Consider the following 55,704-nt stretch of genomic DNA (forward strand, 5'->3'; position numbering starts at 1 on the left):
ACGCGGCGTCCACCATCGACCGTCTCATCGACATCGGCGTGGAGCCGTACCTCATCGCCAGCGGCGTGCGCGGCGTCATCTCGCAGCGCCTCGTGCGCAAGGTGTGCCCCCATTGCCGCGAGGAGTACCGTCCCGACCCCGAGGAATTCGAGGCCGTCGGCCTGCCCTACGACCCCGGCGTGAGGTTCTACCGCGGATCGGGCTGTCCCATGTGCTTCGGCACGGGGTATCGCGGGCGCACGGGCGTGTTCGAAATCCTGGTGATCGACCGCGCGCTGCGCAGCCGCATCACGGGCGGCGCCACGCGCGAGGAGCTGAAGGACGCCATCGAGCGCACGGGCTCGTTCAAGACGATGGAGGACAGCTGCCGCGAGCTGGTGCTGACTGGCGCGACCACCGTCGAGGAAGCCCGCAAAACCATCACCGCGCTGGAGTAAGGAAGAGGAAGGCGGATGCCAAAAGTGCGGCGATAGCAGCAAACTGAAAGAGAAGGACCACGCATGAACGTTGAGCACATCATAGACATGGCGCGCCAGGCAGGCGCTTCCGACGTGCACCTGGTGTGCGGTCTGCCCGTGAAGTTCCGCCTGGCCGGGCGCCTTGAGAACGCGGGCGTGGACGGCGACGCACCGTTGTCGCACGACGATTGCGAGCAGCTGGCCCGCCGTTTGGCCGGAGACGATTTCGACCGCATCCAGCGCATCGGCGAGCTGGATCGCGCCGAGACCATCGGGGGCGTGCGCGTGCGCATCAACCTGTTCCGCCAGCAGGGCCACGCGAGCGCGGCTTTGCGCCTGCTGTCCGACCGCATCCCCGCGTTGGAGACGTTGGGTTTGCCGCCTGCGGTCATGGACTTCCCGCGCATCCAGCGCGGCATCGTGGTGGTGACGGGCGAAACCGGCAGCGGCAAGTCAACCACGCTGGCGGCGCTCATCGACAGCATCAACCACACGCGCGCCGAGAACATCATCACCATGGAAGACCCCATCGAGTACGTGTACACGCCCGACCAGTCCGTCATCTCGCAGCGCGAGATCGGCCAAGACACCGAAAGCTACAGCAACGCCTTGCGCGCCGTGCTGCGCGAAGACCCCGACGTCGTCCTTATCGGCGAGATGCGCGACCTCGACACCATCCAAACGGCGCTGACCGCCGCCGAGACGGGCCACTTCGTGCTGGCCACGCTGCACACGAAGAGCGCCGCCGACTCCATCGACCGCATGGTGGACGTGTTCCCCGAGGGCTTGCAGCGCCAGGTGCGCATGCAGCTGTCAACCACGCTGGTGGCCGTGCTGTCGCAGCAGCTGCTGCCGCGCCGCGACGGCACGGGACGTGCGCTGGCGTGCGAGCTGATGATGGTGACGCCCGCCATCCGCAACCTCATCCGCGAGGGCAAGACGCCGCAGATAGCCGGCTCGCTGGCCACGTCGGCCTCGGCGGGCAGCGTGACCATGGACAACGCGCTGATCGCCCTGGCCCGCAACCGCGACATCACGTCCCAAACCGCTATCGACGCCGCGCACGACGTCGACTACGTGAGAAAGAGCGTTCGCTGATGCCAACCTTCACTTACACCGGGATAACGGCCGCCGGCCAGCAGATCGACGGCGTGGTCGAGGCGTTCGACGAGATCGAGGCCATGGAACGCGCGCGCGAGCAGTGCCGCGTCGTCCAAAGCGTGGTCCCCGTGCGCGAGGGCAAAAACCTACTGTCCATGGACATCACGAAGCCGAAGGCCAAGCAGAAGAACCTTGCCGTCATGTGCGCCCAGTTCGCCACCATCCTGAACGCGGGCGTGCCCGCCGCGCGCGCCACGTCGCTGGTGGCCGACCAGGTGACCGACAAGTATCTGAAACGCGTGCTGGCCGACGTGGCCGCCGACGTGGCGTCGGGCCACAGCCTGGCCGAGAGTTTCCAAAGCAAGGGCGAGAACCTGCCGCGCGTGTTCATCGAGACGGTGCGCGCCGGCGAGGAGAGCGGGCATCTGCCCGAGAGCTTCCAACGCCTGCACGGGTACTTCGACAAGCGCGCGAAGGTGTCGGCCAAGGTGCAAAGCGCCATGACCTACCCCATCTTCGTGGCGGTGATCGCCGTGGTGGTGCTGGCCATCATGATGGTGATGGTGATCCCCTCGATGACGGGCATGATCGCATCGCTGGGGGCGGATACGCCGGCCATGACCCAGTTTTTGATCGACGCTTCGAACTTCGTCACCGACAACTTCCTGCTGATCGCGGTGGTGCTGGCGCTGATCGTCGTGGGCGTGAAGCTGTTCGGCACCACGGAGCGCGGCAAGACGACGTTCGCCGTCTTGAAGCTGAGGCTGCCGGTGCTGGGCGCGGTGGGCGTGTGCTCGGGCGCGGCTCAGTTCGCGAACACGATGGCCATGCTGGTGACGGCCGGCCTTCCTGCCACGCGGGCGGTGGCCATCACGTCGCGCGTGATGAGCAACTATGTGTTGTCGCGCGAGGTGGGGCGCTTGGAGGCTGGTTTGGAGGAAGGGCGCACGCTGGGCGAGGGCCTGGAGGCCAGCACGTACCTGCCGCGCACGCTGGTCGAGATGGTCGCCGTGGGCGAGCACACCGGCGAGCTGGAGGAGACGCTGGAAACCATGGGCGCGTTCTACGACGACGAGACGCAGCGCGTGACCAACAAGGCGATTTCCATCATGGAGCCCGCCCTGCTTGTTTTGATGGCGTTGTTCGCGGGTTTCATCGTCATCGCGTTGTATTTGCCGATGTTTTCATTGTATGCTGCAATGTAACCGTTCTGACACCGTTTCGTGTCACAGCCGTTACTTTATGCAGAAAAATGTATGGGGATATTTCCGGTGCCCGAATGGCTCGGATAAGGAGAAAGGAACCGATATGAAAGAGATGATCAAGAAGATGCGCGAAGAGCGCGGCGGCTTCACGCTGGCCGAGCTGCTGGTCGTCGTGGCCATCGTGGCCGTGCTGGTGGCCATCGCCGTGCCGCTGTTCTCCAGCTCGCTCACCAGCGCCGAGGACGCGGTGAAGAAGGCGAACGAGCGCTCGGTGAAAGCTGAAGTGACGACGGGTTACCTCGCCGACGGCTTAGATAAGACCAAGTACGATCAGAAGTTTTATAGCGCTAACGACAAGGGCGACCTGACCGGTCCGTTGGCATCGGCTCCTACCGATGCCAAGTATGTGTACAAGGTGGCGATCGACGATGCCACCGATAAGACCAAGCCGACGATTACGATTACGGATGAGACCGGTAAAGGAAACGAAGAGAATCCCGCTAGCTAACGCATGACCATTCCCCTTGGCATCTTCAATCCGGCGCAGGCGGCGTTTCTTTTGGGGATCGCCGCCGTGCTGGGTGCTTGCCTGGGGAGTTTCGTGAACTGCCTGGCATGGCGGCTGGCCAACGGCGAGAGCGTGTTGGCCGGCCGCAGCCATTGCACGTCGTGCGGCCACGTGCTGGGAGCATTGGACCTCGTTCCCGTGGCATCGTGGCTCGCGCTTCGCGGCCGCTGCCGCCACTGCGGGCAGCGGGTGAGCCCGCGCTACGTCATCGTGGAAGCGCTCGTGGCCGCGTTGTTCGCTGCCGTCGTCGCGCGCTACGGATTGTCGGTGCAAACGGCCGCCTACCTGGTGCTCGTGTGCATCCTCATGGCTGTGGCGTTGGTGGACCTGGACACGTTCATCATTCCGAACGGGTTTGTGGTGGCGGGCTGCGTGCTGTGGCTGGTGTCTATCTGGTTCATGCCCGCGCCGCGCGTGGACGCGTTCTCGGTGGGCAGCCTGTTCTCGGGTTGGGTGCATCCGGGCGGCGCGGTGGCGCTGGACGGCATCGTAGGCGCGGCGGTCGTCGCGGGCGGCGTGCTGGTATTGTCCGTGGCGTTCGACAAGGTGACGAAACGCCGGTCGCTCGGCGGCGGCGACGTCAAACTGCTGTTCATGGTGGGGTTGTTCCTCGGGTTGGCGGGTTCTATGCTGAATCTGCTGATGGCGTGCCTTATGGGGTTGGCGTTCGCGTTTGCTCAGGGGCTTTCCGTTCCTTCTTCGCCGGGCGAGGGCGAAGGCGAGGGGGAAAGCGTCCGAACAAGGGCGATTCCGTTCGGGCCGGCCATTGCCGCGGCCACGGCGTTCACGCTGTTGGCGGGGCCGACCATCCTCACGTGGTACGCGGGGTTGTTCTGACAGGATATGCAGCGGGCTGAAAGGAAAACGCGCCGCATGGGCAAAACGTACACGGGTGTCGATATCGGGGACAGCAGCATCAAGCTGGCGGTTTCCGACGGCCAGTCGGTGAGCAAGGTTGCCATCGAGATGCTGCCCGAGGGCCTGGTGGCCGACGGACGCATCGTCAGCCACGACGCGATGGCCGACTTCATCAAAAGCGTGGTAAGAAGCATCGGCGGTGTTTCGAAGGACGTAGCGTTCGTGGTTCCGGGCTCCGACAGCCTGTTCCGGCGTCTGTCGCTTCCCGCCATGACCGAGAAAGAGCTGCGGCTGAACCTGCCGTACGAGTTCCGCGATTACATATCGCAAGGCAAAGACCGCTACGTGTACGATTATGCGATGTTGGGCATGCGCAACGACGCCGACGGCCAGCCCGAAGGCATGGATCTGCTGGCGGTTGCGGCGCCTAAGCAGGCCATCGCCGACTATACCGAGATGTTCCGTCGCGCAGGCTTGAAGCTGAAGGTGGCGCTGCCCGAACAGGCGGCGTACCAGAACCTCGTGGGAGGCAATCCTCGCGCGCTGGCTAACTGCTGCGTGATAGACTTCTCCCATCATATGACCAAGCTGCATTTCTTCCTCGACGGCGCCTACGACGTGGCCCGCGTCATAGAGATCGGCGGCATCGACATCGATCGTGCCATCGCGAACGAATACGGCGTCGACGAGCACGTTGCCGACCAGTACAAGCGCACCGACTACCAGGGCGCGCAGCGCTCCGAGGCCGCCCGCGCGGTGTACCAGTCCATCGCGGTTGAAATCGGGCGCGCGCTGAACTTCTACGGCTTCAACAACCCCGACGCTGTCATCGAGGTGGCGTACTGCTGCGGTGGCGGGCTGCTTCTGGATCCGCTGGTAGAGGCGGTGGCTGCCCATGCCGACTTGCGCGTGTCGTCCATCGTCGACGTGCTGCCGCCGATGAGCGCGCCGTTGGGCGAGGCCCTTCGCTGTCCGGTTGCCATCGGCGCCACCATGAAGGCGGGGCGGTAGCCATGGATTTGAAGCAGGAGGTGTCGCTGAGCGCGCTGAAGCGCGGCAAGGCGCCGGCGTACCCCGTCAAGACGTCCATCAACTTGGTAGACACCCAGCAGCAACGTGGCAACCTGCTGGCGCAGCTGGGTCTGTTCACCATCGCCCTGGTGCTGATCGGCGTATTCGCGAAGTTCGCCGTGGTGGATCCCTTGGCGGCGAGCGCGGCAAGCAGCAACGAGGTTTCCGCAGCGCAGGCGCGCCTGGATGTGCTGGCGGCCGAGAACGCCGACTACGCAGAGCTGAACGCGCAATACGATCGTTATGTGGTGCCGGGGTTGTCCGAAGAAGAGCAAAACCTGGTCGATCGCGATGTGGTTCTGAACTTGCTGCAGCAGAAGGTGATGGGCGTGGGTCACCTGTCGTCGCTGCGCATGGAGAAGAACACGGCCACGGTTACCTGTTTGGGAGCCGATTTGAACGAGGTGTCCGCCCTGGTGGAAAGTTTGGAAAGCGATCAGCGCGTAGCGCATGTGACGGTATCCACGGCTCAGGGCGAGAACGATAGCTCCACGTCGGCTACGATCCAGATCGTGTTCGCGGGGCCGCTGGACGTCGAAGGCGACGGCGGCTCGAAGGAGAAGGGAGCCGGCGATGGCGCGGCGTAGCGTGTTGAACCGCTCGTTCTCCACCAGCGAGAAGGTGCTCATGCTGGTGCTGGCGGTGCTGCTGGTGGTGGCGTGCTACTACTTCCTGGTGGTGAAGAACGTGGCCGACACGATAGCTGCCAATGAAGACCGGCTGGCGGACATCGAGATCAGCATCAACGCGCAGGAGATGCTGGCGGCCGATCGCGCGCGCATGAAGGCCGAGCTGGAGGCGTTGGGCGAAGACGGCACGCTGCCCGTGGTGGCCGTGTACGACAACATCCGCAACGAGTTGAACGAACTGAACGCGCTGATGGGAGGCGCGACCACGTACAACCTCTCGTTCGCGCAGCCCACCGTGGAGGACAAGCTGGTGCGCCGCGAGGTGACCGTGTCGTTCACGGTGCCCGATTACGCGGCTGCGCTGGACGTGGTGCGCAAGCTGGAGAACGGTACGTACCGTTGCGAGATCACCGACTTCTCCGTGATCGGCGACATGTTGGCCGACGGTACCGTGGACAGCGTCGATGCTGTGCTGACTGTCACCTACTTGGAAACCACGAACGGCGCCGCAACCACCGCCGGCCTCGTTGAAAAAGCCAAGTAGAAAAAGCTTAGAGTCGCAGGATCTTCTGTCATCCTGGCGATCTATTCCGCTTGGTAGCTGCCGATGACGAAGCGGTTCTTGCCGCCGGCTTTCGCACGGTAGAGAGCTTTGTCGGCTTGGCGATAGGCGCTCTGGTACGAGGCGATTTTACCGTGCAGTTCTACGCCGCCGATGCTGAGCGTCACTTCGTGTTCGGTGCCGTACTGGTCGGTGAACGTCACGCCGCGTTTTACGATGCCGGCGCAAGCGCTGGCCAAACGCTCATCGTCGATGCGTCCGTTCACGCAGATGGCGAACTCGTCGCCGCCCAGGCGTCCGATCAGGTCTTGCGGCCTGAACGCGGCCGTCAGCGCCGCGGCCGTCTGTTGCAGCGCTCGATCGCCGGCAAGGTGGCCGTACGTATCGTTCACGCCCTTGAAGTCGTCGGTGTCCACCACCAGCACGGCTCCGGCGGTGCCGTTTGACAGCAGCTCCCCCGCCGTTTCTTGGAACGTTTGCCAGTTCAACAATCCGGTGAGGCCGTCGTGGTGGGCGCGTTCGGGCAAGTCCATCTTCTCGCGCATTTCATCGTCGATGTTGGCGATTTTCCCGATTACCGAGATGGGTTTGCCCGCATCGTCCTCCACGAAATGGGAAGTGATGCGTATCCACTTCCTATCCTTGTCGGGATTCGCTTCCTCGTGGCACAGCACCTCGGTCACGGCGTTCGACGGCGAGGTGAACGCATCCAGCAGCTCGGGGTTCGCACTGTGCTTGATGAGTTGGCGTGCGTTCTCGTACGAGACGTAGGAGGATCCGTCGTCCATGCTCGTGGCATCGTCAACGTAGGAGCTGGAAAGAAGCGATTTCGACTTCGAAATGCGCAGGGTGTCCGATTTTATGGAATACTCGAAGAACTGCTCGTTTGCCAGGCGGTACAGCTCTTGAAAGCGCAAATTCTCTTCGCGTACGGCGCGCGCCGCATGCATGCGGGAGCGCAGGTACAGCGCAAGCAGAACGATGATGAGCACCAGCAGCGATATGCACGCCAGCGCGAATTCTCCCAGGTGATCCTTGATGAACAGGTTGATCTGCTCGTCCTGGTCGATCAGCGAGTTGTCATAGATGATGGAGTCCAGCTGGGCACTGTTGAGGCTGCGCAGCGCTTTGTTTAAGATGACCAGCAAATCGGGGTCAACCGGCTGCGCGAGGCCGAAGCAGATGTCGATGGATTGCGTCGAGGTGGGCAAATAGAGGATGTTGCTCAGTTCGTCGATGTTGAGGTAGTACGGCGTGGTGTACGACGTGCCGTAGGTGTAGTCGACTTCGCCGGAGTTCACCGCTTCGAGGCATTCTTCGATAGTGTCGTACAGCTGCACCGGCGCGCCTTCAGGGGCGGTTTCAGCCTGGTCCCATAAAAGTGCGATGCTTTTGCCGTCCAGGCGATCGGGGTCTACGAACTTGTTGTATACCAGCAGTATGGAGGTGGTCATGTACGGAGCCGTCATGGCTACGATCTTGTCGATTTCCGTGTTGTCGTCGTCGTTCACGCCGGCAACGATGTCGATGTTCTCCTCGCGCAGCGCAGTGGCCAAATCGTCATAGCGCGGTATGCTCACCATTTCGAACGATAGCCCCGTGTGCTTCGAGAGATATTCCAGAATACCCTTCGTAACCCCTTTAAACTCGCCGGTTTCCGGGTCGAACGACTGCAGCGGCGGCCTGTCGGTGAGGACGCCTACGCGCAGCGTTTTGTAGTTGCGCGCGTAACGGAGTTCGGCGCTGGTCAGATCGTAGTTGTCCTCCGAGGGGAGGAAGTGCTTCTTGTACAGGGTTTCCTGGAGCTGGGGGTTGCTTTGGTTGATGCGGTCGATGGTGGCATCAAGCTCGTCGATGATCGAGCGCTCGCCCTTAGGCGCGGCGAAGAAGAAGGGCCGTCCAGCGAACGACGACACGATATGGAACCCGTCGAAGATGTTGACGTCGATCTCGAGGAACACGTCGGCTTCGCCGGTCAAGGTTTTGTCGAGCAGCTCTTGCGTGGTGGAGCATTCGACGGTGACCAGGTTGATGCCGTTCTGATCGCAGTAGTACTCGAGCTCCGCGCGGCGCTTCTTCGCGGTGGCGAGGATGGCCACGCGCAGCTCGCTTCGGGTGAACAGATTGGTTTTCGAGACGGTGGCATGTATGTTCGGAGCGAACAGGGCGGTGTGGGCCGAGCCGTAGCTGTTTTCGGGGTATTCGTACATCTCGGCAAGGGCGGCGCTGTACGACATGCTTCCTTCGATGTCCACCTCGCCGTTGTCCAGCATCTCTAAAAGCCGCAAAGCGCGTTCGTTTGCATTGTCGCCCTCGGCTTCCACGAACTCGAACGACCAGCCGGTGAACTGGGCGACGCGCATGAGGTAGTCGTAGGTGTAGCCTTCATAGGTGCCGTCATCGTTTTTTGCGAGCAGGCCTTCGCTGTCGGTGTAACCCACCTTGACGATGCGTGGCTGGTCGGAGGCATGAGCTTCTTCAGCGGTGACCGGTATAAGAAGCGCGCAGGCTAAAACCGCCGAGAGCAGCACTCTCGTGCATAAGCGCAAGGCAGTCGTATGTGATCTCTTCTTCGTCGTGCTTCCTTGTTCCGGGTGGAATATCGGGGTTACAGTATAGCCTCTTTTTTCAAATAATTCGCACGGGGGTGCTGTCTGTGCGCGATCATTTGCGTGTTCCGCACGGATGTTTTACGTGAAGCATCTGTGCATGGCCGCTCGACAGCAGCCGGGCGCGCAAAAAAGCGCCCCCGAAAGGGAGCGCTTCTGCATTCGAGTGGTGGTCGGAGGGGGACTTGAACCCTCGACACGCGGATTTTCAGTCCGCTGCTCTACCAACTGAGCTACCCGACCACGATCAACCGTCCATGGGGACGTGGGACGATATTCTACCATATCCCATAGCCTCAGCAAGAGGAAATTCCCAAAAATCCCCCTCTGCTTACCGGGCCGCCTGCTTGGAAGCCCGGCGCGCATCCATCGGCCGCCTGTCCGCACACCTGTCGGCGTACCTGCCGCGCCGTTCTTCTAGCGATAAACGATCTTGCCAACCGTCACGCCCTCGGCGATCATTGCGACGCCGCGCCACAGCACGAACACGGCTACGAGCAGAGAGAATAAGATCGGCGAGACGAACAGCATAATGGCGCACACGATGTTGACGATGCCCGAGAACAGGCCGATCCCCCATGCTGAGAAGCCGATGCTTTTCGATTTCATCGCTGCGAATATCTCGAACAGGCCGAACACGAGGAAGCACAGGGCCACCAGCCACGAGATGGCCGCGCCGCCCACCAGCGGATGCAGCACGAACATCAGGCCGATCAGCACGTCGAGGATCGCGTAGGCCAATGACCATCCCGACACGCTCATCATAGACCTGAAACGCACGTAGAACACGATGCCCAGCACGCCTGAGAGCAGGAAGCCCACGCCCGCGATCATGGCGATGGTGGCCAGCGTCAAGTTCGGCGCGAAGCAGCAGAGCAGGCCGCATGCGAGTAGCAGGATTCCCGCCAGTATCAGGCTCCAGTCCCATTTCTTCTTCAATGTCGCCATGAGCGCTCCTCCTCGTCTTGCCTTTCGGCATGCGTTTCTCTGACGCATTGTATCACCGGCTTGCGAGCGTCCGAGCGTTTGTGCGCGAAGGGCGGTTTGACGGCGCGAATCGCCGATTCGCCATACAAGAGCCTTCGCCATACGAAAAAGCCCCGGTCTCCTCAAGCGGTTTGCGATGAACTGCGTGAGGAGACCGGGGCGAGGCGTGGGCCGAGGGTCGTTATGCGGTTTGTTTTCCCGGAGCAGCGTCGACGTCGTCGTCTTCCACGCGTCCGCGGATCTTCTTGACGCTGCGGCCAAGCATGCCGCCGAGCTTCGGAAGGTTCTTCGGTCCGAAGATGATAAGCACCACCACCAGGATAAGTATGAGCTCAGGCATGCCCATTCCGAATATCTTCATCGTGCGCTCCTTCCGGGCTTCCTCGCGTTCAGTGCCGAGCATTATAGCAACTTTAAATTTGTAGTTACTATAATTTTGTAGTAAAACCGACAATTTCGACGAAAAGCGCGGACGGCTCTTATAATGCAGAGCAAACGGCACGGCGAATAGCGGAGGGCGGACGATGGAACAGCGGCAGGCGGACGGCGGGCAGTCGATGGGATTGCGCGAGCGCAAGCGCCGCGCCACGCGGGACGCCATCGAGCGGGCGGCCATCGCCTTGGTGAGCGAGCGCGGCTACGACAACGTCACCGTGGCTCAAATATGCGAGCTTTCTTCCGTATCGCAAGGCACGTTCTTCAACTACTTCCGCACGAAAGACGCGGCTATCGTGGGCATCGGCGAGTACGACCTCGATGCCGACTCTGTGCGCACCGCATTCGATCGCCTCATGCCCTGCTCGATGCTGCACGCCACGCTCACCTTGTTCCTCGAGGTGGCGGGATCGTTCGATTGGGAAAGCGACATCGCGGCGCAGCGGATCGCGCTCGTCAGCGAAACGCCCTCGCTCATGCAGCTGTTCTTGGACAACGCGTTCGGCTTCGTCAGCGATTTTCGCAATATCGTGGAGGCGTATTTTGAAACGAATCCTTCGCTGCGCACATGCTCCGATGTTCTGAGCTCGGCGGAAGAGTCGTACATCGTCGTGTCCGAGGCGCTTGAAGCCGCGAAGTTCGCGCTGTACCGCGTCGCCGACGATCCGGCGTCCGGCCTGCCCAGTGCAGACGAAGTAGAAGCGGTGATCAGGCGCATCGTGGGATAGCGCCCACGGCGGCGGTTCGCTACACTGAATGCGAACCAGTTACGGCGACAGAAGGAGTGCGAATGTCCTGCGAACAGAACAGCCCGGTAGTCGGCATCATCATGGGATCCGAAAGCGACATGCCCGCAATGGAGCCGTGCATGAAGCAGCTCGACGAGTTCGGCGTGCCCTACGAGGTGAAGGTGGCTAGTGCGCACCGCAAGCCGGCCGAGGTGCACGAGTGGGCAAGTTCGGCGCACGAGCGAGGCATCCGCGTGATCGTGGCGGCGGCGGGCAAGGCGGCCCACCTGGGCGGCGTCGTGGCGGCGTACACGCCGAACCCCGTGATCACGGTGCCCATGAAGACCAGCGACCTGGGCGGGTTGGACTCGCTGCTGTCCATGGTGCAGATGCCCTCCGGCGTGCCCGTGGCCTGCGTCGCCATCAACGGCGCGAAGAACGCGGCCATCCTGGCCGTGCAAATCCTCGGCACCGGCTGCGACGCCGACCGTCAGAAGATCATCGACTTCAAGCGAGGCATGGCCGACGCGTAGGCGGCGTCCTGCTCGAGCGGTTGCAGCGTGCGGCCGGATGCGACCTGCATCCGGCCGCGCTGTTTCGTTAGAACGCTTGCGTTGCCACGTGTCGGTGACGCTTGATTCTCGATAGCGCTTTCTTGGCAACGAGCGTTGCGCCCTTCATGCAAGCCGATAGGGGTAGTCCGCTGTTAAACCAGGATTGGCATAGCCCGGGTAGGCCCGTCCCGCGAAAGCTCGCCGGCGGCTCGGAAGCCCTCCTCGGCCATCGGACAGGCGCTCGTCCCGCCTGATCGCCAGCCGCCCGACAGGGGAAGCTGCGCGCGGCAGTGCATGTCGATCCTGGTTTAGCAGCCGATAGGGCAGCGAATGGCAAAAAGGCATCGAATTCGGAATCGCCCGCGCGGATCGCAAGGGCAAAAGAAAGCCCCCCCTGTGCATAACGCCTGTTCGTGAGCGTGCTCTTCCGAGCGGCTTTGCGTCGGACACGGTCAAGGCGCGAGATTTCTTCCGAATTCGATGCCTTCTTGCCATTTAGAGATGCTGCGAGTTGCGCGGAAGCGCCACGATGTTTCACGTGAAACATTTGTACGTCTTCGCGCGGATGCAGAGGAAGGGCGCCAGCTGCATCCCGCACCGAATGCGCCCAATTTGCCGGGCGGTTTGGCGGTGCGTCCTTCGCGCCCCTCGCGGATGCGACCGCGCGAGGGGCGCGCTTGTGCGCTATCATGGATGCTCGAACGAAAGAACCCGAATGTTTCACGTGAAACATCTGTACGCGATGGGGCGGGCGAGGACCATGACGAAGAAACTGCTGATGGGGAACGAGGCGTTCGCGCATGCGGCGTTGGAGGCCGGGGTGCGCGTGGTGGCGGGCTACCCGGGCACGCCGTCGTCCGAGCTGATTGAGACGGTGGCGAAGCTGCATGACGACGGCGCCGCGCGCGGCATCCACGTGGAGTGGTCGACGAACGAGAAGTCGGCCTTGGAGCTGCTAGCGGGTGCGTCGTACACGGGCGCGCGCTGCCTGTTCACCTGCAAGCAGGTGGGCCTCAACGTCGCCAGCGACGCGCTGATGAGCTTGAACTATGTGGGCGTGAAGGGCGGCATGGTGCTGTTCGTGGCCGACGATCCCGGTCCCATCTCGTCGCAGACCGAGCAGGACACGCGCCGCTTTGCCAGCTTCGCGAAGCTGCCCGTGCTCGATCCCGCCACTCCCGACCAGGGCTTCGCCATGATGCAGGCCGCATTCGACCTGTCCGAGCGCTATCATACGCCCGTTATCGTGCGTCCCACCACGCGCATCAACCACGCCTCGACGTTCTTCGACGTCGCGGACGCCACCGACGCGCGTCCGGTGCCCGACGAGGGCTTCGAGCGCGACCCGAAGTGGGTCATCTTCCCGCGCCGCGCCTACCAGGCGCACGGCGAGATCAACGAGCGTTTGGCGGCCATCGCGCACGATTTCGCGGTCGAGCCCGCGCTGGCGGCGTTCAACCCGATGGTCGAGGGCGGCGCGCAGTCGACCGAGGATGCACGAACGAATGTTTCACGTGAAACATTCGACGACGGGAGCATGCCGAAGACGGCGACGAGTGCGGGCGCCAAGGCGGTGGGGATCGGCGCGGGCGCGTCGGAGTCTGCAGCTGCCGCAGTCGCGCCGCGCCTCGGCATCGTGGCGGGCGGCGTGTCGGCCGCCTATGCGCGCGAGGCGCTGCGCATGGTGGAAGCGCGCGCGGCGGCAGCGGGCGTGGAAATGCCCGCGTACCGGTTCTGGCAGGTGGGAACGCCCTACCCGTTCCCGGAGGAGCTGGCCGCGACGTTCGCGGAAGGCCTCGACGAAGTGCTCGTTCTGGAAGAGCTGGACCACGTGCTGGAGGATGCGCTGCTCGTGCATGCTGGTCGCACGCATGCGACCTACGAAGTGCGCGGCCGTCTGACCGGCGACGCGCGCGACCGTGGCGAGAACGACGTGGACGATTGCGCCGCCCGCATCGCGCGTTTCCTCGGCATCCCGCAGGTGATCGCCCCTGCAGCGGGCGCCCCTTCGGAATCCTATTCGGCATCGCCCGTCCCTGCGCAACAACCCGTTTCTGCGACGGCTGCATCGGCTTCTTCGCCTTCTGAGGTGTCGTCGTCCTCGTCCGCGGCGACTTCCGCTTCTGCCGACAAGTCTGGAACGAACGTTTCACGTGAAACGTTCGCCTACGACGCGCCTGCCGATGCGCCGCTGCCCGTGCGCCCGCCCGTGCTGTGCGCGGGCTGCCCCCATCGCGGCAGCTTCTACGCGGTGAAGCGCGCGCTGGGGAAGACGCCCGCCGTGCTGTGCGGCGACATCGGCTGCTACACGCTGGGCAACGCGATGCCGCTGGACGCCGTGGACACCTGCCTGTGCATGGGCGCGGGCATCACGATGGCGCAGGGCTTCGCCGTGGCCGAGCCGCACAAGAAGACGCTGGCGTTCGTGGGCGACTCCACGTTCTTCGCCAGCGGGCTGCCTGGCCTGGTGAACGCCGTGTACAACGGCCATGACATCACCGTGTGCGTGCTGGACAACGCCACCACGGCCATGACCGGCTCGCAGCCGCATCCCGGCACCGGCGTCACGCTCATGGGGCCGAAGCGCCAGCCCGTCTCCATCCCGCGCGTGTTGGAGGCCGTCGGCTTCGATTGCATCGTGCATGCGAACCCGCTCGACCTCGATGCGTCGGTGGCGGCCGTGAGCGAGGCGCTCGACCACGAAGGCCCCAGCGCCGTCCTGTTCGAGTCGCCGTGCATCCAGCTGGTGAAGCCGGACGCGCCCGCCGTCGTGGATGCCGAAACGTGCACGGGCTGCAAGAAGTGCATCACCGAGATCGGCTGTCCCGGCATCGGCTTCGACGCCGACGCGCGCGGCCCGCGCAGCAAGCAGCGTGGCCAGGCGTTCGTCGATCCCAGCCTCTGCAACGGCTGCGGCCTGTGCGTTCAAGTGTGCCCCTTCGACGCGCTGTCGATGACGGAACCCCAAACAGATGTTTCACGTGAAACATCGGCGTCGGAAGGAGGCTGCCATGCGTAACGTGTTGCTTTCGGGCGTAGGCGGACAGGGCACCGTGCTGGCGGCGAAGGTGCTGGCCCAGGCCGCGCAGGACAAGGGTTGGCAAGTGCGCACGGCCGAGACTATCGGCATGGCGCAGCGCGGCGGCAACGTGGTGTCGCACGTGCGCATGGGCGACGCGGGCGAGGAGGTGTTCGCGCCGCTGCTGGCCGAGGGCACGGCCGACCTCGTCATCGCGTTCGAGCCGGCCGAGGCCGCCCGCGTGCTGCCGTTCCTCGCGCCCGACGGGCTGCTGGTCACGGCCACTACAGCCATCCAGCCGGTCACGGCGGCGCTGTCCGACAAGCCCTATCGCGCCGACAACGTGCTGGCGAGCATCGAGCGATCGCTGGCGGGCACCGGCGCGCGCTTCGTCGCGGTGGACGATGTCGCGCTTACCGACGCGGTGGGCAGCCGCAAGGTGTTGAACTCGGTGCTGCTGGCCAGCGCTCTCAAGGAGGGCCGCATCGCGCTCGACCTCGACGACCTGCGACGCGCCCTCGAGGAGTGCGTGAAGCCGCGCTTCGTCGCCCTCAACCTGGCCGCCGTCGACGCGGTGGCTGCGCGATAATCTTCGCGCCCCGCGCCCCGCGCCCCGCGCCCCGCGCCCCGCGCCCCGCGCGCGGTTAGTTGGGGAAGGCTCCTTGCGCGTTCGGGGTCGCCATCGTCTTTAAGCACCGCCCCCTGATGTATACTGCGGTTATTCAAATTTTGTTTGAATAGTCGGCGGAAGGCGAGGGCGTTATGGGGCGGGCGATGGATCAGGTGTTGCTGCAGGAAGCGGTCGAGTTGGCGCGCAAGCTTTGGCACGCGTACATCATCGAGCCTTCGGACGAAAGCGTTCAATTCATCGTGGACACCATGGATCCGCAGAATCTCTCGCTCATCGGCACAGGAAAGCACGAGCTCTATGTCAACCTCGAGGCGTTCTTCGCGGGACTCGAGCGCGATCAGGAAGAAGCTCAGGACATCACCTTCGAGATCCTCGACGAGTACTACGAGCCGCGCGCCATCGGCGAGGACACCTGCATCGTGTTCGGCACGTTGTGGGCGCGTGAGCGACCCGACCGTCCGAAACCGTTGCTCGTGGAAATGGACACGCGTTTCACGCTGGTATTCCGTCGCGAGGGCGACCGGTGGCTGCTGGTGCATCTGCATCATTCCACGCCCAATGTCGATCAACGGCGCGAAGAGTACTATCCGAAAACGGCTACCGAGCAGGCGAACGCCGCTTTGGAGTATTCCAAGGCTATGGAGCGCCGCGCCGAGCTTGATTCTATGACCGAGCTGTTGAACCATGCCGCGTTCGAGAAATATGTGGCAGCGGCGCTTGTCGAAGGCGGCGAGGGCAGCGCTTTCTTCATGATCGACCTCGACAACTTCAAAACGGTGAACGACACGTTGGGCCATCCTGAAGGCGACCGGGTCATCCAAGAGTTCGCCGACGTGCTGTTGCGCGTCTTCCCGCGCGATGCGCTGGTCGGGCGCATGGGAGGCGACGAGTTCGCCGTGTTCTCTACCTGCCCGCTTTCGGTAGAGGAAGCCCAATGCAAAGCGTGCGAGCTTATCGAGGCATGGGGATCGCATTCTGCTTCGCGTGCCGTAGAGCTGGGATGTTCGGTGGGCATCGTGCGCGTTGTGCGAGGCGAGACGTTCTTCGACCTCTATCGCGCCGCCGATTGCGCTCTGTACGCCAGCAAGGACAACGGAAAAGGCTGCTACAGCTGGTGATCGCCGTCGGCGCTGGGTCGCATGATAGCCGGTGCCGAACCGCCCTGCGCGCTGGTTCGTCTTGTCGTTCTGGCCAGAAATCGTAAGGCCGATATCGGAGCATCATCGCCCCAAAAACACGCTTCACGCGTTGAGGCGTGTTTTTGGGGCGATGATGCTTCCCGGGGAACTTGCGGGTTTGCAATCGCACGCCCTTCGCCTAGAATGGACGCATGGAATTCGCGAACGACAACGACATCCTCTCCTTCCCAGCCGTGGTTTCGGCGGGTCGATGGCTTTAGCTTCAAGACTCGCGCCCGCGGGCTTGAAGCATCCTCATATCCGGTAGAAGACCATCGTCCCAGAAGGGGATCATCATGCAGCTTACCAACGACCAGTTCGCCCTCATCAAGCAGCAGTTCGCCACGCTGAAGGAGCGCTCGGCGTTTTACGCCGCCAAGTTCGAGGGCATCGACCTCTCCGATGTGCAAACCCAGGAGGACTTCGAGAAGCTTCCGTTCTCCGAGAAGGACGACCTGCGCAACGCCTATCCGCTGGGCTTGCAGGCCGTGCCCGACGAGGAGATCGTGCGCATCCACAGCTCCAGCGGCACCACGGGCACGCCGGTCATCATCCCCTACACGCAGCAGGACGTCACCGACTGGGCCATCCAGTTCGCACGCTGCTACGAGACGGCGGGCATCACGAACCGCGACCGCATCCATATCACCCCCGGCTACGGCCTGTGGACGGCGGGCATCGGCTTCCAGCTGGGCGCCGAGCGCCTGGGCGCCATGACTATCCCCATGGGGCCGGGCAATACCGAGAAGCAGCTGCGCATGATGCAGGACCTCAAATCCACCGTGCTGTGCGCCACCAGCTCCTACGCGCTGCTGCTGGCCGAGGAGATCGCCGAGCGCGGCATCCGCGACCGCATCTGCCTGCGCAAGGGCGTCATCGGCAGCGAGCGGTGGGGCGACAAGATGCGCCAGCGCATCGCCGGCGAGCTGGGCGTGGAGATCTACGACATCTACGGCCTGACCGAGGTGTACGGCCCTGGCATCGGCATATCGTGCGACGAGCATCACGGCATGCACATTTGGGACGATTACGTGTACGTGGAAGTGGTCGATCCCGACACCGGTGCGCCCGTGCCCGACGGCGAGGTGGGCGAGCTCGTGCTGACCACGCTGCGCAAGCAGGGCGCCCCGCTCATCCGCTACCGCACGCACGACCTCACGCGCATCATCCCGGGCGACTGCAAGTGCGGCTTCGGCCATCGCCACCCGCGCATCGACACGCTGACCGGCCGCACCGACGACATGTTCAAGGTGAAGGGCTGCAACATCTTCCCCGCCCAGGTGGAGGAAGTCATCGCCGCCACCGACGGCACGTCCAGCGAGTACCAGGTGATGATCGAGAACATCAGCGGCAAGGATGTGCTCACCGTGCTGTTCGAAACCCCGCTGCAAGACGAGGCGAAGGCGCGCGCCGAGGAGGAGCTGGCCCTCATCTTCAAGGCGAAGTGCGGCTGCACTCCCGATGCCAAGGGTGTTCCCATGGGCGAGTTGCCCCGCTCCGAGAAGAAAACGAAGCGCATCTTCGACAGCCGATACTAGTCGCAAAGCGGAGCTTTCTCGTACGTGGAGGGAGGCACCCTGACGGGCTGCCTCCCTCTTTTTGCGCGCGAACCGCCTTCTTTTGTGCAAGCTAGATGATGCGGAAGCTTCGGATGCCTTCCGGATGTTTCACGTGAAACATCCGTTCGGCGGCGGAGGGGGATTTGCGAATTTTTTGCATGATGGGGGCGCTCCACTATGGTAGAGTATGCGCATGCATTCCGCGAAGGGACATACCGCCGTCGAACAGCGCTGGCAGCTTCAGCTCGCCGTCGCGGCTGTGTGCCGCTCCCTCGCTCCGCGTCCCGCGGACTCGCTTGTAACGGTATTCGCTGCGCAGCCGGCTTCGCCCCACGCGTCCGATGTCGCCGCGACGACCGGCGCAATCGACGCGGTCAGCGCTGTCGCCCATCGTGCGGCCGATGCCTCTGACGCGCCCCTGGCCGGTCGAACCGCCTACCGTGCCGTTTCCTATTATTCCTATCGATACCTCTAGCACATGGGTTTGCCCGTGGTGCTTCGTCGGCGTCGTGCCGACGGGCGTTGCGTTCCGGCAAAGTCATGTGCGCCACCGCGCGGGCCTTTCCCGACGCGATGTTCCACGTGAAACAATTCATCGCATTGCAGTGCGACAAAGGAACAAATGTTTCACGTGAAACATCCGGTCGCGGAACACGAAGCAAAACGGGGCTCGCTTTCTTGGGGAAGAGCGCCCGCCGACGGGCGGCGCGCATGAATCGATAGGAAGACTCATGATCGAAAAGATATGCATGGCGCTTATTTTCGTCGGCGTGGCGGTGGGCGTCGGCATCTACTGCCGACGACACACCGGAAGCGTCGACGGGTTCATCCTGGGCGGCCGCAACGTGGGGCCGTGGTTGAGCGCGTTCGCGTTCGGCACCAGCTACTTCTCCGCCGTCATCTTCGTGGGCTACGCCGGTCAGTTCGGTTGGAAATACGGCGTGGCCGCCACGTGGATCGGCATCGGCAACGCCATCCTGGGAAGCTTGCTGGCCTGGTGGGTGCTGGGCCCGCGCACGCGCGAGATGACGCACCGCCTGGGCGCGTCCACGATGCCCGAGTTCTTCGGCGCGCGGTTCCAGTCGAAGGGTTTGCGCATCGCGGCCGCGGCCATCATCTTCGTGTTCCTCATCCCGTACACGGCCAGCGTGTACAACGGCTTGTCGCGCCTGTTCGGCATGGCGTTCGGCCTGCCCTACGAGGTGTGCGTCATCGGTATGGCGGTTATCACCTGCGTGTACGTGGTGCTGGGCGGCTACATGGCCACGGTGATGAACGACTTCATCCAGGGCATCGTCATGCTGCTGGGCATCGTTGCCGTCATCGTGGCGGTGTTGGTGAATAACGGCGGCTTCACCGAGGCCATCGCCACGCTGTCGCTCATCCCTGCCGAGGATTCCCAGATGGCAGGGCCCTTCGTCAGCTTCTTCGGTCCGAACCTGCCCGACCTCATCGGCGTCATCGTGCTGACCAGCCTGGGCACGTGGGGCCTGCCGCAGATGGTGCAGAAGTTCTATGCCATCAAAAGCGGCCCGGCCATCAAGCAGGGAGCCATCATCTCCACCGTGTTCGCGATGGTGGTGGCCGGCGGCAGCTACTTCCTGGGCGGGTTCGGCCGCCTGTACGGCGATCAGGTGGAGATGACCGCCGCAGGCACGCCGGTGTACGACTCTATCATGCCCACCATGCTGTCCACGCTGCCCGACCTGCTCATCGGCATCGTGATCGTGCTGGTGCTGAGCGCGTCCATGTCCACGCTGTCATCGCTGGTGCTGACGTCGTCGTCCACGCTGACGCTCGATCTGCTGAAAGACAACGTGGTGAAGAACATGAGCGAGAAAAAACAGCTGGTGTACATGCGCGTGCTGATCGTGGTGTTCATCGTGATCTCGGCGGTGATCGCGCTGGTGCAGTACAACTCGTCCATCACGTTCATCGCACAGCTGATGAGCATCTCGTGGGGCGCGCTGGCCGGTTCGTTCTTGGGACCCTTCTTCTGGGGGCTCTACTCGCGTCGCGTGTCGCGTCCGGCTGTGTGGGCCAGCTTCATCGTGGGCGTGGGTCTGACTACGGGCAACATGATCGCCGGGTTCGTGGGCACGGCGTTCATCGCGTCGCCCATCAACTGCGGCGCCATTGCGATGGTGCTGTCGCTGATCATCGTGCCGGTGGTCAGCTTGTTCACAAAGCGCGTTGAGTTCGAGGTCGACCCGCCGCACGTCGAGGGAGCCATCGACCGCGAATACGAGCAGGAGCTGGAAGCGGAGTAGTTCTGAGCCGAAGCTTCGAAACCTCTGTCGTCTCAAAGTCTGCGGGACGGCAGAGGGCGCTTCGCTCCAAGAACACGCTTCAGCGAACGAGACGTGTTCTTGGAGCGAAGCTCGCATCTCGGAAGCTGTTTGCCGCCTATGTCTCGCATGAAGCACCGGCTTGCTACGCGAGCGTATCGCGCGAAGCGCTGGTCACGACCGCCTGTTTGGCGCATTGCGCCCGAAGAGACTCCTTATCAAGGGTCGCGCTGTTCCGTCTGACGGTCTTCCGTGCAGCCCGTCGCGCCCCGGATGGCGAAAACCCATCGAATTCGGAAGCTATCGCGCGCGTCGCGCTTGTTCGACGCGAGGTTCCGCGCAAGGTATCCTCTGCGACCAGGCATTATGCGGGAGGGGTTTCCTCACCGCGGCTACGCCGCGGGCGAAATTTCCGAATTCGATGGGTTTTCGCCATCCGGGGGAGCCTTCGACTGCGCGGATAACTCGGTGCGCAACGCTGCCGAGGGCGATGCGTCGAACTGGCCGGTTCGCCCGGGTGTTTCACGTGAAACACCCGTTCGTCTTGGGTGGTGGCACCGCGCGCCGTCTACGGCTCGCATCAGCGCGCCGCGCGATGGCTTGTGTGCTGTTGGGGGGGGGTTAGGGAGGATTCTCGTTCGACTCGCGACTCGGAACTTCCAGCCCCTGAGTACTCTGCGCTCGTTCCGTCCCTGCGTTCTCGCGCCCCGCGGGAGCGAAGGGGGCGGCGGCTCGCGTTCCGCGGTATACTGTCAGCCAGTATCGGCTCTCGTGAAAGCGCGCGCATGATCTTCCAGCTTGTTCTCATATACTTTCCCGCGCTGGTGTTCGGGTTTCTGTTCATCAAAAACTACCGCAAGGAGCCGCGGCAGTTTCGCAACGCGCTGTACTTCCTGCTGCTGTGCCTGTTCGCGCTGTACGGGCTGTCCATCCAGTTCGAGCTGCCGTGGCTGGTGCTCATCGGCTTGGCGGCCATTCCGTTCGGCACGGTAGCGCTGGTGGTGTTCCTGCTGGCGAACACGTTCGTGGTGGTGAAGCGCGAAGGCCTGTCGCTGTCGCATCTGCTGCCGGGCCTACTGGCGCTTTGCGTCGTGATGGCGTGCGTGGGCGGCCCGGTGCTGCTGTTCGTCCAGGCGCCGCCCATCGTGCTGGCGTTGGCGCTGCTGGTGCTGATGGAGGGCTCGTACGTGGCGTTCACGTTCGCGGCCCTGCTGCTGTATTCGTGGTTGTACCGCCGTCTGCCTAAGCGCCGCGATTACGATTACATCGTCGTGCACGGCGCCGGCCTGTCGGGCACGAAGCCCACGCCCCTGCTGGCCGCGCGCCTGGACAAGGCCGTCGAGCTATGGGAGGCCGACCACCGCCGCGCCGTCATCATCGCGTCGGGCGGCCAAGGAGCCGACGAGGCGGTATCGGAGGCCGAGGCCATGCGCACGTACCTCGTCGAGGAGCGCGGCGTGCCCGCCGATGCCGTCATCGAGGAGGACCGCTCCACCACCACGATGGAGAACCTGCGCAACTCCAAAGCCATCATGGACGCGCGGTCGGGCGCGGGCGCGTACCGCGCCGCGGTGGTGACCAGCGATTACCACGTGTTCCGTACGGCCGAGTACGCGCACAAGATCGGGCTGGCCGCCGACGGCGTGGGCAGCAGGACCGCGCGCTACTTCTGGCCCACCGCGTTCATCCGCGAATACGTGGCCGTCAGCAACGCCCACCGCTGGCCGTTCGTGGTCATCTTCGTGTTCTGGCTCCCTTTCGCCGCCATCGCGCTGTTCCAGCTGTAACGCGCTTCGCGCCCGCGCCCGACGTCGCACGGCCTAACGCGTCGCGCTCGCACCTGCGTCTGACACGCGTGGCTCCTCGCATTCGCGCTTGCACTTGCGCCCGACGTCGCGCGGCTCGCGTTCGCGCTCGCACCCGCGCCCGACACGCGCGGCTCCTTGCGTTCGTGCTCGCGTGCTTCGTCGATCGAAAACATCGGCGTTTTCGCCCCCTCGGGCGCGCTTGTCCTTGTATACTTAGGAAACTGGTGCCGAGCGGCGGCGATTCGGCCTGCGTCCTCAAGCATCGCGTTGGGAGAAGCGCGGCGAGGGTGAAGGCGGAACCACGTGCATGCCGTTCGGCGAATAGCACGACGAAGGGGATCATATGGAAGGATTCGACCTCATCAGCACGGGGGTATGGTCAATCATACCGCCGATTCTTGCGCTGGGTTTGGCGCTGATCACGAAGGAGGTGTATTCCTCTCTGGCCATCGGCGTGTTCGTGGGCATGGTGATCTACCAGTTCTCGCTCAACGGCGTGGGCGTCGAGCCGCTGGTGGATTCGTTCACCATGGTGCCGCAGATGATGGCCGAGCAGATAGCCGGCAACGGGGCGCTGCTGCTGTTCCTTGCGTTATTGGGCGCGCTCGTGGTGGTCATCGCGGCCGCCGGCGGATCGCGCGCGTACGCCGAGTGGGTGTCTACGCACATCAAGAACGCGAAGATGGCGCAGATTCTCACTGCGGTGCTGGGCATCATCATCTTCGTGGACGACTACTTCAACTGCCTCACGGTGGGCGCGGTCATGCGCCCCGTCACCGATCGATTCAACATCAGCCACGAGAAGCTGGCATGGATCATCGACTCCACCGCGGCGCCTATCTGCATCATCGCGCCGGTGTCGTCGTGGGCCGTGGCCGTAGGCGGCTACCTGGGCGAAGGCGGTTTCACAACGTTCGTCCAGTCCATCCCGTACAACTTCTATGCGCTGCTCACCATCGTGTTCGTCTTCTTCATGTGCGCTACCAAGAAGGACTTCGGCCCCATGCGCGTTGCCGAGGCCGAGGTGCAGAAGCCGGCCGACCAGCAGCATCGTATTCCGTCGAAGGACAGCGCTCTCGAGTCGATGTCGACGGTGGGCATTTCCGATCCGAACGCGGCCGACGCGCTGCCGGCGAAGCTGGATACCATTGTAGCCGAGGAGGACGAGCTGGACGAGGCTGCGAAGGTGGCCGTCGAAGAGTTCAAAGGCATGGCCATCTCGGACAAGGGACGCGTGTTCGACCTGATCATTCCCATCATCGTGCTCATCATCTTCTCGATTCTGGGCATGCTGTACGCGGGCGGCTTCTTCCAGGGCGTCGACTTCGCCACGGCTGTGGGCGAGAACCCGGTGTTCGGCCTGTGCATCGGCGTGTGCGTGGCGCTGGTGGTGACGGCGGCCATGTTCCTGCCGCGCAAGCTGATGACGCTGTCGGGATACATGGACGGCGTGGCCGAGGGCGTGCGCTCCATGGTGGGCGCCATCATGATCCTCGTGCTGGCATGGAGCCTAGGCGGCACGTGCCGCTACCTGCTTGGCACGGGCGAGTTCGTCAGCGGCTTCCTGAACAGCATCGGCGTGGGGCTGGCTCTGCTGCCGGTGGTCATCTTCGTGGTGGCGGCGTTCATCGGCTTCGCCATGGGCACGTCGTGGGGAACCATCGCGCTGATCCTGCCCATCGTGATCGGCGTGTTCCCGGCGCAAGATCCGCTGTTCCTCGTGGCCATCGGCGCCACGCTGGGCGGTGCGGTGTACGGCGACCATGTGTCGCCTATTTCGGATACCACTATCCTGTCGTCGGCGGGCGCGCAATGCAACCACCTGCGCCACGTGGCCACGCAGCTGCCGTACGCTTCGGTGGTGGCGGCCGTGTGTCTGGTGGGCTACATCATCGCCGGCTTCACGGGCAACCCGTGGATCGCGCTCGTCGTGGGCGCCGTGCTGATGATCGCGGCTGTGCTGGTGCTGAACCGCTCGAAGTACGGGGCGGTGAAGGCGTAAGCGCGAACGCGGGCAAGCGAGCAAGCGAAGCGCAGCGAGCGCCCGGGACGGCCACTCCGCCCCGGGCGCTTTTTTTGAGCCCGAAGCCACCCCGCTGCGCCCGGCGTCGCTTGCGCCCAGCGTCGCTCCCCGCCCGCCGCGCCCGTGTCGCCCCGCGCGCAATGGCGAGCGCCCCGCGTTGCCGCGCTCCGCATCTTCCCCGCCCGCCGCGCCCGCGTCGTCCCGCGCGCAATGGCTAACGCCCCGCGTCGCCCCGCCCGCCGTGCCCGCCGGGCCCGCCAGATGTACGGATGTTTCACGTGAAACATCCGTACCGTTCAACGCATATTCCCACTTCAAACGCCCATAGCTCGTTTCGTGCGATCGAAAGTTACATCCTTTCGTGCGATGGTGCGCTTCTTCCTCCGTCGTATAGTGCGCAGCGTTCGAGGCGGCTCGGCCGCCTGTCTACGAGAGGAGAGAGCAATGGGGAGCACGTTCACCAGAAGGCAGTTCGTCATGGGGGCTATGGTGCTGGGCGGGTCGCTCGCGCTGACCGGATGCAGCCCGAAGCCCGAGTCCAAGAAACAGGACGGCGCGTCGGGCGCAACCGAGCCCGTGCAAGCCGACATCATCGTCATCGGTTCGGGTCTGGCCGGCTCGGCCTGTTCGATCTCCGCGGCGCAGAACGGCGCGAGCGTGCTGCTGGTCGACAAGGCGCCGTTTCTCACGTCCACCTTCCTCACCTCGAAGGGCAACGTGTCCATTGCCCAGGTTCCAGAGAATAAGGACGAGTGGCGCTTCGAATCCGAGACGCCCGACACCATGGACCAGTTCGTCAGCCGCTACCGCAACCTCACCGAGATCGGCAAGGTGGACGCGCCGTACCCCGACTATAGCCGCATGCAGCGCATGATGGAGGAAAGCTGCGCCACCATCGCGTGGGTAGAGCAGCTGGGCATCACGTTCGAGAAGTCGTTTACCAAGGAGATGGTGGGCACCGACACGGTAAAGCCCGACGTCAGCGCCGACCCTGCGACGGAAGCGGGCGTCCAGGTGGCGAACGCGTTCGCGGCCGAATTCGAGCGCTTGGGCGTGCGGACGATGCTGTCCGCCGAGGCGAAAGAGCTGATCATGGACGGCGATGCCGTGGTGGGCGTGAAGGTCGAGGGGCCTGACGGCGTCCAAGAGCTGCGTGCGAAGGCCGTGGTGCTGGCCACCGGCGGTTTCGGCGGCAGCGCGGAGTACTGCGACCAGCTGGTGCCCGCCATCAACGAGATGGGCTTCCAGTACCTGGGCAACGCTATGAACACGGGCGACGGCATGACCATGGCCTCCGCCATTGGCGCCGCGCTGTACGAGGATCCGTGGGTCATCCCGAACGTCATCATGCCCACGCGCACGCTGACGAAGGCCGACGCGGGCTTCAAGAAGCTGTGCGACACCGGCATGGAAGGTGCTGCCACGTCGTCGAAGATGCTGGTGGACTCCACGGGCGCGCGCTTCGTGAACGAGGCGGCTCCGGTGACGGCGCTGGCCACGTCCATGACCGACAACCAGGCGGGGCCGTACTACGTGCTGTTCGACAGCTCGAACGCCGAGGTGGTCGCAGTCATCGAGAAGGGCCTGTCCACGGGCGACGTGCTGAAGGGCGTTTCGATCGAGGAGCTGGCCGACGCGGCCGGCGCGCCCCAGCTTGCGGCGACGTTCGAGGCGTACCAGCAGGCGGCAGCTGCGGGTGCGGACGAGGCGTTCGGCAAGAAGGCCGACATGCTGGCGGCGTACGGCGACGGCCCGTTCTACCTGGTGAAGTTCGTGCCGTCCTATGTGGCCACGATGGGCGGCGTGAAAACCGACGCATCGTGCCAAGCGCTCGGCGAAAACGGCAGCGTCATCCCCGGCCTGTTCGCGGTTGGCGAGGCCACGCACCGCTTCATGTACAACCGCAGCTTTGTGCGCCACTGCTCCAACTCCAGCGCCCTCACCATGGGTCGTCTGACGGGAGCGGCGCTGGCCACGGCGTAACGACCCGATCTTCCCTCGCGCGCAGGCCGGACCCCCTCCCCGGCCTGCGCTTGCGTTTGCCCGCCGTCAAGCATGCGTCGAAAATCCCCGCTCTATCGTCCCATAGGACGATAGAGATCCGCACGCGCTTGTCGCGGCACCGAGCGCGACGAATGTTTCACGTGAAACATTCGTTCGATTACGGATTCGTTGCGGGCTTTGCCCTCGCGACGGCGTCACCCCCTCCCCGATGGGGTTGCCAACGAAAAGGGCTAACTCTTCTTGGCGGCGCTCGTCTCCTCTATGAGGTCGAGCAATTCCTGGCGCGAGTGCACGTCCATCTTCGCGTAAGCGTGGCGCAGGTGGGTTTTCACCGTGTGCTCCGACAGCGTGAAACGCTCGGCGATGGCCCGGGCGCTGCGTCCCGCCGCAAACTCCTCGATCACTTCGAACTCGCGGTTCGTCAGCTCGTAGGTGCCCTTCATCTGCACGAGCGCATCGCCTGCCGACAGGTGCGCCAGCGGGACGGCCGCCGCTTCCTCGGGGGCGCTCGCATCGCCGACCGCATCCCGCTTCGACGCATAGCGAAGGTAGCTGCAGAACATGAGCGCCAGCGTGGCCACCAGCAGCCACACCGAGCCGACGAGCGCGAGCTGCGGATCGACGCCGGTTTGCTCCAACAGCGTCTGCGCCGCGAAGCGCCCCAGCGCCACCGACAGCCTCGCGACGCCCAAGGCCAAGCCCAGCAGGAAGAACGCCGGCAGCTTCCGCTCGTTCGCCTCGCTGATGAACATGAGCCACAGCAGCACGTAGAACGAGATGAGGAACGCGGTCATCAGCGATCCGGCCACGTGCCCGTCGGCGACGTTGAGGCTGCGGTACAGCAAGATGGTGACCAGGCACAACGCGGTGATGGGCGTGATGTAGTCGATGTTCGCCTTGCGCGGCTTCGCCACCAGCAGCACGGCCAGCATGGCCACGGCCGCGATGATCCCGAACAGGCCGGTGAGGTCGGTCTGCGCGTACTGCAGGTTGTTGTGGATGTCGAGCTCTATCACGAACCCGCAGATCAGCGAGAACGCGAACGTCCCTGCGACCGCGCGCTTCGTGCGCGAAAGCGCCTCGGCCATGGAGGTTGCGGGTGCGACGGATTCCTTCATCTGCTGGGCGACGAACGCGTTGTTGCGCAGGCACCACAGCAGCGCGGCGGTGGACAGGACGAACGACGCCAGCAGCATGATGCTGCGCCCGCCTGGGAACAGCGAACTGGTCAGCGGCGGAAGCAGCGTATCAATGAGGTACGCGACGGCGATCAGGGGAAGCGAGAGCCGCGGCCGGTAGCTGGTGAACACTTCCATCCAGCAGAGGATGGACAGCGACCAGCCCATGCCCGCCGTCACCTGCATGGCGATAAGCGCGATATCGTTTGTGTTGCCCGACGCAACGAGCACGGCGTAGATCGAGCTGACGACGACGGCCGCGACGAACAGCGGCTTCGCCCGGTCGATGCGCCCGAGGTAGGAGAGGACGGCGACGACGAGGAACGTGAGCCCGTCGGCCGCGAGGCCTACCAGGGCGTAGGGGCTGGGGCTGTAGGGCCCCGTGTTGAGGTCGAGCAGCCGCGCGCCCTGCAGCAGGCCGAACCCGAGCGTGGCCACCGCCGCGAGGGCGAGGATTCGCGTTTTGTCAGATGCGTGCGCGTTCATCGTTTCCCCTTTGCTTGCGAAACAGTCGCGCCCCACTATAACGCACCCGCGCCCGCCGCGCTCTGCGAAGCCGAGCAGAACCGCACAGATGTTTCACGTGAAACACTCGCTGCTCGCACCGCCGCGATCATGCGACCCTGTCGGACATTGAAGCGAACGAATGTTTCACGTGAAACATTCGGGCTGCGGAAGAAGCGCGCCAGGCGTTTCCGTGCCCACTGCAAATTGCGCTTCCTTGATCGAGCGCTTCCGCGTCGATCTGCGCGCTGCGGCGCCTGCGCCCAGTTTCGCCGTGCGAGGTTAGGGCGATGGGCGCGCTACCCGCTCACTACGCGGGGCAGGGCGATGTCGTGGGGCTCGCAGGGGACGGTTTTCACGCGCTGCTCGTCGAAGGCGATGCCGACCACGGCGGCATCGGCGCGCAAGCGGGGGAGCAGCTGGTCGTAGTTGCCGCCGCCGTAGCCCAGGCGCCGTCCGGCATCGTCGAAGGCGACCAGCGGCACCACCACGGCGTCGAGCTCCTCGGGATCGACGGCCTGGAACCCGTCGCGCTCCAGCGCTTCGCAGGCAAGGCAGCGCAGGGGCGCGCCAAGGAACCCCGCTGCGGCCGCGTCCAGCTGCTCGCGCGCCACGCGGTAGAATCGCATCTGGGGCGACCCGCTCGTGCCGCCGGTTTCGCCCGCTGCCCGCCGTCCGCTCGCCTCGCCTGCAGCCCGCGACCCGCTCGGCATTCGCGGCACGTCTCCCGCCCGCGGCTCGCTCGGCACCGGCGACCCGCCTGCTTCGTCCGCGCCCGCGCGACCCGCCGCCCGCGACCCGCCCGCTGCAGGCTCCTCGCGCACCATGCAGGGGAAGCACACGTCCCAACCGTGCGCGTACGCCGCCTCGACGAACGGCCGCGTGTCCACCTCACTGCGCATCGACGCGAACACGGCCACAGTGGGAACCGCGCTCCCGCCCGTCGCATCCGCGCGCGACGTCCCCTCGGCCGAAACCTGCGCCGTCCCCGCACCTTCCGCGCCCGCCAGCGCTTCCGCCAGCACCTGCTCCAACCGCGCGCATATCGCCGCGCTCTTGCGCGCACGCACCTCTTCCGGCAGCGCATCGCGACGTGCCAGCACGCGCGAGCGCAGTTGTTTTTTCGTCTCCATAGACCGCAGTATAGCATCGACGTAACGGCGCCGTTGCACGATAATGGCGGAGGTGTGGGGAGTTAGCGCAAACGTAACCGTTTCCATTCGATTTGACCTGCAAACCCATCATTGACCTTGCTATAATCGTTTTGCATTGGGTACACTCGGACCACCTTAGATAGCTCTCCCTCGCAGTCGCAAGGGGTGCACCACCTCAAACGACGCTGCGTATGCGTCGTTTGTTGTTTTCTAAGGAGAAATTGACTACCAAGCATATATAAGTAGGTCGCTCACCAGGCATCATGCATGCCGGGCGACATAGAGTAAGGAGACAGCAGTGCAACTCAAGGCATCCACCGATTACGGTATGCGCGCCATCTTGTACTTGGCTGCGCAAGGTACCACCTGCTCCTCGAAAGATATCGCGGAGGACATGTCCATTCCGCGCGACTACCTCATCCAGCTGGCGCAGCTGTTGCGCAACGCAGGCATCATCGAGGCCCGTCCGGGCAAGCACGGCGGCTATCGCCTGGCGAAGGATCCGGCCGACACGAACGTGCTGGAGATCATGGAAGCGCTCGACGACGATGCGAAGCAGTCCACGCGCGCGAAGCGCGATGCGCGCAAGGGCGGCGCGATGGTGCAGGAGATCAAGCAGGTCTACGATCTCATCGAAGAGAGCATGGACGCCTATCTGTCCAGCTTGACGGTGCAGATGCTGCTCGACTGCGCCCGCAACGGCGACAACAGCCGCACGTTTTTGGCCGAACGACTGCAGGAAGAAAGCCGCCGCCTGCTCGACGCCGTCAAGTAGCGTCGACGCAGCCCGGCGGCTGCGCTCTTTTCGCCGCGCCGCCGCCGAGGCGTCTAGATGCCCAGCACCTGCATCACCAGCAGCACGGCGGTGAGCACGGTGACGATGCCCACGGTGACCCAGATCAGCACGCGCGACACGATGCGCGAACGGTACGCGCCCATAACCCGCTTGTCCGCGGCGATGATGGCCATGAACACCAGCAGCACCGGCAGCACCAGGCCGTTCACGAACTGGGCGGTCAGCATCACGCCCATGAGGTCGATGTTCGGCACCAGCACCACCACGGCCGAGAACGCGATCACGAACGTGAAGATGCTCTTGAACAGCGGCGCCTCTTTCCACTTGAACGAAACGCCCGCCTCCCAGCCGAAGGCCTCGCAGATGACGAACGCCGTGGTCAACGGCAGCACGCAGGCCGCCAAGAACGACGCGGCGATCAGTCCGATGGCGAACAGCGCTTCGGCGTAGTGCCCGGCGAACGGTGCCAGCGCGCGCGCCGCGTCGGCGGCCGATTCGATCTCGATCCCCTGCGGGAACAGCACCGATCCCGTGGTCACGATGATGAACCAGGCCACGAGGCACGCGGCGATGGTGCCGGCGATCACGTCCACCTTCTGCGAGAACAGATCCTTCACCGACACGCCCTTTTCCACCACGTTGCTCTGGTTGAAGAACATCATCCACGGCGCGATGGTGGTGCCGATCATCGCGATGACCAGCGACACGAAGCTCTGGTCGTTCACGATGCGCGGCACGACGGTGCTGGTCAGAGCCTCTTCCCAGTTCGGTTCGGCCATGAACGCCGCCACGATGTAGGTGACGAACACCAGCGACAGGATGAGGAACACCTTCTCCACGCGCTTGTAGCTGCCGCCCACCACCAGAAGCCACACGGCCACGGCGGCCACGGGCACAGCCAGGTACTTCGACACGCCGAACATCTCCATGCCGCTGGCGATGCCGGCGAACTCGGAGAACGTGGTGGCCACGTTGCCGATGAGCAGCGCCAGCATGGCCAGCGCGGTCAGGCGGATGCCGAAGCGCTCGCGGATGAGCGCGGCGAAGCCCTTGCCGGTGACGGCGCCCATGCGCGCGGCCGTCATCTCCACCACGATCAGCAGCACGCACATGATGGGGATGACCCACAGCGTGGCGAAGCCGAACTTCGCGCCCACGGTGGAGTAGGTGGAGATGCCGCCCGCGTCGTTGCCGGCCATGGCCGTGACGATGCCAGGACCCAGCGCTGCCAGCAGCAGCCAGATCTTTTTGGGCTGCTTCTTCTCGGGAGCTTCGACGAGCTCGGTCGACTCGATCGCGTCGACGGCGACGTCGCGCACTTCGAGCTTCTCGTTCTTCTTCATCATCATGGCGCTACCTCCCGGCGTAGCCGATGATCTGCAGCAGCACCAGCGTGTACAGCGCCAGGAACAGGATGGACGCCACGAGGCCGCCCAGCACCTTGAGCAGGGTAGCCTTCGTCTTGTCGCCGCTCACGTCCTCTTCGATGGCGTCCCACGCGTCGTCGACCGTGACGATGCCCAGCAGCACGCCGTGCTCGTCCACCACGGGCATGGCGGGCAGCTCGTACTTGAAGATGTCGGCCGCCACGTCCTCCTCGGTCTCGTCCGGCGTCGCGGAGATCACGTCGTCGAACATCACGTCGCGCACGGGCCGCGCGTCGTCGGTGAGCACGAGGGTGCGCAAGCTCAGCACGCCCACGAACTCGTCGTAGTCGTTCAGCACGTACACGTAATGCACGGTGGGGTGGTCGTCGTCCAGCTCGCGCAGCACCTCGATGGTCTCGCCCACGGTGTTGTCGGCCTTCACGGCCACGAACTGCGTGGTCATCATGCCGCCGGCCGTGCCGTCCTTGTAGCCCAGCAGGCGGCGGATCTCGGTGGCGTCCTCCACGCCCATGAGGCGCAGCAGCGTCTCGGCCTTCTCGTACGACAGGTCGCGCACGATGTCGGCCGCGTCGTCCGGGTCCATGTCGCCCAAGAGGCCGGCGGCGCGGGCGTCGTCGAGGTCTTCGATGAAGTCGGCCTGGTACTCGTCGTCCATCTCGGAGATGGCCTCGGTGGCCTGCGCATCGTCCAGATGCTGGAACACGTTGGCGCGCTGCTGGGGGTCCAGTTGCTCCAGGATGTCGGCCACGTCGGCGGGGTGCAGCTCGTCCAGGCGCTTGTGCGTGACGGACAGCTGCACTTCGGACAGGTCGCGATCGAGCAGGTCCATGTAGTTCCAGGCGATGATCTGCTCGTCGATCTTCTTGCCGAACACCTTCGCCACGGCCACCACGGCGCGCTCCAGCCAGGAGGCCAGCCCGCGCAGGATGCCGCGCACGCCCACTTCGGCGCCCAGCAGGCGCAGCTGCGAGCCCGAAACGGACAGCTTGAGGTCGTTGACGCGCACCACTTTCAGGCCTTGCGTATCCACGATCTGACGGTTCAGCAGGTCGCGCGCCAGCAGAACTTCGTCAGGTTGCAGATAGCTGAAGCGGATGTCGTGCGCCTCGGCGTTGAGGGTGATTCCGTCCTCGTCGAACGTGTCGACGTACTTGCGCCACGAGATCATGAACGGAACCTTGCCGGGCCCCTGGAAGGCCAGGCTGGTGATGCGCGGGAACACTTCGCCGGTGGAGATGGCGAGGTCGGAGATGGTGCCGATCTTCTCGCCCTGGGTGTCCACGACGGGTTTCCCCATCATTTGAGAGAGGTAGAGCATGGTGGTATCCCTTACTGTCATGCCCATGGCCGTACACCTCATGATACCGTGTGCAAAGACGCGCGCGTCGCGCGCAATGCAAAATGTGTGTTAAGCCATGAGCCGCCGCAGTCGTTCCTTCGACTGCCGACGTAAGGGAAGACGAAGGAAGAACTACTTACTGTGAGGCTTCGATTTTCGAACCTTCAAGTACGTTCCTTTCCCTGACCAATAAAAAATCCGCACGTGCTGCTGCCAGTCGTTGCGGAATTAGAAGCTGAAATGGTGCGCCGTGAGGGATTCGAACCCCCGACGTACTGATTCGTAGTCAGTCCCTCTATCCAGCTGAGGTAACGGCGCACGTCGAAACAGCAAAAGTTATTATGCCGGTATTGCCCCATGCTGTCAACGACTTTTTCAGACTTTTTGGGAATAGTGCGCGAAATAGGTGTTTGAACTGCATAAATGGTTAGTTTGTCGAACGAACGCCGCATGTTCGTCGTGCACCGTATAAGGAGCTCGGCGCGCTTTCTGCGGAATCGGCCAGTCTTGAATTCTTCCGGGAACCGTAGGCGAAGCTGTTCCGCGACCAGCTGACTTGTCGGATCGCAGGCAGCGTCGTTTTTCGCAGCGGTTCTGCAAGTTTTTCGACTTCGTGGCAAGTTCGGATCGTTGCGATCAGGGGTTTCTTCCGCCTTAAGGAAAAGCCTGCGGAAAGCTTTCGAGCCTCTGGGTCAAAAGGCCTGGTGGGACGATCGGCCGCGAAAGTCATTCTGCCACAAAGTCGAAAAACTTGCAGAACCGCTGCGATTTGCTGCACAGCCTCTATCGGCAGGTCGTCTCTCCGTGTTCAACGGCATTCAGCCTCGTCGATGTTTCACGTGAAACATTCGCCCGCATTGCGGGGCGATTACAAGCGGGCATGCCCGGCCTCTTCGTGCGTGCGCGTGGCTAGGATGAGGCAGAACGCGTCTTGAATCCAACGAAGAAAGCGAGGCTGTTATGACGAAGACTGCGAAATGGTCGATGATCGGCGTGCTTGCCGCTCTGGTGCTGGCGCTGTTCGCCGTTGCCGGCTGCTCAAGCGACAACGCGGGCAACAACGACAACGGAGGCGACAACGCCAACCCTGCCACCGAGAACAACGACAATGGCAACGGTAACAACGGCGACAACAACAACGGCAACAACAATGCCGACAACAACAATAGCAACAACGGCAATAACAACAACGGCAACCAGATGGGCGACGGCAGCAGCATCGGCGAAGGCACCGTCCTCAAGGTTCCGAACGGCTGGGTCGCCTATTCCCAGAGCGACATGCTCGTGCTGCTGGACTCGAACGCCGACGTCCAGTACCAGTGGACGGCCGAGGTTAACGGCAACACCGTGCTGAAGGACACCGACGCCGACCTGCCGTCCTCCGGCTTCAACGATCAGAACTCCCAGGACGTCGTGGGCGCGGCCGGCATGCACGCGTTCGGGTTCCTGGCCGACGACCAGAACAACGGCGAGTCCACCATCACAATGAAACTGGCGAACACGTCGAATGCCAACGATGTGAAGACCACCATCGTAGTGAAGGCCACGGTGCAGAACGGCACGTTCACGGACGTGAGCGTGCAGGAGTAGCGCGCCCCCCGCTATACTGCGGGAAAGCGAAACCGCTCGGAAGGAGTGCGCGATGAAGGCTCGTCTGAAACTCGTGATAGCAGGAGCGTGCATGGCGGCTTTCATCGCGTTCGCCGTCGGGTGTTCGGCTGCGCCGGGATCCGAGGTCCAGATCGCCGAAGGGTCGGCGGAGTTCAGCCAGGGCGACCTCGTGGTCAAGCTGGACGCGAACCCCACGACGGGGTACGAGTGGACCTTCCAGATCGACGGCTCGGCCGTGCAGCCCGACGGCGACGAGTTCGTCCCCGCGAGCGACGGCGCCCAGCCCAAGACGGGCGAAGGCGGCGTGCACACGTTCAACTTCAAAGCCGACGGCTCGGGCGAGGCAACGCTGACGTTCACGTATGCGCGGTCGTGGGAGGCGTCGGACAGCGACAAGACCGTCGTGCTGCATGCGACGGTTGAAAACGGCGCGTTCACGCAGGTTGAAGAGCAGGCGTAAACATCAAAGGGCGGGAACGGCCGAGCGCCGTTCCCGTCCTTTCTCGTGCGGAATGCTCTAGATGCTGAGGTCGCGCCGATCGAAGGCCGCAACCGCCACGGCGAACAGCGCCACCGCGCCAACGGTCAGCGCGATCGCGCCGCCGACGGCTGACGCGTCGCCCGCGGCCAGGCCGTAGTAGTCGAACAGCGTCAGCGGGTTGACGTTCTTCAGGAACTCGAACTTGTCGCCCACCTGCGATACCATCTGCATGAGGAAGAACAGGATGTTCAGGCCGCCTCCCACCCACAGGGCGGCCGTCGCGTTCGAAAACAGACATGCGGACAGGAAGCACAACCCGGCCATCGCCAGCCATAGGGCCAACAATCCCGCATTCACCTGCATCAGCGCCTGCATATCCAGCTCGCCCGGGAACAGCGCTTCGGCGAAACCTGCTTCGAGCGACGTCACCACTGCCATGAGCGCCACCAGAATGGTCACCATCACGCCCACCATGGTCAGCGCGATGCGCGTGCGGCTGTTCGGCGTAGCCAGCAGATACGCCATGGCGCCGCGATCGAGGTAGCGCACCATCAGCTTGTTCGCCACGATCAGGATGAGCACGAGGATGAAGATGGTCAGCAAGAACCCGTACAGGTAGTTCAGCATGAAGTCGATGAGGGTGGTGGCCTGCACCGACATGCCGAACGCCGCAAACATCTCGGGCATGCTCTGCATCATGGCATCCAGGCTTTCTCCCAGCTCCGGATCGTACATGCTGACGATCACGCCGATGTACATAGCCAGCACCGCCGCGATGATGAGGCTGACGAACAGGTTCGCGCGCAGCTCTTTGGCGAACAACGTCCTATTCATGAGAGCCTCCTTTCTCCACCTGGTTCGTCGTGCCGTACAGGTGCATGAACAGCTCTTCCAGCGTTTGCTCGCGCGCGGCGAGGTCCACGATGTCGTAGGCGGCCAAGTCTTTCACGAACGCGTCGGGGTTGCCGGCCACGGCTGCCTCCACGCTAGCCGCGCCCTGTTTCCGTGCGTCGGGATGCGCCTGCGCGTAGCGGTCGCGCGTGGTCTCGTCGGCGAACGTCACCGCGAACACGCGCTTGCGGCTCTTCCTCACGTCGTTCATGCGCTCGACGGCGGCCAGCCTGCCCGCACGGATGAATGCGACGCGGTCGCACGTGCGCTCCACCTCGTCGAACAGGTGCGATGAAAGCAGGATAGTGGCGCCGCGACGCTTCTCCTCAAGCACGAGGTCGATGAAGCGGCTTTGCATGAGGGGGTCGAGGCCGCTGGTGGGCTCGTCCAGCAAAACGATGTCGGGCGAGGTCATGAACGCGCACACCAGGCCCACCTTCTGCTTCGTGCCCTTCGACATCTTGCGGATGCGCCGCGCGGGGTCCAGCTCGAAGTACTCGACCAGCTGGTTCATGCGCGTGCGGTCGCGCAGCTTCTTCATGCGCGCCATGAATTCCAGGAAGGCCGCGCCGGTCATCTCGTCCATGCAGGCGATCTCGCCCGGCAGGTAGCCCAGGCGCTCCTGGATGCGGCTGCGCTGGCTGAAGCAGTTCAGGCCGTCGATGCTCACGGTGCCCTCATCGGGGCGAATGAAGCCCATGAGGTTGCGCATGGTCACGGTTTTCCCAGCGCCGTTCGGCCCCAGGAAGCCGAACACCTCGCCGCGTTCCACGGAGAACGACACGTCGAACACGCCGCGGCCGTTGCCGTAGTCTTTCTTGAGCCCCTTGAGTTCGATCACGGGGTCGCTCATCGGTATTCCTCCTTAATGAGACAAAGGGAGACAAAGGGATGGGGTTGCTATCTCATCGCCTCCGGTACTCTTCTTTGTACGAATAGGCTTTCAGCATGTCGCACCAGCGGTACATCTCGTCCATCATGGCGTCTAAATCGATGCGTTGATGCAGCGCTTGCTGTTGGTGCAGATAGCCGTCGGCCAGCCAAATCAGCATGTTGAGCACGTACTTCGGATCGATGTCGTCGCGGAACCGGTCAAACCGCACGTTCTTGAAGTACGTCGTGAACATAAAGTCGAGTTGTCGCTGCGTCCAGCTGTCCATCGTATCCTTTATGTCCTTGTGCTCCGGGTAGAAGGCCCGGATGGAGAACTCCAGCAGGTAGGGGAACTTGCTCAGCACCTTGGATTTGGTTTCCGCCGCGTAGACGAGCAGCTCGAAGAAGTCGTCGATCTCCCAATACCCATCGTCCAGCACCAGGTTGGACACCTTTTCCATCAGATGCTCCATGAGGTACAGGTACAGCTCCTTCTTGTTCTTGAAGTAGAAGAACAGAAGGCCCTTCGAGATGCCTGCCCTGCGCGCGATCGTCTCGGTCGAGGCGTTCTTGTAATCGTTCTTGCCGAACGTTTCCACGGCGGCGCTGACGATGGCCTCGCGCCGCTCTTCGGGAAGGCTCTCGAATTTCGAGCGTCGGTCGTCCACTGCCGCCTCCTTTCCTGCCGCCGTTGACCGGCCGGTCAACGGATCGAAGACCATGCTACCCCGTTGACTATTTTTTAGAAGGGGGCGCGAGGAAGAATTTTTGCCAGGTTGAACTGCGTCCCGGTTCTTGGACAAGGAAAATAAAGGTGGCTATGCTGCTAAGGACTGGTTCCGGAATTCCTCCGGGGTCAGTCCTTTCAGTTTAACCTGCCTTCGCCTCGTGTTCCAGTGGACGATGTACGCCTCGAGCCTCTCCTTGAACTCCTCGAAGCTCTCGAAGCTCTGCCCGCGGAAGAACTCGTCCTTGATATGGCCGAAGACCTGCTCGGTCGCGCCGTTGTCGATGCAGTTGCCCTTTCTCGACACGCTCTGGACGATGCCCGCCTCCTCGAGCGTCTTGCAATAACCGTCGTGCTGGTACTGCCATCCCATGTCGGAGTGCATGACCGGGCTCGCGGCCTCCGGCATCTTCGCCAGCAGGCCTTCCAGCATCTCCTTTTGCTGCGCCATGTTCGCAGACCGCGATATGCTCCAGGACACGATCTCCTTGCTGCCGAAGTCGTACGCTGGGGCAAAGTAGGCCCTGCCCCACGGGGCCTTGAACTCGGTGACGTCCGTGCCGAGCTTCTGCCAGGGTTCGTCGGCTGAGAAGTCCCTGTCCAGGACGTTGTCGAACGCCCTGCCGACAACGCCTTTGAACGAGTTGTACCTGTGGTAGTCGCTCTCGCGCCGGATGCCGCAGCTGATGCCCATCTCGTGCATGATCTTCAGTGCGGTCTTGTCGGCTATCGCCACGTCCTCCTCGGCGCGCAGGGCCATGGCGACCTGCCTGTGTCCGCAGCCGTTGGCCGTGCGGGAGAGCACCTCCGCCACCTTCTCCCATAGCTCCGGCCTCGTCGGCCTCGGCGGGTGCGAGCGGGCGCGGTAGTAAGTCGATCTCGGGAGCCCGGCGGCTGCCAACAGGTCGGAAAGAGCGTGGCCTTGCCCTGAAAGCATCTCGATCACTTGGGACTTCTCCCAGCTCGAGACTTCTCCGCCTCCAGGGCGCGGACTTTTTTTAAGTAGGCGTTCTCGGCTTCGAGCCTGCGCACGCGCGCCTCGAGCTCTTGCTCGCGCGTCTTGGGCGCGCTTTGAGCCGCAGATCCCTTCGGCCTGCCCTTGGGCTTGGGCCTGAGAGCGTCGGCCCCGCCTTCGCGGTAGAGCCGGCACCAGGAGTCGAGCGGGGTCCTCGACGCGATGCCGAAGGCGGCCATGGCCTCGGGCTTGCCCATCCCCTCGTCCACGACGGCCCGAGCTGCGGCGGCCTTCGTCTCCCAAGCGTATCTCGTTTTCCGGCTACCCATGCAGAGCAGCACCTCGCTTCCGACCGACCTGTACGTCAGAAGCCATTTTTCCACGATGCTGGCCGACATGCAAAGCCTCGCGGCGACGATGTCCCTGCCGTACCCCTCGTCGAACAGCTCGACCGCTAGTTCGCGCATCTTCCTGTCATGCTTCGGCGGCATAAAGAAGCCTCCCATCTCTCGAACTTTACTTTCTTGTCCAAGAAATGGGAGGCAGTTCAGGTCGACCCCCCCCCTTTTTTTTCTGTCCTTGCAAGTCGGAATTGTCTTTTTGGCAAATAGTGTGCGAATTCGGAAGCCTGCACGTTCGCGATCGCCCCTGCGCTTTCGGCAAGCGCCCAAGGCGCAGCAAAAACCCCAGCTCGCGAAAACTGCCGGCTCTTTCCCGGTTTTTTCTTTTTCCGAATTCGACCAACTATTGCCACGGCTGCTGCCATGAACTGCCCGATCATGATAGAATCAGCCTCACTACAGAGCCAGTGCAGGCGCTCTCCATCGTTCGAGTAGCCCATTGCTGGAAGCGATGCCCTCGTCTTCCCCTACCACGTCTGCAAGATCCTCTCCGCCCAGGGCAAATAAGGGGGTCTTGTGCAGAAGATCGCACGTGCCTCGCAATCACGCATTGTTTTCGGATACATCACGGCCTTGCAGATGCTGCGCATGGCCCAACCCTGCGAGCTAGCTTCGGTGAGGAGCGGAAAACCAAGCATCCCCGAGCGCGCCCCGCGCACCAAAGAGCTCAGCTCGGCGCTTGAGCGCATAGAAGGGGATCATCCGGGTCTGAGGTTCGAAAGGCCTAGTCACGTGTTGGTGAGCACGCCGAACGGTCGGGCGGGGGAGCTTTGCGTTCCTCATGTGTGCACGAGGGGCTTCTCGCGTTCCTCGTTCTTTCGATTGGGCGATGACGTGTTCTTCAGCAAACCCGAGCTTGCATTCATTCAAATGGCAACGCGGATCCGCAACGAGGTTTCGCTGCTTGAGTTGGGGTGGGAGTTGTGCGGGTCGTATCAGACGAGGCGTACTGGCGTTTCGGTTGGATACGATGTCGAGCCGCTGACAAGCGTTCGGGCTTTGCGCGACTACGTAGCGTGCAACAGCTCGCTCGGCGGTGCGCAGAAGGTCGCGCGCATCCTTCCATTTCTCGTGGACGGGTCCGCATCGTCGCGCGAGACGAAATTCGCGCTTGTCCTGGGATTCAGTCCTTTCCGCGGAGGTTACGGCATGGGCTTTCCCCGCATGAACTACGAGGTGATCGCAAGTCCGGCGGCGCGCGCGATTTCCGGGAAGAAAAGCTTTCGCTGCGATCTCTGCTGGCCAGAAGCGAGGCTCGACGTGGAGTATCAAAGCAAGGAGAATCACGAAGGCGAACTCAGCCGCATCCGGGATTCGAGAAGGGCTAACGCGTTGGCGGCCATGGGCTGGACGGTGCTCGGCGTCACCAATGACGAGCTGAACAGCCTTGCGGCTACCGATGCGGTGGCTGAAGCGATTCGTCGTCACCTCGGCAAGCGCCTGCGAACGAACGTCTCCGACTGGCATGCCCGCAAGCTGCGCCTGAGAAGGCGGCTCGGGCTGCCCGTGGGATACGAGGAGGCGATCTGATCGGGTGGCGAATTGCGATGCCGGCGGTGCGCTTCTGGTCGGGTGCGGCTGTGCAGCGAGCCACCTTGAGCTGAGTGCGGGGGTACGGCGGTGCAGCGAACCCCGGTGCTTTTGGCAAAAAGTGGCCGAATTCGGAAACCACAAAACGGATTGATCGAAGGCTACGAAGCGTGGCGTTTTCAGTACCTTGTCGACCAGGCGTTTTACGACACGGTCGTCCCTGTCTTTCAAGACGGTTGCCTTCGCCTCCCTTGAGACTTCCGAATTCGATGGTATTTTGCCATCGAGGGCCCTTCCGGCGTGCAAGGACCGGCTCGGGATAGTGGTGGGAGGGGCGGCTCCCTCGACTCGGGACGGCTTTCTCGCTGAGGGCGGCTATCTGGGGCGGCGCGCTATCGCGCGTACACGGTGCGCTTGCGCGTAACCAGGCGGTCGACGAACTCGGTGGCGGGGTTGCGCAGGATGTCGCACGGCTCGGCGAACTGCACGGCACGGCCGGCCTCCATCACCAGCACCTTGTCGCCCAGGTCGAGTGCCTCGTCGATGTCGTGCGTCACGAACAGCACGGTGATGCCCGTCTGCCTATGGATGCGCTTGATCTCGTCCTGCAGGCTGCCGCGGGTGATGGCGTCCACGGCGCTGAACGGCTCGTCGGCCAGCAGGATGTCGGGGCTGGCCGCCAACGCGCGGGCGATGCCGACGCGCTGCGCCTGTCCGCCCGACAGCTCGGCGGGATAGCGATCCATGATGTCGTGCGGCAGCCCGATGATGTCCATCCATTTCGCGACGGCCTCCTCGGTGCGACCCTCGTCGCCGCTGTTCAGCAGCGAGGGCACGTACGCGATGTTCTGCTCCACGGTGAGGTGGGGAAACAGCACGCTGCCTTGGATGGCGTAGCCGATGTTTCGGCGCAGCTCGATGGGGTCGACGCCGCTCGTGTCCTTCCCGTGCACCAGCACGCGTCCATCGTCGGGCATCGCCAGCGCGTTCACCATTTTCAACAGCGTGGTCTTGCCGCAGCCCGAGCTGCCGATGATGGTGACGAACGCGCCTTCGTCGATGTCGAGGTTCGCGTCGTCCACGGCGACGGCATCGCCGAATCGCTTGCTGACGTGCTCGAACGCGACGGCGGGTGTGGAGCCTTCTTCTGCTGGCGCCGCACGGGATCCTTCGACTTCGCGCTGCGCGCTCCGCTCAGGATGACAAATCGCGAAACCCTCGGAACGTCCCACCCTGTCATCCCGAGCGCAGGCGACGGAGTCGCCGGAGTTGCGACGCGAAGCTAGTCCTTTAGGGAAGGATTCCGCGCTGTGCGTCTGCGCGAATGCATGCTCCATGCTACATCAGCCCCTTCTCGGCCAGGAACGCGTCGGCCACTGCTTTCGGCTCCTGCCCTTGCGTCTCCACTTCGTTGTTCATGCGCGCCATGTCGGCATCGGTGATGGCCCCTTGCAGCTTCAGCAGCTCGCCGCGCAGCTCGGGGTGCTTTTCCAGCGCGTCCTGTCGCACGACGTTGCCGCAAAGATACGACGGATAGAAGTGCCGGTCGTCCTCCAGCACCACGAGGCGCTCGTCGGCCACCTGCCCGTCGGTGGTGGACACGACGATGGCATCCACCTGGCCCTCGAACAGCGCCTGGTACTTCAAGCTGATGTCCATGTCTCTCGTGGTGCCGAAGTCCATGCCGTAGGCTTGCTGCAATCCGGGGTAGCCGTCCTGCCGGTCGAAGAAGTCGGGCTCGGCACCCAGCGTCAGGCCGCCCGCTGCGCCCGCCAGGTCGGAATACGTGCGCAGGTTGTAGCGCTCGGCCGCGTCGCGGCTCACAGCGAGGCCGTACGTGTTGTTGAACCCGTACATGCCCACCCAGGTGAGGCCTAGCTGCGATTCGTATTCCTGCTGCATCGTGTCGAACATCGACTCGTCGTAGGTGTCGTCGTGCTTGAGGACGGCGTTCCATCCCGTTCCCGTGTACTCGGGGTAGAGGTCGAAGTCGCCCTTCTCCATGCCGGGCTCGATGTTCGACGTGCCGCCGCCCACGCCCTGCGTGAGCTCCACCTTGAGGTCGGTATCGTGCTCGATCAGCGTGTTCAGCATCTCGCCGAGGATGTACTGCTCGGTCATGGGCTTCGTGGCGATGTTCACCACGTTCTCTCCGCCGCCGCGGTTCGCGAACGCGAACGCCCCGCCCGCTATCAGCACCACGGCCGCGCCCGCCGCGACGGCCGGGGCCAGCTTGCGACGCGAAGTCCGACGCGCACCCGAACGCTTCTGCCGCCGTGCGCTCGAAGGCTCCAGGTGGCGTCGCGTGGACTTCTCGGCTAAGCCCAGCAGCAGGTCCACCGCGATGGCTAGCAGCGCGATCAGCACGCTGCCTGCCAAGGTCAAGGCCATGGTGTTCGTGGTGATGCCGCGGAAGATGGCCACGCCCAAGCCGCCTGCGCCGATGAACGTGGCGATGCCGGCCAGCGCGATGGTCATGGTGGCCATGTTGCGGATGCCGCTCATGATGACGGGGGCGGCCAGCGGCAGCTCGATGCGGTACAGCAGCTGGCGGTCGGTGGAGCCCATGCCGCGTGCCGCTTCGATGATGGCGGGATCGATGGTGGTGAGGCCGGTGTAGGTGTTGCGTACCATCGGCAGCAGCGCGTACACGGTGAGCGCCACGATGGCGGTAGGGTCGCCGATGCCCGTTATGGGGATAAGGAAGCCGAAAAGCGCAATGGATGGGATGGTGTACACGAAGTTGACCAGCGCAAGCACGGGCTTCGCCCCTCGCCTCCATGTGGCGATGGCGATTCCCAGCGACAGTCCGATGAGCGCCGCCAGCGCAATGGATATGAGCGAGATGCCGATATGCTGCAGAAGGAGCTCGAAAAACCAATCGCGTTTTTCAACGAGCAAGGCCAGGGTTTCGGTCAGAATCAAGAGGAATCCTCGCTTTCGCACGTGGTGACGGACGCTACGTCGAGGGTTGAGATGCGGACTGCATGGTTAAATCCTACAGACTTCGTCAACATTGTAATCAAGTGTCGGTGCTTGGGCGCGGCAAGGCGGTCGTGTTACCTAATCGCCACGAGACGGTGGATTCCCGGGTACTGCCTGTGGTTTTCGCCGGGTGACTGGCATGCATTGATTGCGCAGTGGGTCGCTGCGCTTTATCATAATAAAGAGAGACGTATTTTCCCATTCGCCATATCCACCAGAGACCGCGTGTTTCAAGGGCGGTCATCGCGTGCAGCATGGTATTTCGGAAGAGGGGCCGCGCTCGCGCGGCAGGAAGGATGCGCCATGGCAACTGAAAGCCAGATCGCTCTGTACGAGAACTTCAAGGCGATCAACACCATCGAAACCGCGAGCTACGACCAGTTCGACGTGAAGCGCGGCCTGCGCAACGCCGACGGCACGGGCGTCATCGCGGGTCTTACGAACATCGCCAACGTTCACGGCTACGTGGTCTCAGACGGCGAGAAGGTAGCCGACGAGGGTATGCTGCGCTATCGCGGCTACGACGTGTACGACCTGCTGGACACCAGCGTGGCCGATCGCCGCTTCAACTTCGAGGAGGTGGCGTACCTGCTGCTCATGGGCGAGCTGCCCACACAGGAGCAGCTCGACCGCTTCATCGCCGCGCTCGATGCCGAACGCGAACTGCCCGACGGCTTCACCGCCTCCATGATCATGCGCGACACCCCGCCCGACATCATGAACATGCTGCAGCGCACCATCCTGCTGCTGTACGCCTACGACGCGGACGCCGAGGATCGCTCGGCTCATCACGAGATCCACACCGCCATCTCGCTGATCTCGCGTCTGCCGCGCATCATGGTGCTGACCTACTACGCGAAGCAGGCTCGATACAACAACGGCTCCATGATCATGCATCGCTTCATTCCCGGTCAGTCCACGGCCGAGACCATCCTGTCCATGCTGCGTCCCGATCGCCAGTTCACGGCTGAGGAAGCGCGCATGCTGGACATCATGCTGTGCCTGCATGCCGAGCATGGCGGCGGCAACAACTCCACGTTTGCCACGCGCGTGCTGACCTCGTCCGACACCGATCCGTACTCCACGTACGCCGGCGCTATCGGTTCGCTCAAGGGGTCGAAGCATGGTGGCGCGAACCATCAGGTGCTAGCTATGCAGCAGGAGATCAAGCAGAACGTGGCCGACTGGTCCGACGAGGGCCAGGTGGCCGACTACCTGGCGAAGATCGTCAACAAGGAGGCTTTCGACAAGACGGGTCTCGTGTACGGCATGGGGCATGCGGTGTACACGAAGTCCGACCCGCGCGCCATCATCTGCAAGCAGTTCGCCGAGAAGCTGGCCGTGGGCACGGAGTTCGAGGCCGAGTATCGTCTGCTGGAAAGCATCGAGCGCCTGGCGCCCGAGGTGATTCTGCGCGAGAAGGGCACCAGCAAGGACATGTGTGCGAACATCGACATGTATTCGGGCTTCGTGTACTCGATGATGGGCATTCCCGAGGATCTGTTCACGCCGCTGTTCGCGTGCGCGCGCATGTCCGGCTGGGCTGCGCACCGCTTCGAGGAGATCGTCTCCGGCAAGCGCATCATCCGTCCTGCGTACAAGTCCATTCGCAGCGGCAAGCGCGATTACGTTCCCATGAGCGAACGCTAGGGGCGGGGCGGCCGTCGACTCGGGTCGCCTGTTCGCGCGGCGCTTGTGCGGCCGCGCGCCGGATCGTTCGACATTGCGCCGCGAACGGATGTTTCACGTGAAACATCCGCGACCGAACGCACTCCAATGAACAACGTGCTCCTTTCCCAACGGGCGAGGAGCGCGTTTCTTTTTGCGAAGGATTCGCCCGCTTCGCTGCAGTGCCCGAGTTCTTCGCTGTCTCCTGAGATCGCTCCGCCACGAAGGCGCCCAAGCCCCTCGCTGCGTTTCGTCCGCTCCGCCACGAAAGGGCCTGGTCCCTTACCGTGCTCCGTCCGGTTCGCCGGCGCTCGCGGCTCATGGACGTTTTTTGCGCAGCCTTCTGCAGCAAAATCGAGTTTTTGGCAGTCTTTTCCTGGTTTCAGCGCGGTTTGAGGACGCTCGGCGCCAAACTTGTTGGTAAAACGCCAGGTCGCGTGTTTCCCTCTATGGACGGAGAAGGGCTCGGTCTGCCAAACCGGCGATTTTGCTGCGCATGAGCTGCCCAATCATGCGCAGCCGAAGCCGGCTCCATGCGCGCGAAGCGGCCGCCTCTCGAATGTTTCACGTGAAACATTCGCTCGTGAGCAGGGAGTTCAAGCCGGAAGGCAGGACCGAACAAAGAAAAGCGCCCGGAACCAGCTGGTTCCGGGCGCGCTGCGTTTCTGGCGGAGGCGGTAGGATTTGAACCCACGAAGCCTTGCGGCTTAACAGTTTTCAAGACTGCCGCCTTCAACCACTCGGCCACGCCTCCGCATGGGGTTTGCGCGTGTGCGCAGCGTTTAGGATATCATGCAGTCAATCGCAATGCGACAAGAAATTGACCGCGCGTCGCACGAAGCCGCATCGCTCGTCCGTGTCGGCTGCTCGTAAGCGTCCTTTGCGCTTTCGGCTCATTCCACGATGGTTGCGCTCTCGGGGCTTTCAGTTGCGGCGGCGGCTCCGGCTATCTTGCCGAAGACGAGTGCCTGAATGAGGCCGTTGCCGCTCATGTAGGCTGCACCTCCGCGTGAGGAGAATCCTTCGGTGCAGCCGCCAGCTGCATATAATCCCTTGATCAGGCTCTTGTCTGCGCGCAGCACGTGACCTGCTAGATCGGTTGCCATGCCGCCCTGCGTATGGCGAATCTCGCCCGTAACCCTCACTGCGTAATACGGGCCATCGAAGCTTTCCGGCAGATGGGATCGGTTGAATTTATCCTCGCCCTTTTCGATGGCGGCCTGATACTCTGCGATCGTCTTTTCCAGCGTCGCGGCGTCCGTCCCGATGGCGGCGGCCAGCTCGGCACTGGATGCGCCTTTCATTACGATGCCCTCTGCTTCCCACTCAGCGTATTTCGCGCTCTTTGCTACCTGCGCGTCGGTGAAGCATAGGTAGGCGATGTTGTCGGATTGCGCTATGACATGAGGGGACAGTTCGGAATAGCCGGTGTATTCGTTGGCGAAGCGGTTGCCTTCTTGGTTCACCATGATGCCGCCGTTGTTCGCAATGCCTTGTTCAAGCGTTTTGCCGTTGTCTACTCCGTGAAACGCATGGCCTTGGTAGGCGCCCATGTTCTGGAGGTTCGCGCCCAGCTCTTGAGCCCAGAGGATGCCTTCGCCGGTAGCTCCTGGCGCCACCATTTTGAAAGCATCAACGGCCTCGGGGCAGTATTGCGCCAGCATGTCGGGGTTGTTGGCGAACCCGCTCGATGCTAGGACGGTGTTCTTTGCCAGGATGGCCAGCTCGTCCTTGCCCATTTTGCCGTAAGCGCCTACGACGTCGTCGCTATCGTCCGCAAGCACCAGTCCCTGCATTTCGCATGACAGCATCTGCGTGATTGCGTCGTTGGCGCTCATGCTTGCGACGAGCGCATCGGTCAGTCCCTTGCCGGCATCGGCGGTGGTATGCATGCGGTGCGCAGTCTGACCGTAATACAGCGCTTGGTCGATGGTCCACACTGCGCCGTGCTTCTCGGTCCACTCGACGATGTCTTTTGATTGTTCGGTCACGGTGCGCACTAGGTCGGGTCGAACGCTGTAGTTGTTCGGACGCATGATGTCCATAACGCATGCGTCCACGCTGTCGTTTTCGCCCATGTCCATTTGCTGCTGAGTGCCTACGGCGGGAATCTTGCCGCTTGAAAGCATGGTGGCTCCGCCCAGAACGCTTGTCTTCTCGCACAATGTCACTTGCGCGCCTTGCTCGGCAGCGCTGAGCGCGGCGCACAGGCCCGCTCCGCCTCCGCCGATGACCAGCACGTCGGTTTCGGTTTGCGTCATGCCGGCGATGTCGCTCTTGCGCTTAGCGAATTGATAACTGCTACCTTGCGACGAGGTTTTTGCTGCGCCCCCGGTCTCGTTCTCGTTGGGCGAGCAAGCGGCGAGCGCGCCTCCCGAGGCAAGAACGACCGATCCCAACCCCAAGCCCTTCAAAAGGTCCCTGCGTGTCAGATTTCCCATGACAATCCCCTTCCTGTAACGGTGCGGGCATCCCGGCCCGCTCTTGGAGCACTATACGTTTGACCGTGCGGGTGCGAAAAGAAACTCTTATATGCCATGAAGCGTCAACTAGAAGTCGACGTATATCGGTAATACCAGGTCAAAAGGGTGTACGTCATGCGCATCGACTTATCTTGCGATAAGGAGCGCAACCTTGTAGGCTTCAAGCGCAGTCGTTTTGTCTATACTGAGATAAGGGGGATCCGACCGCGTCGTCACTTGTCGGGAGCGGTCGAGGGGACGCGCGAAGGCCATAGGCGAGGGGAACAACCATGGCAAAGTTTCGTATGGATGTCGATCAGAAAAGGTATTTTTGCACGCTGTGCTCGGAGGGCAGCATCACTCGAGCCGCGCAGTCGCTTTACCTTTCGCGGCAAGGTTTGTCGAAGAGCATGAAGAGCCTCGAAAGCCAACTGGGCGCGCAGCTTTTCGTCCGTGGCAAGAAGGGCGTCGAGCTGACGGCGGCGGGCAGGATCCTTCTCCGTTATCTGCACGAAGAGGGTCGGCTGTGGGATGCGTGCGTTGCCGATATCCGTTCGGTTAGCCAAACGGATTCCGAGCTGGTGCGCGTGGGTTTGCTCAGCATGTACGTGGGGTACAGCCAGAAGCGAGGGTTGCTGGCGAGCTTCCAAGATGATCCGCGCGTAAAGATCGAAGTGGTCGACGGCGACCATGATGCATTCTGGAAAGCTATAGCGGAAGGGGAGCTGGAGCTTGCGTTTTCCATAAAGCCTCCTGATGATTTGGGATTGCCCTCAATAAAGCTATGCGACGACGGTTTGTCGGTCTTGCTGTCGGCCAGCGACCCGTTGTCGCGCAAGAGGTTCATCGACTTCGAGACGGATTTGAGGGGGAAGACGGTCATCCAGACGAGCCCTTGCAAAGGCAGGCTGTACGAGGCGACGTTTCGAAAATACGGCATCAACATGACGTTGCTTATGCATGACAAGAACCTTATGTTGGCTCAGGTTTCAATCAGCAAAGGCTGCTTTATTATTCAAACCGAGTACGCAAAAATGCTGGTCACCGATCAGGTTTGCATGAGACCGCTGATCAATGCGCCCATCGAGATGGACTCTATGCTGGTGTTCGCCCCTGCGCTACGCCCTATGGCGCGTGCGGTGGCGCGCCATCTGCTAGCGCCGTACGGCAAGGAAAGCGAACTCGATGCGTATTTTGGCATATAATAAGCGACATGACCGATGAAGACTACATGCGCATGGCAATCGAGGAAGCGCGCCGCGCCGAAGAGCTGGACGAAGTCCCCATCGGGGCCGTTGTCGTCTACGAGCCCATCGATCCTGGAACGCGCCGCCCCTTGGCCGAGCCGCAGGTGATCGCGCGTGCGTGCAACCTGCGCGAGACTACGCAGGATCCGGCGGGGCATGCCGAGTTCATCGCGCTCAAACAGGCAGCCGAGCGTTTGGGCGTGTGGCGGTTAACCGGCTGCACGGTGTACGTGACGCTGGAGCCGTGCGTGATGTGCGCGGGCCTTATGCATCAAGCGCGCGTCGACCGCTGCGTGTACGGCGCGGCCGATCCGAAGGCGGGCGCTCTCGGCACGCTGTACGCGGTCAACGCAGACGAGCGCCTCAACCACACCTTCGAAGCTGTCTCCGGCGTTCTGGGCGATGAATGCGCCGAGCTGCTGCGCAGCTTCTTCGCGCGCAAGCGCAAGAAACGAATGGAATCGAAATGACGCAACCGAGCAAGAACGGCGAAAACGCCGTAGACATGCTGGCCGTGGCTCGCATCGCGCAAGGCGTGGACATCGCGGGCTTCGCCGGCCCCGATGCCGTCAAGCTGGTGGCACCGGCGAAAGTGAATCTGTTCCTCGACATCGGTGCGAAGCGCGCGGACGGCTATCACGAGGCCGTCAGCATCATGCATGCGCTCATGCTGCACGACGTTTTACGCATGAAGCTGGCGCCGGGACGCGGAGAAGGTCTATCCGTCGATCTCTCGTGCGTTGCGCGCGAAGGGCTCGCGATGCTCGATGTGCCCGTGGAGAGCAACATCGTGGCGAAGGCCGTGCGCCTGCTGGCTGAAAAATTGGAACGCACGGCTGACGAGACGGTGGTCGCCTGCCTCGAGAAGCACATCCCCGCCGAGGCCGGGTTGGGCGGCGGCTCCTCTGACGCCGCCGCGGCGCTGCTGGGCGCTGCGCACTTGTGGGGCGTGCCTGCCGACGATCCGCGTATCGAGGAAGCAGCACGAAGCCTGGGTGCCGACGTGGCGTTTTTCCTGCATGGCGGCTGCGCTTGCTTCACGGGCGTGGGCGATGCGTTCGACCATGCCCTTGCGCCCATGAACGGCAACGTCGTGCTCGTGAAGCCCGAGGGCGGCGTGTCCACGGCTGCCGCGTACCGCGCGTTCGACGAGCATCCCACGGCCAATTCCGAGGCCGATCGCGAAGCAGCCCTCGAAGCCCAGCGCGCCGCCGACGTGCCGCTGCGCAACAACCTCGTGCCCGTTTCCGAGCACCTGCTTCCGGCGCTCGTGGACATCCGCTTGTGGGCTAGCGAGCGCGTCGACGTGCAGCGCGTGCTCATGTCGGGCAGCGGGTCGGCCGTGTTCATGCAGTGCGCCACGTTCGCCGATGCAGGTCGCGTGGCCGCCGAGGCGCGCATGCGCGGCTGGTGGGCGCGTGCTACCATGTTCGGCTCGGCGCGTGCGGCCGTGGTGCCGAACCGCTGAAATTTCGGCAGCCCGATGCATTCGCGAAATCTAAGTGTTACGATTCGGTTTACCAATCGGTAGCGGATTTCCTGAATGGCATGCACGATGGTAGAATGCTAGCCACGTAACAGCAAAGGAGAGCTATGAGCATCCCATTGATCATCATCCTCGTCATCGTCGTCGTGCTGGTTGTGGCCGTGATCGGGCTATACAACAACCTCGTCAAGCTCCGCAACATGGTGGATAACGCCTGGGCGCAGATCGACGTGCAGTTGCAGCGCCGTCTCGACCTCATCCCGAACCTCGTCGAAACCGTCAAGGGCTATGCCGCCCACGAAAGCGGCACGCTCGAGGAGGTTACCAAGGCTCGCACCGCCGTCATGAACGCGCCTACGCCCGAAGGTAAGATGCAGGCCGACGGCTTCCTCACCGGTGCGCTGAAGAACCTGTTTGCCGTCGCGGAGGCATACCCCGACCTCAAGGCGAACACGAACTTCCAGCAGCTTCAAGCAGAGCTGTCCAACACTGAAGACAAGATCAGCTACATGCGCCAAAGCTTCAACGACACCGTCATGAAGTACAACACTGCGATCCAGACGTTCCCTGCAGTGCTCATCGCGGGCATGATGGGCTTCAAGCAGCGCGATAGCTTCGACGCGACGGCGGGCGCGGAAGTCGCTCCCAAGGTGCAGTTCTAGCCAAGTTCAACGAGCGTCGCGTCTCTGCGCGGCGCTCGTCGAAAACTATTTTGCGTAGGGTTCGCTGCGCTATCTTGGCGCCTCGTGCTGGCGGCCGTGCGCGCTAGCTTCGCTGAGAGGCGTCTTGCCGCCGTGGATCCTGCGCCCGTCTATCGGAGCGGCTTCATGAAGAAGGTTTCATCGCGGAAGCACGATCGATTCGGTCGCGTGCTCGATTCCGACCCGGTCTATCTTATCGCGGCGCTTGCGCTCATGGCGCTGCTCGTGTCGTTCTACGCGGTTCTGTTGGTGAATATGAACGCCATCGATACGAAAACCGAGGATCTCAAGGAACATCCCTACGCGGTCACCGTTGCGGCAGGTCGAGCCGAAACGCTGCTCATGCAAGTGCGAACGCTGGACAACCGCTTAGCGTTCGCGCGCACGCCGGAGACCGTCGCAAGCGTTAAAACGGAGTTCGCCTCCATCGACGAGGACCTGCGCACAGCGTTCAGGGTGGTTGAACAGCGCCATCACGGCAATCCCGAGAAAGTAAAGGACCTGGTAAGCAACTACGAGGAGTTCAGCGAGTTGCAGGATCGACTTATCGCCCTCAGCTTGAGCGACGCAGACGACGAGGCGGTTGCCGCTTTTCTGGCGAGTGAAATCGACCCGCGCATCGATCGGATGCTGGAAGACAACCAGGCCATCATATCCGCCGCCGCCCGTTCTTTCGACCAGTTGTACAAGGCGGTCGGCAAAACCCGCCAGGATACCATGTTCACGGCGTCGGTGCTTATGACGGCCGTGATGGTGGCGCTGGTGCTGTTCCTCGCGGTGATCAAGCGCAAGAACCGGCAAGAACGCGAGCTGCAGGAAAGCCTGCGGTGCGCGATGGAGAAGGCGCAGGATGCCAGCGAAGCGAAGTCGCGCTTCCTGTCGAACGTGTCGCACGACATCCGGACGCCTCTCACGGCCATCATGGGACTCGTCGACATAGCCGTCGAGCATATCGATGAGCGCGATCGCGTGAAGGAATGCTTCGACAAAGTGCAGCTGTCGTCGCATCACCTGCTCAATCTCGTGAACGACGTGCTGGATATGAGCAAAATCGAAAGCGGTCAAATCAACCTGTGCTGCAAGCCGTTCGACCTGCATGTCGTCGTGGAAACGCTCGGGTCTATCGTGCGTCCGCAAGCCGATTCGAAGCATCTGACGTTCTCGGTGTTGCGCGTCGACGTCGAAGACGGGCTTGTGCTGGGTGACGAGATGCACGTGAACCAGGTGCTCATCAACCTGCTTGGCAACGCCGTCAAGTACACCGAGCCGAGCGGGACGGTAAGCCTTGCCGTCGAGGAGCTGAGGGGCGACGAGCGCGTGGAATATGCCGCCCAGCACGGTCTTTCGCTTGAGCCGACCAGCCATGACGGCTTCGATATGCGTATTCGCCTGATCCGCTTCATCGTGGAAGATGACGGCATAGGCATGTCGAAAGAGTTCATGTCGCGTTTGTTCGACCCGTTCGAGCGCGAGGAGGTGCCTACGCGCTTATCGGTGGAGGGGACTGGTCTGGGCTTGTCCATCGTTAAGAACCTCGCCGATCTCATGGGCGGTACCGTACAGGTGCAAAGCGAGCGAGGGCGCGGATCGCGTTTCACGTTGGTGCTGCCGTTCGAAGCTTGCGAAGGGGATGCGTGCAAACTGCAGTTGGAGGAGTCCATCGAGGCCGAGCGCTCGGATGCTGCGGTTTCGGCGGTGTCATGCTCCTGGCAGCATGTGCACGTGCTACTTGCGGAAGACAACGAGATCATCGGCGAGATAGCGGAGGAGATCATCGCTTCGACGGGCGCCACGGTCGAGCGCGCCTGGAACGGCCTGGATGTGCTCGATCTGCTTGAAGGCGCGCCCGAAGGGCGCTTCGACCTCGTGTTCATGGATATCCAGATGCCCGGCATGGACGGCCTCGAGGCGGCGCGACTCGTTGTCGAACGCTACCGGGAAGCAGGTCGCGCACGGCCGCCCATCATCGCCACCACGGCGAACGCCTACGAGGAGGATCGCCGCCGCGCGCTCGACGCCGGGATGGACGGATTCGCCGTGAAGCCCATCGGGAAAAGCGAGGTGTGCCACCTGTTTGCGACGTTCGTCGACGCTAAGATCGACGAATAGATGGCTCTTCTCGATGATATGAGAGCAACGCGCGCCGGTCTGGTATGATGCGGACAACGCTAGCTGCCGGATGCCCGTGCATCCCGACCTGGGAAAGGAGCACTTTCCGTGTTCGCTCGACTGTCGCGCATCGTCCCGATGCTTATCGTGTTGGCCGTGGTGGCGGCAATCGTATACATCGTGGCCGCATGGCGCTATTCCCCGAACCGAGCGAAAGAGCTGCTCATCAGAATATTCACGGCTATCACGGGTGCCGTGTCGGCGTTCTTCCTGCTGGTGTGCGCCTACGCGTGGCTCGAGCGCAACGGAGCCGTGTTCGATCTGTCGTTCAGCTTTTTGTTGACGGCGCTTATCGGGCTTGCGGTGACGCGGATATGCCGCGCGGTGTTTTTGCGCCACAACCCCGCGTACCGCATCAAGGCCGCGAAGACGACGACTCCGGGTTCCCGTGTCAGGCGTTGGCGGAAGAAATAGGAAAACCCTCTTACGAGGGTTTGAAATGCGGTGGCGGAGAGCTGGGGATTCGAACCCCAGACACCCTTTTGGGGTGTACTCGCTTAGCAGGCGAGCACCTTCGGCCTCTCGGTCAGCTCTCCGCGGTATAATAGGTGCGGTTTGCTATGATACCGTGACCACCTCCAAGTTGCAAGGAGCATGATCATGCAAAACATGAGCGGTTCGCAACTCCGCGAATCCTTCGCTTTTTCCCGACGAAACGCCGTGCTGTTTTGCGCGGCGCTCCTGGCGCTCGCATGCGCGCTTGTGGCGCTGGCTCCCGGGCAGGCTCACGCGAAGTCGTACACTATGCCGAAGGTGGATATCCAGGCCCAGGTGGAAACCGACGGCGCGTTGCAAGTGACCGAGCAGCGCACGTTCGATTTCGACGGCGATTTCTCCGCGGTGTGGTGGACCTTCGACGGGCTTCCGCAGAACGCTTCCCTCAAGATCAACGGCGTGCGTATGGCGAACGTCGATGCCGATGGCACGGTGGTGGGCGACTGGACGACGTTGCCGAGCGAGGCGTTCGTGCTCGGCTGGCGCGAATCGGGCGGGCCTGGGAAAGATTCCTACTCGTTCGACGCGCCGAAGAACAGCGTGTACGTGTTCTTCAACGCCTCCGACGACCGTCGCATCATCGAGCTCGATTATACGGTGGTCAACGGGGCGCAGGCGTATTCCGACATAGGCGAGGTGTACTGGAAATACGTGGGCTCCCAATGGAAAGAGGCTTCCGACAACGTCACCATGACGTTGGCGCTGCCCGTACCGCAGGGTACCGAGGTCGTGCCGGGAGAGAACGTGCGCGCATGGGGTCATGGACCGCTCGACGGCAAGGTGACCGTGAACGCCGACGGAACCGTGACGTATGCCGTGCCGCATGTTGCGGCAGGTCAATTCGCCGAAGCGCGCGTGGCGTTTCCGGTGAAGTGGTTAACGAACCTGTCGCCCGAAAGCGCGGCGCTGCATCAAGGGGAAAACCGTTTGGACACGGTGCTGAAAGAAGAAAAGGACTGGAGCGACCAGGCGAACCGCACTCGCGTTCTTTCGTTGGCGTTCGTCATCGGCTGCGGTGTTGTCTGCGTGCTGCTGCTCGCCTGGGCGCTGCGCGCCTACTTCAAGTACGGACGCGAATACCAGCCCCGGTTTACCGACGAGTATTGGCGCGACGTGCCTGACCCCTCCATCCATCCGGCGGCTATCGGACGCCTGTGGCGCTGGGATCGCGAGAGCCAAGACGATTTCACGGCTACGCTCATGCATCTTGCGCATGTCGGCGCCATCCGCATCGACGCGGGCAGTTACGAGGAGCCAGGCGCGTTCGGGCGCATGAAGACCGTGGACGACTATTACATCACAAGGCTGCCTGCTGCCGACAACGTGACCGATCCCATCGATCGTCAGGCGTTGGATTTGCTTTTCGGCACGTTGGCCGGGGGCACCGACTCGCTGTGGTTCGGCACTATCAAGAAGTACGGCGAAGATCATCCGCAGGAGTTCGTCGACGCGATGCAGGGCTGGCAGGGCGCGCTTTCGGCGGCGACGAACCGCGAGGATTTCTTCGAGGCGAAAGGCAAGCGATACCAGGGCTACCTCATCGCGCTTGCCGTGGTGGTCGCTTTGTCCGGTGTCGCCATTTGGATACTCATGTCGAACTTCATCCCTCTGATATTCATGATTCCCACCGCCATCGCGTTGGGCGTGATCGGGAACTACATGCCGCGTCGCAGTGTGAAGGGCAACGAGCTGACGGCCAAGAGCAAGGCGCTGCGCAACTGGCTGACCGACTTCTCGTCTCTTGACGAGCGTCCGCCCACCGACGTGAAGGTATGGGGCGAGTTCATGGTGTACGCCTACCTGTTCGGCGTGGCCGACCAGGCCATCAAGCAGCTGCAAACCACCATGCCGCAGCTGTTCGAGTACGACGGATCTATGGGCATGACGTACATGCCTTGGTGGTTCTGGTACACGGGAGGCCATACGGCTGCCGGCTCAGCGATGCCTTCGGTTAGCGACATGCTGCAAACGTCGATGACGAACACGATGTCAACGGCTCAGGCGGCGCTTTCGGGCGCTAGCGGGAACTTCTCCAGCGGCGGTGGATTCGGCGGCGGCTTCTCAGGCGGCGGCGGAGGCGGCTTCGGCGGTGGAGGCGGCGCCCGGTAAACCAAGCAGGAACGAGAGCGGCCCCGGCAAGGGGCCGCGTTTTGTTTGTGCGCGTATCCGCGAACGAGGTTCCACGTTGCCATCCGATGGGCGACTGGAGCGCGCCTGGCGTCCGGAGCGAAGGCGCGAAGCGCCGGAGCATGAACAAGCACGGGCTGGCCGTGTGCGCCACCGCTGTCATCCTTCGACTCCGGCCTGCGGCCTCCGCTCAGACGCTCCTATGTTGTCAAGCGGCTACCTCACGACATCCCCAGGGCCTCCATATCCTGCGCGAGGGCG

General features: G+C 63.0%; 44 protein-coding genes, 4 tRNA genes and 1 pseudogene (1 of these 49 cut by a window edge). 30 read left to right on the plus strand and 19 right to left on the minus strand.

Annotation, left to right across the window (positions count from 1 at the left end; all coding sequences use genetic code 11):
• The 8 genes from GT613_RS02775 to GT613_RS02810 form a co-directional block, all read left to right on the plus strand.
• On the plus strand, window positions 1-437 hold the end of the coding sequence (locus GT613_RS02775; protein ID WP_009305621.1) for a GspE/PulE family protein. Its footprint begins 1,270 nt before the window's first position; the window shows 437 of its 1,707 coding nt (coding positions 1,271-1,707); its start codon lies beyond the left edge, outside the window; its stop codon occupies window positions 435-437.
• A gap of 63 nt (window positions 438-500) precedes the next feature.
• Window positions 501-1,556, plus strand: a complete 1,056-nt coding sequence (locus tag GT613_RS02780) for a type IV pilus twitching motility protein PilT (RefSeq protein WP_009305622.1) — start codon at window positions 501-503, stop codon at window positions 1,554-1,556.
• Window positions 1,556-2,764 carry a type II secretion system F family protein gene (locus tag GT613_RS02785; protein WP_009305623.1) on the plus strand — a complete coding sequence of 403 codons (1,209 nt, stop codon included), beginning with the start codon at window positions 1,556-1,558 and terminating at the stop codon, window positions 2,762-2,764. Before GT613_RS02780 ends, GT613_RS02785 begins: the two co-directional genes overlap by 1 nt.
• Before the next feature lie 103 nt (window positions 2,765-2,867).
• Window positions 2,868-3,272, plus strand: a complete 405-nt coding sequence (locus GT613_RS02790; RefSeq protein WP_009305624.1) for a prepilin-type N-terminal cleavage/methylation domain-containing protein — start codon at window positions 2,868-2,870, stop codon at window positions 3,270-3,272.
• 3 nt (window positions 3,273-3,275) lie between these two features.
• Window positions 3,276-4,169, plus strand: coding sequence for an A24 family peptidase (locus GT613_RS02795; RefSeq protein ID WP_009305625.1), 894 nt, complete (start codon window positions 3,276-3,278; stop codon window positions 4,167-4,169).
• 36 nt (window positions 4,170-4,205) lie between these two features.
• A complete protein-coding gene (pilM, locus tag GT613_RS02800) occupies window positions 4,206-5,201 on the plus strand; it encodes a pilus assembly protein PilM (RefSeq protein WP_009305626.1) in 996 nt (331 codons plus the stop codon).
• Between the two features lie 2 nt (window positions 5,202-5,203).
• A complete protein-coding gene (locus tag GT613_RS02805) occupies window positions 5,204-5,848 on the plus strand; it encodes a hypothetical protein (RefSeq protein WP_009305627.1) in 645 nt (214 codons plus the stop codon).
• Window positions 5,835-6,434, plus strand: a complete 600-nt coding sequence (locus GT613_RS02810; protein ID WP_009305628.1) for a hypothetical protein — start codon at window positions 5,835-5,837, stop codon at window positions 6,432-6,434. The genes GT613_RS02805 and GT613_RS02810 overlap by 14 nt, the downstream gene beginning before the upstream one ends.
• Before the next feature lie 41 nt (window positions 6,435-6,475).
• Here the strand turns inward: GT613_RS02810 and GT613_RS02815 are convergent, their stop codons facing one another.
• The 4 genes from GT613_RS02815 to GT613_RS02830 all read right to left on the minus strand — a co-directional run bounded on the left by GT613_RS02815 (window position 6,476) and on the right by GT613_RS02830 (window position 10,409).
• Window positions 6,476-8,893, minus strand: coding sequence for a diguanylate cyclase domain-containing protein (locus GT613_RS02815; RefSeq protein ID WP_370516070.1), 2,418 nt, complete (start codon window positions 8,891-8,893; stop codon window positions 6,476-6,478).
• Window positions 8,894-9,228: 335 nt separating this feature from the next.
• Window positions 9,229-9,304 (minus strand) — tRNA-Phe (locus GT613_RS02820).
• A gap of 174 nt (window positions 9,305-9,478) precedes the next feature.
• Window positions 9,479-10,009: an HdeD family acid-resistance protein gene (locus GT613_RS02825; protein WP_009305630.1), complete on the minus strand. Its 531-nt coding sequence runs from the start codon at window positions 10,007-10,009 to the stop codon at window positions 9,479-9,481.
• A gap of 220 nt (window positions 10,010-10,229) precedes the next feature.
• Complete coding sequence (locus tag GT613_RS02830; RefSeq protein WP_009305631.1) at window positions 10,230-10,409, minus strand: twin-arginine translocase TatA/TatE family subunit; 180 nt, start codon at window positions 10,407-10,409, stop codon at window positions 10,230-10,232.
• 163 nt (window positions 10,410-10,572) lie between these two features.
• Between GT613_RS02830 and GT613_RS02835 the strand changes: the two genes are divergently transcribed.
• From GT613_RS02835 to GT613_RS02880, 10 genes are all read left to right on the plus strand, one after another.
• Window positions 10,573-11,211, plus strand: a complete 639-nt coding sequence (locus GT613_RS02835) for a TetR/AcrR family transcriptional regulator (RefSeq protein ID WP_009305632.1) — start codon at window positions 10,573-10,575, stop codon at window positions 11,209-11,211.
• 62 nt (window positions 11,212-11,273) lie between these two features.
• Window positions 11,274-11,744, plus strand: coding sequence for a 5-(carboxyamino)imidazole ribonucleotide mutase (gene purE / locus GT613_RS02840; RefSeq protein ID WP_009305633.1), 471 nt, complete (start codon window positions 11,274-11,276; stop codon window positions 11,742-11,744).
• A 736-nt stretch (window positions 11,745-12,480) separates the two neighbouring features.
• The gene (locus GT613_RS02845; protein ID WP_009305634.1) at window positions 12,481-14,784 is read left to right on the plus strand and encodes a thiamine pyrophosphate-dependent enzyme; all 2,304 of its coding nucleotides are present in this window, start codon (window positions 12,481-12,483) and stop codon (window positions 14,782-14,784) included.
• Window positions 14,777-15,373 carry an indolepyruvate oxidoreductase subunit beta gene (locus GT613_RS02850; RefSeq protein WP_009305635.1) on the plus strand — a complete coding sequence of 199 codons (597 nt, stop codon included), beginning with the start codon at window positions 14,777-14,779 and terminating at the stop codon, window positions 15,371-15,373. Before GT613_RS02845 ends, GT613_RS02850 begins: the two co-directional genes overlap by 8 nt.
• 185 nt (window positions 15,374-15,558) lie before the next feature.
• Window positions 15,559-16,533, plus strand: coding sequence for a diguanylate cyclase domain-containing protein (locus GT613_RS02855; RefSeq protein WP_226844487.1), 975 nt, complete (start codon window positions 15,559-15,561; stop codon window positions 16,531-16,533).
• A gap of 356 nt (window positions 16,534-16,889) precedes the next feature.
• Window positions 16,890-18,131: a phenylacetate--CoA ligase family protein gene (locus tag GT613_RS02860; RefSeq protein ID WP_009305637.1), complete on the plus strand. Its 1,242-nt coding sequence runs from the start codon at window positions 16,890-16,892 to the stop codon at window positions 18,129-18,131.
• Between the two features lie 752 nt (window positions 18,132-18,883).
• Entirely contained in the window at window positions 18,884-20,422 is a 1,539-nt protein-coding gene (locus GT613_RS02865; protein WP_114518178.1) for a sodium:solute symporter, read from the plus strand.
• A gap of 803 nt (window positions 20,423-21,225) precedes the next feature.
• Window positions 21,226-22,227 carry a YdcF family protein gene (locus tag GT613_RS02870; RefSeq protein WP_161172497.1) on the plus strand — a complete coding sequence of 334 codons (1,002 nt, stop codon included), beginning with the start codon at window positions 21,226-21,228 and terminating at the stop codon, window positions 22,225-22,227.
• Between the two features lie 364 nt (window positions 22,228-22,591).
• Window positions 22,592-24,250: a Na+/H+ antiporter NhaC family protein gene (locus GT613_RS02875; protein WP_009305640.1), complete on the plus strand. Its 1,659-nt coding sequence runs from the start codon at window positions 22,592-22,594 to the stop codon at window positions 24,248-24,250.
• Between the two features lie 465 nt (window positions 24,251-24,715).
• A complete protein-coding gene (locus GT613_RS02880; protein ID WP_015759798.1) occupies window positions 24,716-26,254 on the plus strand; it encodes an FAD-dependent oxidoreductase in 1,539 nt (512 codons plus the stop codon).
• A gap of 251 nt (window positions 26,255-26,505) precedes the next feature.
• On the opposite strand, the gene GT613_RS02885 is transcribed toward GT613_RS02880, so the two are convergent.
• Both GT613_RS02885 and GT613_RS02890 read right to left on the minus strand, forming a co-directional pair.
• Window positions 26,506-27,939 carry a helix-turn-helix transcriptional regulator gene (locus GT613_RS02885; protein WP_015759799.1) on the minus strand — a complete coding sequence of 478 codons (1,434 nt, stop codon included), beginning with the start codon at window positions 27,937-27,939 and terminating at the stop codon, window positions 26,506-26,508.
• A 317-nt stretch (window positions 27,940-28,256) separates the two neighbouring features.
• The gene (locus tag GT613_RS02890) at window positions 28,257-29,090 is read right to left on the minus strand and encodes a 5-formyltetrahydrofolate cyclo-ligase (RefSeq protein WP_240132852.1); all 834 of its coding nucleotides are present in this window, start codon (window positions 29,088-29,090) and stop codon (window positions 28,257-28,259) included.
• Window positions 29,091-29,409: 319 nt separating this feature from the next.
• Between GT613_RS02890 and GT613_RS02895 the strand changes: the two genes are divergently transcribed.
• Complete coding sequence (locus GT613_RS02895; protein WP_009608991.1) at window positions 29,410-29,886, plus strand: Rrf2 family transcriptional regulator; 477 nt, start codon at window positions 29,410-29,412, stop codon at window positions 29,884-29,886.
• 53 nt (window positions 29,887-29,939) lie between these two features.
• Here GT613_RS02895 and GT613_RS02900 read toward each other — a convergent pair whose 3' ends face one another.
• The 3 genes from GT613_RS02900 to GT613_RS02910 form a co-directional block, all read right to left on the minus strand.
• The gene (locus GT613_RS02900) at window positions 29,940-31,256 is read right to left on the minus strand and encodes an Nramp family divalent metal transporter (protein ID WP_009305646.1); all 1,317 of its coding nucleotides are present in this window, start codon (window positions 31,254-31,256) and stop codon (window positions 29,940-29,942) included.
• Between the two features lie 4 nt (window positions 31,257-31,260).
• The gene (locus GT613_RS02905) at window positions 31,261-32,640 is read right to left on the minus strand and encodes a magnesium transporter MgtE N-terminal domain-containing protein (protein ID WP_114516727.1); all 1,380 of its coding nucleotides are present in this window, start codon (window positions 32,638-32,640) and stop codon (window positions 31,261-31,263) included.
• Between the two features lie 235 nt (window positions 32,641-32,875).
• A tRNA-Arg gene (locus GT613_RS02910) sits at window positions 32,876-32,952 on the minus strand.
• A gap of 642 nt (window positions 32,953-33,594) precedes the next feature.
• Between GT613_RS02910 and GT613_RS02915 the strand changes: the two genes are divergently transcribed.
• Together GT613_RS02915 and GT613_RS02920 are read left to right on the plus strand one after the other, a co-directional pair.
• A complete protein-coding gene (locus GT613_RS02915) occupies window positions 33,595-34,224 on the plus strand; it encodes a protease inhibitor I42 family protein (RefSeq protein ID WP_009608990.1) in 630 nt (209 codons plus the stop codon).
• Window positions 34,225-34,276: 52 nt separating this feature from the next.
• Window positions 34,277-34,705 carry a protease inhibitor I42 family protein gene (locus GT613_RS02920; RefSeq protein ID WP_009305649.1) on the plus strand — a complete coding sequence of 143 codons (429 nt, stop codon included), beginning with the start codon at window positions 34,277-34,279 and terminating at the stop codon, window positions 34,703-34,705.
• 57 nt (window positions 34,706-34,762) lie between these two features.
• Here the strand turns inward: GT613_RS02920 and GT613_RS02925 are convergent, their stop codons facing one another.
• From GT613_RS02925 to GT613_RS02945, 5 genes and pseudogenes are all read right to left on the minus strand, one after another.
• On the minus strand, window positions 34,763-35,560 hold the full coding sequence (locus tag GT613_RS02925; protein WP_009305650.1) for an ABC transporter permease subunit: 798 nt from the start codon (window positions 35,558-35,560) through the stop codon (window positions 34,763-34,765).
• Window positions 35,553-36,470: an ABC transporter ATP-binding protein gene (locus GT613_RS02930; protein WP_009305651.1), complete on the minus strand. Its 918-nt coding sequence runs from the start codon at window positions 36,468-36,470 to the stop codon at window positions 35,553-35,555. The genes GT613_RS02925 and GT613_RS02930 overlap by 8 nt, the downstream gene beginning before the upstream one ends.
• A 52-nt stretch (window positions 36,471-36,522) precedes the next feature.
• Window positions 36,523-37,158: a TetR/AcrR family transcriptional regulator gene (locus GT613_RS02935; protein ID WP_009305652.1), complete on the minus strand. Its 636-nt coding sequence runs from the start codon at window positions 37,156-37,158 to the stop codon at window positions 36,523-36,525.
• 150 nt (window positions 37,159-37,308) lie between these two features.
• On the minus strand, window positions 37,309-38,367 hold the full coding sequence (locus GT613_RS02940) for an IS3 family transposase (RefSeq protein ID WP_227101378.1): 1,059 nt from the start codon (window positions 38,365-38,367) through the stop codon (window positions 37,309-37,311).
• Window positions 38,316-38,678, minus strand: a pseudogene (locus GT613_RS02945) (helix-turn-helix domain-containing protein); the annotation flags it as partial. The pseudogene GT613_RS02945 and the gene GT613_RS02940, both read right to left, overlap by 52 nt.
• 411 nt (window positions 38,679-39,089) lie before the next feature.
• Here GT613_RS02945 and GT613_RS02950 point away from each other — a divergent pair.
• Window positions 39,090-40,103 (plus strand): DUF559 domain-containing protein, encoded by a 1,014-nt coding sequence (locus GT613_RS02950; RefSeq protein ID WP_009305656.1) that lies wholly within the window; start codon window positions 39,090-39,092, stop codon window positions 40,101-40,103.
• A 392-nt stretch (window positions 40,104-40,495) separates the two neighbouring features.
• Here GT613_RS02950 and GT613_RS02955 read toward each other — a convergent pair whose 3' ends face one another.
• Window positions 40,496-41,440 carry an ABC transporter ATP-binding protein gene (locus GT613_RS02955; protein WP_009607749.1) on the minus strand — a complete coding sequence of 315 codons (945 nt, stop codon included), beginning with the start codon at window positions 41,438-41,440 and terminating at the stop codon, window positions 40,496-40,498.
• Between the two features lies 1 nt (window position 41,441).
• Entirely contained in the window at window positions 41,442-43,028 is a 1,587-nt protein-coding gene (locus GT613_RS02960) for a glycine betaine ABC transporter substrate-binding protein (RefSeq protein ID WP_009305661.1), read from the minus strand.
• A 363-nt stretch (window positions 43,029-43,391) separates the two neighbouring features.
• On the opposite strand from GT613_RS02960, the gene GT613_RS02965 reads away from it, so the two are divergent.
• Entirely contained in the window at window positions 43,392-44,738 is a 1,347-nt protein-coding gene (locus GT613_RS02965; protein WP_009305662.1) for a citrate/2-methylcitrate synthase, read from the plus strand.
• Window positions 44,739-45,422: 684 nt separating this feature from the next.
• Here the strand turns inward: GT613_RS02965 and GT613_RS02970 are convergent.
• Together GT613_RS02970 and GT613_RS02975 are read right to left on the minus strand one after the other, a co-directional pair.
• Window positions 45,423-45,510, minus strand: a tRNA-Ser gene (locus tag GT613_RS02970).
• A 139-nt stretch (window positions 45,511-45,649) separates the two neighbouring features.
• Window positions 45,650-47,197, minus strand: coding sequence for an FAD-dependent oxidoreductase (locus tag GT613_RS02975; protein ID WP_114519838.1), 1,548 nt, complete (start codon window positions 47,195-47,197; stop codon window positions 45,650-45,652).
• A 326-nt stretch (window positions 47,198-47,523) separates the two neighbouring features.
• Between GT613_RS02975 and GT613_RS02980 the strand changes: the two genes are divergently transcribed.
• The 6 genes from GT613_RS02980 to GT613_RS03005 all read left to right on the plus strand — a co-directional run bounded on the left by GT613_RS02980 (window position 47,524) and on the right by GT613_RS03005 (window position 53,235).
• Window positions 47,524-48,423: a LysR family transcriptional regulator gene (locus GT613_RS02980; RefSeq protein WP_009305664.1), complete on the plus strand. Its 900-nt coding sequence runs from the start codon at window positions 47,524-47,526 to the stop codon at window positions 48,421-48,423.
• A gap of 8 nt (window positions 48,424-48,431) precedes the next feature.
• Window positions 48,432-48,935, plus strand: coding sequence for a nucleoside deaminase (locus GT613_RS02985; protein ID WP_009305665.1), 504 nt, complete (start codon window positions 48,432-48,434; stop codon window positions 48,933-48,935).
• Window positions 48,932-49,933: a 4-(cytidine 5'-diphospho)-2-C-methyl-D-erythritol kinase gene (ispE, locus tag GT613_RS02990; protein WP_114516644.1), complete on the plus strand. Its 1,002-nt coding sequence runs from the start codon at window positions 48,932-48,934 to the stop codon at window positions 49,931-49,933. The genes GT613_RS02985 and ispE overlap by 4 nt, the downstream gene beginning before the upstream one ends.
• A 125-nt stretch (window positions 49,934-50,058) precedes the next feature.
• Entirely contained in the window at window positions 50,059-50,613 is a 555-nt protein-coding gene (locus GT613_RS02995; protein ID WP_009305668.1) for a LemA family protein, read from the plus strand.
• A gap of 165 nt (window positions 50,614-50,778) precedes the next feature.
• Window positions 50,779-52,761 (plus strand): hybrid sensor histidine kinase/response regulator, encoded by a 1,983-nt coding sequence (locus GT613_RS03000; RefSeq protein WP_114516659.1) that lies wholly within the window; start codon window positions 50,779-50,781, stop codon window positions 52,759-52,761.
• 108 nt (window positions 52,762-52,869) lie between these two features.
• Window positions 52,870-53,235: a hypothetical protein gene (locus GT613_RS03005; protein WP_021410348.1), complete on the plus strand. Its 366-nt coding sequence runs from the start codon at window positions 52,870-52,872 to the stop codon at window positions 53,233-53,235.
• Between the two features lie 31 nt (window positions 53,236-53,266).
• Here the strand turns inward: GT613_RS03005 and GT613_RS03010 are convergent.
• Window positions 53,267-53,357 (minus strand) — tRNA-Ser (locus GT613_RS03010).
• 64 nt (window positions 53,358-53,421) lie between these two features.
• On the opposite strand from GT613_RS03010, the gene GT613_RS03015 reads away from it, so the two are divergent.
• Window positions 53,422-55,425, plus strand: a complete 2,004-nt coding sequence (locus tag GT613_RS03015; RefSeq protein ID WP_114516660.1) for a DUF2207 domain-containing protein — start codon at window positions 53,422-53,424, stop codon at window positions 55,423-55,425.
• The last annotated feature ends 279 nt before the right edge of the window (window positions 55,426-55,704 follow it).

The organism is Eggerthella sp. BIOML-A4 (genome assembly GCF_009875575.1).
Classification (GTDB): domain Bacteria; phylum Actinomycetota; class Coriobacteriia; order Coriobacteriales; family Eggerthellaceae; genus Eggerthella; species Eggerthella lenta.

What these genes read in the sequence shown, in the direction of transcription:
- GT613_RS02780 (WP_009305622.1), top strand. Translation starts at nt 501, where the DNA reads ATGAACGTTGAGCACATCATAGACATGGCGCGCCAGGCAGGCGCTTCC.
- GT613_RS02785 (WP_009305623.1), top strand. Translation starts at nt 1,556, where the DNA reads ATGCCAACCTTCACTTACACCGGGATAACGGCCGCCGGCCAGCAGATC.
- GT613_RS02790 (WP_009305624.1), top strand. Translation starts at nt 2,868, where the DNA reads ATGAAAGAGATGATCAAGAAGATGCGCGAAGAGCGCGGCGGCTTCACG.
- GT613_RS02795 (WP_009305625.1), top strand. Translation starts at nt 3,276, where the DNA reads ATGACCATTCCCCTTGGCATCTTCAATCCGGCGCAGGCGGCGTTTCTT.
- pilM (WP_009305626.1), top strand. Translation starts at nt 4,206, where the DNA reads ATGGGCAAAACGTACACGGGTGTCGATATCGGGGACAGCAGCATCAAG.
- GT613_RS02805 (WP_009305627.1), top strand. Translation starts at nt 5,204, where the DNA reads ATGGATTTGAAGCAGGAGGTGTCGCTGAGCGCGCTGAAGCGCGGCAAG.
- GT613_RS02810 (WP_009305628.1), top strand. Translation starts at nt 5,835, where the DNA reads ATGGCGCGGCGTAGCGTGTTGAACCGCTCGTTCTCCACCAGCGAGAAG.
- GT613_RS02825 (WP_009305630.1), bottom strand. Translation starts at nt 10,009, where the DNA reads ATGGCGACATTGAAGAAGAAATGGGACTGGAGCCTGATACTGGCGGGA.
- GT613_RS02830 (WP_009305631.1), bottom strand. Translation starts at nt 10,409, where the DNA reads ATGAAGATATTCGGAATGGGCATGCCTGAGCTCATACTTATCCTGGTG.
- GT613_RS02835 (WP_009305632.1), top strand. Translation starts at nt 10,573, where the DNA reads ATGGAACAGCGGCAGGCGGACGGCGGGCAGTCGATGGGATTGCGCGAG.
- purE (WP_009305633.1), top strand. Translation starts at nt 11,274, where the DNA reads ATGTCCTGCGAACAGAACAGCCCGGTAGTCGGCATCATCATGGGATCC.
- GT613_RS02845 (WP_009305634.1), top strand. Translation starts at nt 12,481, where the DNA reads ATGTTTCACGTGAAACATCTGTACGCGATGGGGCGGGCGAGGACCATG.
- GT613_RS02850 (WP_009305635.1), top strand. Translation starts at nt 14,777, where the DNA reads ATGCGTAACGTGTTGCTTTCGGGCGTAGGCGGACAGGGCACCGTGCTG.
- GT613_RS02855 (WP_226844487.1), top strand. Translation starts at nt 15,559, where the DNA reads ATGGATCAGGTGTTGCTGCAGGAAGCGGTCGAGTTGGCGCGCAAGCTT.
- GT613_RS02860 (WP_009305637.1), top strand. Translation starts at nt 16,890, where the DNA reads ATGCAGCTTACCAACGACCAGTTCGCCCTCATCAAGCAGCAGTTCGCC.
- GT613_RS02865 (WP_114518178.1), top strand. Translation starts at nt 18,884, where the DNA reads ATGATCGAAAAGATATGCATGGCGCTTATTTTCGTCGGCGTGGCGGTG.
- GT613_RS02870 (WP_161172497.1), top strand. Translation starts at nt 21,226, where the DNA reads ATGATCTTCCAGCTTGTTCTCATATACTTTCCCGCGCTGGTGTTCGGG.
- GT613_RS02875 (WP_009305640.1), top strand. Translation starts at nt 22,592, where the DNA reads ATGGAAGGATTCGACCTCATCAGCACGGGGGTATGGTCAATCATACCG.
- GT613_RS02880 (WP_015759798.1), top strand. Translation starts at nt 24,716, where the DNA reads ATGGGGAGCACGTTCACCAGAAGGCAGTTCGTCATGGGGGCTATGGTG.
- GT613_RS02885 (WP_015759799.1), bottom strand. Translation starts at nt 27,939, where the DNA reads ATGAACGCGCACGCATCTGACAAAACGCGAATCCTCGCCCTCGCGGCG.
- GT613_RS02890 (WP_240132852.1), bottom strand. Translation starts at nt 29,090, where the DNA reads ATGGAGACGAAAAAACAACTGCGCTCGCGCGTGCTGGCACGTCGCGAT.
- GT613_RS02900 (WP_009305646.1), bottom strand. Translation starts at nt 31,256, where the DNA reads ATGATGATGAAGAAGAACGAGAAGCTCGAAGTGCGCGACGTCGCCGTC.
- GT613_RS02905 (WP_114516727.1), bottom strand. Translation starts at nt 32,640, where the DNA reads ATGGGCATGACAGTAAGGGATACCACCATGCTCTACCTCTCTCAAATG.
- GT613_RS02915 (WP_009608990.1), top strand. Translation starts at nt 33,595, where the DNA reads ATGACGAAGACTGCGAAATGGTCGATGATCGGCGTGCTTGCCGCTCTG.
- GT613_RS02920 (WP_009305649.1), top strand. Translation starts at nt 34,277, where the DNA reads ATGAAGGCTCGTCTGAAACTCGTGATAGCAGGAGCGTGCATGGCGGCT.
- GT613_RS02925 (WP_009305650.1), bottom strand. Translation starts at nt 35,560, where the DNA reads ATGAATAGGACGTTGTTCGCCAAAGAGCTGCGCGCGAACCTGTTCGTC.
- GT613_RS02930 (WP_009305651.1), bottom strand. Translation starts at nt 36,470, where the DNA reads ATGAGCGACCCCGTGATCGAACTCAAGGGGCTCAAGAAAGACTACGGC.
- GT613_RS02955 (WP_009607749.1), bottom strand. Translation starts at nt 41,440, where the DNA reads ATGGAGCATGCATTCGCGCAGACGCACAGCGCGGAATCCTTCCCTAAA.
- GT613_RS02965 (WP_009305662.1), top strand. Translation starts at nt 43,392, where the DNA reads ATGGCAACTGAAAGCCAGATCGCTCTGTACGAGAACTTCAAGGCGATC.
- GT613_RS02975 (WP_114519838.1), bottom strand. Translation starts at nt 47,197, where the DNA reads ATGGGAAATCTGACACGCAGGGACCTTTTGAAGGGCTTGGGGTTGGGA.
- GT613_RS02980 (WP_009305664.1), top strand. Translation starts at nt 47,524, where the DNA reads ATGGATGTCGATCAGAAAAGGTATTTTTGCACGCTGTGCTCGGAGGGC.
- GT613_RS02985 (WP_009305665.1), top strand. Translation starts at nt 48,432, where the DNA reads ATGACCGATGAAGACTACATGCGCATGGCAATCGAGGAAGCGCGCCGC.
- ispE (WP_114516644.1), top strand. Translation starts at nt 48,932, where the DNA reads ATGACGCAACCGAGCAAGAACGGCGAAAACGCCGTAGACATGCTGGCC.
- GT613_RS02995 (WP_009305668.1), top strand. Translation starts at nt 50,059, where the DNA reads ATGAGCATCCCATTGATCATCATCCTCGTCATCGTCGTCGTGCTGGTT.
- GT613_RS03000 (WP_114516659.1), top strand. Translation starts at nt 50,779, where the DNA reads ATGAAGAAGGTTTCATCGCGGAAGCACGATCGATTCGGTCGCGTGCTC.
- GT613_RS03015 (WP_114516660.1), top strand. Translation starts at nt 53,422, where the DNA reads ATGCAAAACATGAGCGGTTCGCAACTCCGCGAATCCTTCGCTTTTTCC.